Genomic DNA, 57,671 nt, shown 5'->3' on the forward strand with positions numbered 1-57,671 from the left:
GATTTCGGTGTTCGAGATGGTGTTCGAGATGGTGTTGAGAAGGGGTGGATCGGGGCGCGGGGCCCGGCGCGGAGCGGAGGTCCGAGGCTCACATCGGCCGCCTCCTCCGCCGGTCGTGGAGCACGGCGCCGGCGAGCACGATCGCGAGGATCGCACCTCCCGAGATCAGGAAGGCATCGCTGCTCATACCGCCGGTGAGCGGAAGGGTCGTCGGCTGCACGGGCGCGTTGACGAATCGGTAGACGGCGTTCTGACCGGCGGCGGGGGCGCTGATCGTGGCCGAGGGGACGCTCACCCAGGTCGTGCCCTGGAGCCGTTCCAGGCGGAGGGTCTGATAGGCGAGTCGGCTCCCCGGCGTGGTCGGCGCCTCCGACAGGGTGTAGGTGTGTCCGGGCCGCACCTCGAACGTGCTCGCCGGGTTGCCGCTCGCGACGTAGGCGGCGCCGGGCCTGCTCTGCGTCGGCAGCGGCCCACCGGCGAAGGCAGCCGGCGTGGCCGTGACCGTCCAGTTCGCCGGCTGGAAGCCGGGACCCGGCTGCGTGACCTGTTTCAGGAGCGTGACGGATGCCGTGGCGTTCGTCACCGCGCAGGTGACGGTGGCGCCCTGCGGCAGCGTCACGTCTCCGGCGGCCGTGACCGCGACGGCGGTCCCGGCATCCGTCCGGCACTGCCACGCGCCGGTCTGGACGTACGTCAGCGATCCGCCCGCCTCGGACAGGCGGTAGGGCACTCCCGGGGTGACGTTTATCGCCGAGGCCTGGGGCGTGCCGCTGCGCCCGCTCGGCCCGGGCAGAGCGCCCGTCGGCGCCGTGGCCGAGAGCACCCAGTCGCTCGGGAGCGCGGAGCCGAACGACACCTCTTTGACGAGGGTGAGGACGGCCACCGGACGGTTGACGATCGTGCAGGCGATCGCCTGCGCCGACTGCGTGTTCGCGATCGATCCGCTGACGATGTTGCCGGTCTGGCCGAAGGTGACGGGTGTCGCGGTTCCGCCGATCGTGCACGACGCGCTCGCGAAGACGAATCCTGCGCGCATCTCCTCGGACACCGTGAGCGTCGCTCGGGAGGCGAGCGATCCGTACAGCACGGTCCACGACGCGGTTCCCTGCGCGTTCGTGAGCTGCCGCGGCGCCTCGCTCGGAAGCGCCGTCGCCGTGCCCGTCGTGGCCGTGGCGGCGGTGCCGACGGACCATCCTGCGGCGGGACTCGTCGCCCCCGTCGCCGGGTCGAGGACGAGCTTGGTGATCGTCACCGTCGTCGCCGGGCGCGGTGAGTTGAAGAAGGTGCAGACGACGTTCACCCCGGGCCGCTCGGGAACGGTCACCGAGCCCGTGGCGGCGGTGCTGTTGCTCAGCCGCACGCCGTCCGCCCAGCACTCCGAGAAGATCGTGTACACCGCGAGCGCGGATGCCGATCCGGCCGCCATCGCCTCCGAGATCGAGACCGTGCTGCCGGTGGGGATCGGGACCGGGCCGACCTGCTGGCTCTGACGTCCCGTCGCGGAACCGGCCGTGGTGGCCGTGGCGATCGTGCCCGCGGAGCCCGAGAGGGTCAGGGTGAACTGGTCGCTCGCGGCCGCGCGCCCGATCGCGTTCTTCAGCACGGTCACCGTCGACGGGCTCGCGCAGGAGGCGAGGTCGGTGTGCTCGGCGAGGGAACGCCCCGAGCCCGGGATGCGCGTCCAGGTCGTCGGGTCGAACTCGTACGCGGTTCCGGAGTCCGAGACGTATGCCGTGCCGCGCGGCGAGAACGCCAGGCCGTTGGCGTTGCCGAACGCGGGCGTCGCCTCGGTGCCCGCGAGCGAGCGGGCGGTCGTTGCACCGACGGGGATCACTCCGCCGTTCGCGGCCGAGATGGCCGCTGCGGTGACGGTGAAGATGACAGCGCTCGGCGCGTTGTTCACGGTCGCCGCGCCGAGGACATAGAGGTTGCCGGATGCGTCGAAGGCGAGGTCGCCGTTCCCGTTCGGCGAGCCGGTCGTCGGGAACGACCCGAGGTAGGCGTAGCGGGTCGCGGCGGGGTTCGACTCGGTGAAGCTCCAGAGGTGGAAGGACGTTCCCGAGAACTTCCCGAAGATGAACCGACCCGACGGGTCGACCGCGCCGGCGACGAGCGAGCCGGTCACCGCTGCCCCGGCCGTCGTCGCCGTCGTGTAGCCCGTGTTCGCGAGGGTCTGGAATCCGCCCGCGGGGGTCCATTTGAGGATGGACACGACGTTCGCCGCGTCCGTCGACCGCTGCAGCGCGTAGGCGACGCCGCCGCCCGGACCGATGCCGAGGGAGTTCGCGTTCGCGCCGACGTTCCAGCTGCCGACCGTCGCCGTGGCGCCCGTGACCGTATCGGCTTGGAGCAGCTCGCCCGCGGGGCCCAGCGCGTAGAACTGGTTGGTCGAGCACGACAGACGCGCGGACTGGACGGTGTTGGTGAAGGTGCAGACGACCGAGGACCCCGCCTCGGCCGGCATCGTGAGCGTGCCCGACGGCGAGGAGCCGATGGCGATGACCGTGCCGTCGCGGGTGCACTCGTACGAGCTCGTGTACGTCAGCCCGGCGCCCGCGGTGATGGTCTCGTGGATCGTGTACGTCGCGCCGGGCTGCACCACGAGCGCCGCGACCTGCTGCGCCTGCAGGCCGGTGGCGCTGCCCGACGTGGTCGCGGAGCCCAGCACCGTCTGACCACTGCGGACCGACAGCGTGAACTGGTCGCCGGCAGCGGCACGGGCCGGCAGGTTCTTCCGCACCGTGAGGGTCGTCGCCGGCTGCACCGTCAGCGTCGCCGGGGCGGATGCGATGAGCCCGGTCGTCGCGACGGCGCCGCTCGTGACGGTGCCCGCGGCCGCCGCGACGACGTCGACCGTGATGGTGCACGACGAGGCACCCGCGACGAGGTCGCCGCCGACGACGGAGATGGCGCCCGAGCCCGGGGCCGCGGTCACGGCGTAGGCCGCCCCGGTCGCGTTCACGCACGTCCCGCCGATCGCGGGCGTGGCGGCGACGCGCAGCTCGGCCGGGAGGGTCGCCGCGAAGCCCCAGTCCGTCTTCGCGAGGAGATCCGAGGTGTTCGTCACCGTGTACGTCAGGGTCGTCGGGACCGTCGCGGTCGCGGTGCCGGAGAACGCGGCGTCGAGCGCAGGCGAGACCTCCAGGACGCGGATGTTGTCGACGCCGAACGCGCTGCCGGCTCCGGTGACGGTGTTGGTCAGCCGCACCTGCGCCGCGGCGATCTGCGCGGGCGTAAGGAGTGCCACCCCAGTGCCCGTGTACGTCGCCGCGCGGGCCGACGTCGACAGCGCCGGGTCGAGGATGCCGGAGGTCGCCTGCGCGGGCGAGGTGTAGAACACCGAGCCGGTCGCCGCGCAGGGGACGACCGGGGTCGGGAAGCCGCTCAGCAGCGTCGTCGAACCGGTGAACAGCGACAGCGACAGCGATGCGTTGTTGGTTCCGCACTGCGCACCCGCCGCATCGAAACGAAGGGCGTAGTAGCGCGAACCGGGAGCCGTCACACCGATGCCGGCGGCGGACTGCGCGACCGTCGTGCCCCCGGCGACCGCCGCGTAGGGGAAGTTGGTCAGGGCGTGATTGGTCCGGGTGGTGGCCGTCGAGCTGTTCGCCGGCGCCGTGGCCGAGGTCGAGCCCGTCGCACCGGCCGCGAGCTGGCCCAGGACATCGGCGAGGCGGCGCACCTCGCGCGCTCCGAGCGTCGACGAGTTGAGGGTCTGCGGCGGGCAGAGCGTCGTGCTCGCCGCGGCCGAGAAGTTCACGAGCACGCCCGTGCAGCTCGCGCCGTTCACCCAGCCGGTCGACGCTGTGTAACGTCCGCCCGCGTAGGCGCCGAGTGCGCTCGGGGCTGTCGTGCTCACCCCCTGCTCGAAGGTCTCGACCCAGGCGTCGCGGGGAGCCTCCGGAATGCCCGCCGCCAGGATGCCGATGCTGAGCTGACGCGCGAGCGGCGGCGCGCGCGCATCGGCCTCGTCAGCCGGGACCTCGATCGCCGGCGCATCGACGCCATCCGGCGATGCCGGGAGTGGCGGCTCGGGCTCCGTCGCCGCCTCCGGCGCGTCCGCGGCGTCCGCATCCGTTCCCGGGGGCGTGGTCACGGCATCCGTCTCGCCGTCATCGGGTGCGGCCGGGCTCTCGTCGGAGGCACCCGGGCTCTCCTGCCGCGCGTCCGGCTCGACGGTCTCGGTCACCTCGGGAGCCGGCGTGCCGCTCGGGGCCGCGATGGCGGCGACAGCGCCGGTGGGGGTTGCGAGGAGTCCGAGCGCGAGTGCGACGGCCGCGGCTGCCGCGCTCGTGCCGCGCACCGCAGCGCGCACGGATGCGCGCGCTGCGGTGCGGGAGGAGCACTGAGGGGCGCGGGCGCGACGAGCGGAGACCATGACCGTCCTGGGGATCGACGAATGCCCCAGGCACGTACGGATGCGCTCCGGACCTGCTGTGACGGTCCGAGACTATGTGCTCAGTTTTCCCTCAGTCAATACTGAGACCTGATATTAAGTAGATCTTTCACTGAGTTTCGGATGCGCGCCCGCGCACCGACCTCACTGGTTGCCGATGTTCTTGTCGACGTTGTCGCGCACCTCGTCGATCTTCGCGTGCTGCTCAGCCGGAACGACCTTCTTCACCGCATCGGCCGCGCCCCGCAGGATCTTGTCGCTGACCTCCTCGGCCTTCTCGCTCTTGAGCGCCTCCTCGATCTTGTCCCGATTCTGCTCGAACATCTGCTTGCCCTTGTTGATGATGTCGTCCACGCCCATGGCAGGTCCTTTCGCTGGGGACGGTGTGTCCGTTCTCCGCCTATGTCAGCGCGTGATCGTCATCGCCGTCAACAGCTTGCGCAAACGACGGCGCCCCCCGGATCCGAGGATCCGAGGGGCGCCGCGAAGGAAGTCTGAGACTTACTTGACGATCTTGGTCACCGTGCCGGCGCCGACGGTGCGGCCACCCTCACGGATCGCGAAGCCGAGGCCCTCTTCCATGGCGATCGGCTGGATGAGCTCGACCGACATGTCGGTGGTGTCGCCGGGCATGACCATCTCGGTGCCCTCGGGCAGCGAGATGACGCCGGTGACGTCCGTGGTGCGGAAGTAGAACTGCGGGCGGTAGTTCGTGTAGAAGGGGTTGTGACGGCCACCCTCCTCCTTCGAGAGGATGTAGGCGGTGCCCTCGAAGTTGGTGTGCGGCGTGACCGAACCCGGCTTCACGACGACCTGGCCGCGCTCGACGTCGTCACGCTTGGTGCCGCGCAGGAGCAGACCGCAGTTCTCGCCGGCCCAGGCCTCGTCGAGCTGCTTGTGGAACATCTCGATACCCGTGACCGTGGTCTTCTGCGTCGGGCGGATGCCGACGATCTCGACCTCGGAGTTGATGGCGAGGGTGCCACGCTCGGCGCGGCCGGTGACGACCGTGCCACGACCGGTGATCGTGAAGACGTCCTCGACGGGCATGAGGAACGGCTTGTCCTTGTCACGCACCGGGTCGGGGATCGACTCGTCGACGGCGTCCATGAGCTCAACGATCTTGTTGACCCACTTCTCGTCGCCCTCGAGCGCCTTCAGGCCCGAGACCTGCACGACGGGAGCGTTGTCGCCGTCGAAGTCCTGCGACGACAGGAGCTCGCGAACCTCGAGCTCGACGAGCTCCAGGATCTCCTCGTCGTCGACCATGTCGGACTTGTTCAGCGCGACGAGCAGGTAGGGGACGCCGACCTGCTTGGCGAGCAGCACGTGCTCGCGCGTCTGAGCCATCGGGCCGTCGGTGGCGGCGACCACGAGGATCGCGCCGTCCATCTGAGCGGCACCGGTGATCATGTTCTTGATGTAGTCGGCGTGACCGGGGGCGTCGACGTGAGCGTAGTGACGCTTCGGGGTCTCGTACTCGACGTGCGAGATGTTGATCGTGATGCCACGCTGGCGCTCTTCGGGCGCCGAGTCGATGGACGCGAAGTCACGCTGCACGTTGGTGGCCGACGGGTACTTGTCGGCGAGCACCTTCGAGATCGCTGCGGTGAGCGTCGTCTTGCCGTGGTCAACGTGACCGATGGTTCCGATGTTGACGTGCGGCTTGGTCCGCTCGAACTTGGCCTTAGCCACGGGGTCCTCCTCAGGACTGTCGATGTAGATCTCCGGGCGCTGGATTGCGACCGGTTCTCTACGGGGATGATTTCACTCTAGTAGAGAGTGCGATATTCAGTTTGAGTGGATGCCGGGAGCATCGGGCCCCCGGCATCCGAGAGCGATTACTCGCCCTTGTTCTTCTGGACGATCTCGTCGGCCACCGCGCGCGGGACCTCGGAGTAGCTGTCGAACTCCATCGAGTACACCGCGCGACCCGACGTCTTCGAGCGCAGGTCGCCGATGTAGCCGAACATCTCCGACAGCGGGACGAGCGCACGGACGATCTTGATGCCCGAGCCGTCCTCCATCGACTGGATCTGGCCGCGACGGGAGTTCAGGTCGCCGATGACGTCGCCCATGTACTCCTCGGGCGTGCGCACCTCGACCGCCATGAGCGGCTCGAGGATGACGGGGTTCGCCTTGCGCAGCGCCTCCTTGAAGCCAATCGAGCCGGCGATCTTGAACGCCATCTCCGACGAGTCGACGTCGTGCGACGCACCGTCGAGGAGGATCGCCTTGACGCCCACGATGGGGTAGCCGGCGAGCACGCCGACGTTCATCGCGTCCTGGAAGCCCTGGTTGGTCGGCTCGATGTACTCGCGCGGGATGCGGCCACCGGTGACCTTGTTCTCGAACTCGTACGTCTTGTCGGCCGTGACCTCGAGGGGCTCGATCGCGAACTGGATCTTCGCGAACTGACCCGAACCACCGGTCTGCTTCTTGTGGGTGTAGTCGTGACGCTCGACGACCTTCTTGATCGTCTCGCGGTACGCCACCTGCGGCTTGCCGACGTTCGCCTCGACGCGGAACTCGCGCTTCATGCGGTCGACGAGGATGTCGAGGTGCAGCTCGCCCATGCCCTTGATGACCGTCTGACCGGTCTCGGGGTTGAGCTCGGTGCGGAAGGTCGGGTCCTCTTCGGCGAGCTTCTGGATGGCGACACCCAGCTTCTCCTGGTCGGCCTTGGTCTTCGGCTCGATGGCGACCTCGATGACCGGCTCGGGGAACGTCATCGACTCGAGGACGACGGGCTCCGCCGGGTCGGCGAGGGTGTCACCGGTGGTGGTGTCCTTCAGGCCGATGACGGCGTAGATGTTGCCCGCGGTGAGCGAGTCGACCGGGTTCTCCTTGTTGGCGTGCATCTGGAAGATCTTCCCGATGCGCTCCTTCTTGCCCTTGGTCGAGTTGACGACCTGGGCACCGGAGTCGAGGTGACCGGAGTACACGCGGACGTAGGTCAGGCGACCGAAGAACGGGTGCACCGCGACCTTGAACGCGAGCGCCGCGAACGGGTCGTTCGCGTCGGGGTGACGCTCGATGACCTTCTCCTCGTCCTTCGGGTCGTGCGCCTCGATGGCGGGCACGTCGAGGGGAGAGGGGAGGAAGTCGACGACCGCGTCGAGCATGGGCTGCACGCCGCGGTTCTTGAAGGCCGAGCCGCAGAGCACCGGGTAGAGCTCGCCGGCGACGGTGAGCTTGCGGATGGCGCCCTTGATCTCGGCGACCGTCAGGTCCTCGCCGCCGAAGAACTTCTCGAGCAGCGCGTCGTCGGACTCGGCGACGGCTTCGAGGAGCTTCTGGCGGTACTCGGCCGCCTTGTCGGCGAGGTCGGCCGGGATCTCCTGGATCTCGTACTTCGCGCCCATGGTGACATCACCCTTGGCGTCGCCGGGCCAGACCAGCGCGCGCATCTCGACGAGGTCGATGACGCCCACGAAGTCGTTCTCGGCGCCGATGGGGAGCTGCAGCACGAGCGGACGTGCGCCCAGACGGCTGACGATGGTGTCGACGGTGAAGTAGAAGTCGGCGCCCAGCTTGTCCATCTTGTTGACGAAGCAGATGCGCGGGACGTCGTACTTGTCGGCCTGACGCCACACGGTCTCGGACTGGGGCTCGACGCCCTCCTTGCCGTCGAAGACGGCGACGGCGCCGTCGAGGACGCGCAGGGACCGCTCGACCTCGACCGTGAAGTCGACGTGGCCGGGCGTGTCGATGATGTTGATCTGGTTCTTGTTCCAGAAGCAGGTCACGGCGGCAGACGTGATCGTGATGCCGCGCTCCTTCTCCTGCTCCATCCAGTCGGTGGTCGAGGCGCCGTCGTGCGTCTCGCCGAGCTTGTGGTTGACGCCCGTGTAGAACAGGATGCGCTCGGTCGTCGTCGTCTTGCCGGCATCGATGTGCGCCATGATGCCGATGTTGCGGACCTTGTTGAGGTCGGTGAGCACTTCTTGTGCCACGGGCTGTTCCTTACGTTCGGTGGGGAACGCCGGCCGGGAGGGTTCTCCCGGCCGGCGTCGAGAAGCTGTTTACCAGCGGTAGTGCGCGAAGGCGCGGTTCGACTCGGCCATCTTGTGCGTGTCTTCGCGGCGCTTGACCGCGGCACCGAGGCCGTTCGAGGCGTCGAGGATCTCGTTCTGCAGACGCTCGGTCATCGTCTTCTCACGACGGCCCTTCGCGTAGGAGACGAGCCAGCGCAGCGCGAGGGTGTTCGCGCGGTGCGGCTTGACCTCGACCGGCACCTGGTAGGTCGAGCCGCCGACGCGGCGGCTCTTGACCTCGAGGGTGGGGCGGACGTTGTCGAGCGCCTTCTTCAGCGTCGCCACGGCGTCCTGGCCGTTCTTGGCCTCGACGCCCTTGAGGGCGTTGTAGACGATCGCCTCGGCGATGGACTTCTTGCCGTCGACGAGGATCTTGTTGACGAGCTGGGTGACGATCGGAGCGCCGTAGACCGGGTCGTTGACGACGACGCGGCGGGGTGCGGGTCCCTTACGAGGCATCTAACTCAACCCTTCTTCGCGCCGTAGCGGCTGCGAGCCTGCTTACGGTTCTTGACGGCCTGGGTGTCGAGCGCACCGCGGACGATCTTGTAGCGGACACCGGGCAGGTCCTTCACACGACCGCCGCGGACGAGCACGAGCGAGTGCTCCTGCAGGTTGTGGCCCTCGCCGGGGATGTACGCGGTGACCTCGGTGCCGTTGCGGAGCTTGACACGGGCGACCTTGCGCATGGCCGAGTTCGGCTTCTTGGGCGTGGTCGTGTACACGCGGGTGCAGACGCCCGCCTGCTGGGGGTTCGCCTTCAGGGCGGGAGCCTTGGTCTTGGTGACCTTCGGCGAGCGGCCCTTGCGAACCAACTGCTGAATGGTTGGCACGTTCTCTCCTTGTAGTGCTGCACGGTGACAGCGTCGTGGTTTCACCACAGATCCACCGGCGCATCACGAGTGCTGCGGCTGTCGAGGGTGGATATGCCGTGGGGGCGTCCTGTTCGCAGGACGATCCCGGATGCGTGCGCCCGTCGTCCCGAGGCCGGGCCAGAGGCACAGCGCAGGGCGCGCATGAGCGCACACCCTCGCAATGATACGCCCCCACGGCGAGGCGGGCAAACGCCGACGCTCGGCAGTGGTATCGCGTTCAGCCCGCGGCCCGCGCGAGGCGCAGCTCGGCGTCGCCGAGCAGGAACCGTTCCGCCACCGGGCGCGCATCACCGGGGGCGACCTCCGTCTCCTCGCCGCGCTCACCCGTCAGCACCGTGCCGTTGGTGGAGTCCAGGTCGACGATCACCCAGGATTCGCCCCGCAGCTCCAGCCGGGCGTGCGTCTTGGACATCGTGCGGGTGGCGTCGTCGACGGCGACCAGCTGCGCGCGGGGGTGCGCGGCATCCCGTCGGGGCTGGCGACCGAGGATCGCGACGTCGCCGGTGAGCGGCACGGCCGAACCGCCCGGCAGCTGCAGCAGCCAGCCGCGACGGCGCGACACGACGACGGTGTGGTCGAGGTCGTCGTCGGCCGAGGCTTCCGCGCGCCGCAGCTGGGCGGGCACGGCCGCGCGCGCCGTCCGCGGGGCCCCCGCTGCGGGTGCTCCGATGACGGCGGAGACCTCTCCCGAGAGTTCCGGGAACTCCTCGGGCTCGGCCGCATGGCGCCGCGCGCGCGACCTGGCCGGGACGGCGTCCCAGGTCCGGCGGCCTGGAGCGGGAGCGCCGGATTCCTCGGGGTCGGCGAGCGAGGGGACGACGCCCGGCCGCGGCGAGGCGGCGCGCGACGGGAAGGGCGACGGCGAGATGGCCGAGACGTCGTCGATCTCCGACGCCCACGGCTGCTCGCGCCGCAGCCGCGGCCGCTCGACGGCCGGCGCCGCCTGTTCCGCCTCGGCCTCGTCGCCCGCGCGGACCGCCGGGCCCGCGTCGGCCGCGTCGGCGGGTGCGTCCGGCGCATCGAGGCCGCCGGACACGGATGCCGTCGGCGCGGGCGCCGCGGCGGGCGCGCTCTCGGGCGGCGCATCGCCGGCCGGCGCTGCGGCGGGGATCATGGCCGGCGCCGCCGCCTCGGGCGTCGGCGCGAACGGAGACGCGGCCGGTGCCGCAGGTGCGGACGCCGCGTCGGATGGCGCATCGGATGCCGCGCGGTCGACCGCTGGCGCGTCGTCGACCGGCGCGAACGACGAGGGCGGCGCCCACGGCTCGGGCCGGAGGGCGTCTGAAGGCGATTCGCGGACCGGCTCCGGTGAGAAGTGGTTCGGCGAGACGACCCGCGTCTCGCGGGTCGGAGGCGCGAGCGGTTCCACCGTCGGCTCCGACATGGGAGGGGAGAACGACCACGGCGGCGGCTCGACGACGCGTTCGCGCCGCTGCCATACGGCGGGGCCGAGGCCCAGGATGCTCGCCCAGACGACGAAGAGCAGCGCGGCCAGCACCGTCATCCCCGGCCCGACGGCGAAGTCCCGGCCGATCCGATGCGCCGCGACGACGACGAGCGCGTACAGCAGCATCCATCCGAGCACCGGCACGAGGCCGACGAGCACGAGCCACGCGCTGAAGCCGCCGAGGCGCAGCACCACGGCGATGTTGAGCACCGGCACCCAGCCCTGCCACGCGTCCTCGCCCGTCTTGCGGAACAGCGCCGACAGCGCCAGTGCGGTCCACACGTAGAGGACGACGCCGAGCACCGATGACAGGACGCCGAGCAGGATGAGGAGCGAATCGTTCGCGGACATGGCCATCGGACTCAACGATAGGGCCCGCTCGGTGACGGGTGCAGGACGTGGCCCGCGATCACGGTGCTGACGGCCCGGGATCGGCGCCGCGGTCGGCGCTGCCGTCGAAGGGCGCGTCGAGGGAACGGGTCAGCTCGGCGAGCATCGCCTCGATCTGCGGCTCGACGTGCTGAGCGATCGCCGCCTGCACGCGCAGGCGGTGGTGCAGGAGGATCGCGCAGAGCTCACGGCCGACCATGTTCGCGTAGTCGTCCGCCAGTCCGACCTCCTGGCGGAGCGCGGATTTCGCCTCCGCGCTCAGGGGCGGGAGCTCCGGCACGTCGGCGTCCGCCTCCTGTGCGAGCCCGGCGATGGTGAACAGGAACGGTGCACCGGGGACGGGATCGGGGTCCATCGGCATCCCCTCGAACTCCGGCTCGAGGCCCTCCCCCGGGCGATAGCTGCGCGAACGATTGCGCGCCGCCTGCTGATCGAGCTCGGCCTGGAGCGTCGGCAGGTTCTTCGCCGTGTACTCGGCGACGGCCTGATCCACGATCCCCTTCATGCGGATCGACAACCCGTGCTGGACGCCGTGGGGCACGTCGGCACCCACACCCGCGGACGAGAGGATCGGCGAGCCGAAGCACCGGCGACACGGTGCCACCCGCCCGCGATGGGTGGCCGGCTCCCAGCGCGGCAGCCAGCGCAGCCAGGCATCCACCGCCTGGCTGACCTGGGTCTCGAGCGACCGCTCCACGCCACCATTGTGGCCGATCAGACCCGGATCGGGGCGGATTCCGGCATCCGCCACGCCCGATTCGCCGACACGGACCGTGCGGGTCCGAGCCGGTCAGTGGTCCTCGTCGTCCTCCCAGCCCCAGTGCGGCGGTCGCGCGCGCGTGCGCACGAGGGCGACGGCCGTCCACCCCGCGACCGCTGCGCTGCCGCCGAGGACGACGGCGAACCACGACACCGCGAACGCCCCGATGGCCGCGAGCGCCCGGGCCGGGTCGACCCCGACGACGACGGCCGCGACGCCGAGCGTCGACAGGTGGGCGAGCAGGGTCACGACCGCGGCGACGGCGGCGATCGCGTAGGAAGGATGCGGCCGGCGCAGAGTCGCCGCGAGGGTCGCCGCAAGCCCGATGACCGCCGCGGCGAAGGCCGCTGCGCCCGGGATGGGGGTCAGCCCGCGCACCGCGATGACGTCGCTCCCGCTCACGAGGCTGAGGACGCCGAGGCCGCAGATGGCGAGCGCCCCGAAGCCGACGACCGCGAGAGCGGCTGCCAGCCCGGGGCGCATTCCGCCGGCGGCGGGTTCCATCAGTAGCGGTGCAGCTGCGGACCGGCCTCGAGCGTGCGCTCGTACTCGCGCTGGGCTTCCGCATTCAGCTCGGTGACGCGTCGGCCCCGAGCGGCGACCCAGGCGCCGAACCAGATCGTGAGCTCGCGTCCGGCGACGAGGGCGACGAGGGCGAGGGGCGCGAAGGCCTGCTCGGCGACGATCGTGAGCGCCTCGCTGGGCGCGATCGACCAGAACGGGGCCTGGAAGAGCTGTCCGAGGATGTGCCCGGCGTACGCGGCGAGACCGACGAGGAGGCCGAAGATCACCCACAGGCCCCAGCGTCCGCGGTTGATGATGGCGCCGAGGATCCAGAAGCCGAGGAAGAAGACGGCGACCGGCACCCAGAACCACCACGAGGTGACGGCGCTGAGCGCCTGCGTGCCGACGTTCTCGACGGTCGCATCGCCGACGACGAAGCCGATCGCGAGGGAGGCGCCGAGGTAGATGAGCGCGAATGCGAGCGCGGCGAGCAGGCCGATCGCACCGGCCGCGCCGCGGTTGCCGCGCGGCGTCGGGGCTTCGGGCGCCTGGACGAAGATCGGCTGGGGCGCGGCGGCCGCCGTGGTGTCGGGCCCGGCGACGGGCTCACTCGCGCTGACGACGCCACCGTAGGTCCCCCGGTCGTCGGTGCCGTAGGCCCGGGTCGCGGTGTCGCTGCGCTCGGCGTCGTGGCGCACGGCGTCGCGGCGATCCGCCTCACGACGATCGGCGTCGTCGAGGTCGCGACGGTCGGCTGCGGCGGCAGCGGTCGCCGCAGCTCCCCCGGCGGAATCGCGGTCGGCAGGGCGGTCCGCGGCGTCGCGGTCGGCAGGGCGGTCCGCGGCGTCGCGGTCGGCATCGCGGTCCGACGATCCGGTGACGCCGGCGACGCCGGTGTCCGAGGCGCGGCCGTCGGATGCCGCGGCGCGCTCGCCCGTCAACGCGTCAGCGCCCGGCGCTTCGGGGGTCGCCGTCGTGCTCGTGCGCTCGGGCAGCGTCCCGGAGCCGGCGTACGCGGCATCCCAGTCATCGGCGCTGACCGCGTCGCGCGATGCCTGCGCGTCGGCCAGCCCGGCACGGGCGCTGCCGACGACGTCGTCCACCGGCGTGGGCTCTTCGACCGGCTCGCCGTACTTGGGGTCGCTCATGCGATGCTGCTCCTCACGCGGAGGCCGACGCCGCCGCAGTGGCGAGGATATCCCGCCGCGCGGCGCACGCCCGTCAGGCGTGCCGACGTGTCTGCGCACCGGCCGCGTCGGCCGGACGTATGGTTGCCGACATGACCTCTCGCCCGCTCGCGCGCCTCGCCCCCGCGGCCGTGCTCGCCGCGCTCGTGATGCTCGCCGGCTGCGCCCCCGAGCCGGATGCCGCTCCCCCGTCGGCCGCTCCGGAGTCGACGCCGTCCGCGACGGCGACCACCGCCGCACCGGAGGCCGCCGAGTCCGCCGAGTCGGGCGGAGCCGCCCCCGCGGCATCCGGATCGGTCGTGTCGACGACGGTCATCCCGCGCGACTGCTCCGGTCTGCTCGGCAGCGCGGCGCGGACGGCCCTGGCGAACGTCCCGCTCAACGACGCCTCGTTCGGCCCGAGCGGCGCGATGCCCGACGGCTCGCTGCGCTGCGTCTGGGGCGACCCCGCCGCCGACACGTCGAAGATCATCACCACGATCTCGTTCGCCGAGGAGAACCCGGTCATCGACTTCATGAACGGGCTGACCTCGATCGGCTTCACCTGCTACGAGCCGGACGCGGGCGTGCGATGCGAGAAGACATGGCAGAACGATCGGTTCCCCGTCACGGACGGGCGGACCCTGTACTTCCGCGACGGCGTGCTCGTCGATACGCAGTTCTCGCACCTCGCCCCGGAGGGGTACACGTCGGGGATCGTCGCCTCGCTGTGGCCGGCCGTCCCCGCCGCGCCCGCGCCCTGAGGCGTCAGCGCTCGACGTCGCCCGTCAGCGCTCCGCGTCGCCTGTCAGCGCTGCGTCGCTCGTCAGCGCTCCGCGAAGGCCGCGTCGGCGACGCGACCCGCGTACCGCTCGGGATGCCACCCGGTCTGCGAGGTCGACACCCAGATGCCGGCCCCGGCCTCGATCGTCTCGATCAGCTCGCCGTCGGCGCGTGAGCACCGCACGCGGTCGCCGTTGTCGGTGCAGCTGAATCCGGCCGGCGGCAGAGCGGATGCGGCGATGGAACCGGCATCCGTTCCCACCGAGGCCACGGTGGTGGAGATCGTGCCGCTGTCGGAGGTCCACGTGCACGTGAAGCGGACCTGCGGCGCCAGCGCCTGCACGAACTCGGCCGCCGTCGAGACAGGCTGATCCGTCGACGAGGCGATCTCCGCACCGGGCGTGTACTGCAGTGCGGCCCACATCGGCTCGGTGTAGAGGTCGCGGCACTGGGCCGGGCCGTCGGCCGCGGCATCCGTCGACCCCGATTCGGCCGGGGCCGGCGACAGCATCCCGAGTCCCGACGTCACGAGCGGGACGGTCAGGATGCCGAGGGTCACGATGACGGCCGTGCACAGCACGCCGACGACCCAAGCGAAGACGACGTTCCTCCCACCGATGCGCGACACCCCTCCACGGTAATCCGCCGGCCGCCCGCATCCCGCCCGACACGACGCAGGGCCCCGGGACAAGCCCGGGGCCCTGCGGTGATCGGCGATGGATCAGTTGTAGCTGGTGAAGTCGCCGTCAGTCGAGAAGCTGTCGAAGTCGACGTAGCTCAGGTCGGAGTCGCTGTACGCGCCGTCCGACGCGAAGATGCGGTTGGGGTACCGCTCGCTCTTCGCCTCCTCCGTCGCCTCGACGGCCACGTTGCGGTACTTCGCAAGGCCCGTTCCGGCGGGGATGAGCTTTCCGATGATGACGTTCTCCTTGAGGCCGACGAGCGGGTCGCTCTTGCCCTCCATGGCCGCCTGCGTGAGGACGCGGGTGGTCTCCTGGAACGACGCGGCCGACAGCCACGACTCCGTCGCGAGCGACGCCTTCGTGATACCCATCAGCTCCGGGCGGCCCGACGCGGGGCGCTTGCCCTCGGCCACGGCCTCGCGGTTGATGCTCTGGTACTTCTTGAAGTCGACCATCTCGCCCGGAAGCAGCGTCGTGTCGGCGTGGTCGACCACGGTGACCTTCCGCAGCATCTGCCGGACGATGACCTCGATGTGCTTGTCGTGGATCGGCACACCCTGCGACCGGTAGACGCCCTGCACGCCGCCGACGAGGTACTTCTGCACCTCGCGGGCGCCCTGCACGCGCATGATGTCCTTCGGGTCGAGCGTTCCCACCTGGAGCGGGTCGCCGACCTCGACGTGCTGCCCGTCCTCGACGAGGAGGGTCGCACGCTTGAGCACCGGGTAGACGAACGGCTCGTCGCCGTTGTCGGGCGTGATGATGACCTTCTTGGCCTTCTCGGTCTCGTCGATCGTGATGCGGCCGCTGGCCTCGGCGATCGGCGATGCACCCTTGGGGGTACGCGCCTCGAAGAGCTCCTGCACGCGGGGCAGACCCTGCGTGATGTCATCGGCCGACGCCGAACCACCCGTGTGGAAGGTACGCATCGTCAGCTGCGTGCCGGGCTCGCCGATCGACTGGGCGGCGATGATGCCGACCGCCTCGCCGATGTCGACGATCTTGCCGGTGGCCAGCGAACGGCCGTAGCACTTCGCGCAGACACCCACGGCGGAGTCGCAGGTCAGGACCGAGCGGACCTTGATGGAGGTCACCCCGCCCTCGACGAGCTTGTTGATCAGCACGTCGCCCACGTCGTCACCGGCTGCCGCGAGGACCTCGCCCGAGGGCGAGACCGCGTCGGCGGCGAGGGTACGGGCGAACACCGAGTTCTCGACGTTCGCGTCCTTGATGAGGACGCCGTCCGAACCGGCTGCGGCGATCGGGAGCTCGAGGCCCTTCGAGGTGCCGCAGTCGTCCTCGCGGATGATGACGTCCTGCGAGACGTCCACCAGACGACGGGTCAGGTAACCCGAGTCGGCGGTACGCAGCGCGGTGTCGGCCAGACCCTTACGAGCACCGTGCGTGGCGGTGAAGTACTCCGCGACCGACAGCCCTTCGCGGTACGAGGAGATGATCGGACGGGGCATGATCTCGCCCTTGGTGTTGTTGACCAGGCCGCGGATACCGGCGATGTTGCGGATCTGCAGCCAGTTACCACGGGCGCCCGAGGACACCATGCGGTTGATGGTGTTGTCCGCCGGGAAGTTCGCCTTCATGGCGGCCTGCACCTCGTCGGTCGCCTCGGTCCAGATCTTGATCTGCTCCTGACGACGCTCGGCGTCGGTCACGAGACCCTTCTCGAACTGGCCCTGGACCTTCGCGGCGAGCTTCTCGTACTTCGAGATGATCTCGGCCTTGTTCGGCGGGGTCAGGATGTCGCTCAGCGCCACCGTGACACCCGAACGGGTGGCCCAGTAGAAGCCGGCGTCCTTGATCCGGTCGAGGGATGCCGCGACCTCGGTCTTCGGGTACTCCTCGGCCAGCTTGTTGACGATCTGCGACAGCTTGCCCTTGTCGGCCTGCTCGCGGACGAACGGGTAGCCCTTGGGGAGCGTGTCGTTGAAGATCGCCTGTCCGAGCGAGGCGTCCACGAGACCGTGGCGCTCGTAGTTCTCGGGGGCGTCGCCCTCGAGGAACGTGAGGCCGGGGATGCGGATGCGCGCCTTAGCCTGCAGGTCGAGGGTTCCCTCGTCCTTGGCCAGGATGGCCTCGCCGACCGAGCCGAACACGCGGCCTTCGCCGGCGGCACCCTCGATGACCGTGGTCAGGTGGTGCAGACCGATGATCATGTCCTGCGAGGGCAGGGTGACCGGGCGACCGTCGGAGGGCTTCAGGATGTTGTTCGACGCGAGCATCAGGATGCGCGCCTCGGCCTGGGCCTCGACCGACAGCGGCAGGTGGACGGCCATCTGGTCACCGTCGAAGTCGGCGTTGAACGCCGCGCAGACGAGCGGGTGCAGCTGAATCGCCTTGCCCTCGACGAGCTGGGGCTCGAAGGCCTGGATGCCGAGACGGTGGAGCGTGGGTGCGCGGTTGAGCAGCACGGGACGCTCGCGGATGATCTCCTCGAGCACGTCCCAGACCTCGGGACGCGTGCGCTCGACGGCGCGCTTGGCCGCCTTGATGTTCTGCGAGTGACCGAGGTCGATCAGACGCTTGATCACGAACGGCTTGAAGAGCTCGAGCGCCATCTGCTTGGGCAGACCGCACTGGTGCAGCTTCAGCTGCGGGCCGACGATGATGACCGAACGACCCGAGTAGTCGACGCGCTTTCCGAGCAGGTTCTGACGGAAGCGTCCCTGCTTGCCCTTGAGCATGTCCGAGAGCGACTTCAGCGCGCGGTTGCCGGTTCCGGTGACGGGGCGGCCACGGCGGCCGTTGTCGAACAGCGCGTCGACGGCCTCCTGCAGCATCCGCTTCTCGTTGTTGACGATGATCTCGGGGGCGCCGAGATCGATCAGGCGACGGAGACGGTTGTTGCGGTTGATCACGCGACGGTAGAGGTCGTTCAGGTCGGAAGTGGCGAAGCGGCCACCGTCGAGCTGGACCATCGGGCGCAGCTCCGGCGGGATCACCGGAACCACGTCGAGCACCATCGCGGCCGGGGTCATCCCGGTCTGCAGGAACGAGTTGACGACCTTCAGGCGCTTGATCGCGCGGATCTTGCGCTGGCCCTTGCCCTCGGAGATCTGCAGGTGCAGCGAGTCGGCCTCGGCGGCCAGGTCGAAGGCCGCCAGGCGACGCTGGATGCCCTCGGCGCCCATGTGGGCCTCGAAGTACTGCCCGAAGCGGTCCTGCAGCTCGTGGAAGACGTCGTCCTCCTGCTTGAGCTGGCCGACCTCGAGGGAGCGGAACTCCTCCCACACCCGCTCGAGGCGCGAGATCTGCTCGTCGAAGTTCTTGCGGACGGTCGCCATGTCCTTCTCGGCGGAGTCCTTGGCCTTCTTCTTCTGGTCGGCCTTGGCACCGTCGGCCTCGAGGGTCGCGAGCTCCTCCTCCAGCTTCGCCAGACGCGTCGCCACGCGGGCGTCGCGGCGGTCGCCGAGGTTCTTGATCTCGAGGCGCAGGTTGTTCTCGTGCGTGGGGAGGTCGCGGTGACGCGCATCCTCATCGACCGAGATGACCATGTACGCGGCGAAGTAGATGACCTTCTCGAGGTCCTTCGGCGCCATGTCGAGCAGGTACCCGAGGCGCGAGGGCACGCCCTTGAAGTACCAGATGTGGGTCACGGGAGCGGCGAGCTCGATGTGGCCCATGCGCTCACGGCGGACCGAGGACTTGGTGACCTCGACGCCGCAGCGCTCGCAGACGATTCCCTTGAAGCGGACGCGCTTGTACTTTCCGCAGGCGCACTCCCAGTCGCGGGAGGGGCCGAAGATCTGCTCGCCGAAGAGGCCGTCCTTCTCGGGCTTGAGCGTGCGGTAGTTGATGGTTTCGGGCTTCTTGACCTCGCCGAAGGACCAACGACGGATGTCGTCAGCAGTGGCCAGGCCGATGCGAAGCTGATCGAAGGTGTGTGACTCGAGCACTGATTCTCCTGTGTCGGAATTCTGTTCGTTGCCTGGCCGGATCAGATCTCGTCGATCGACGAGGACTCGAAGCGGCTGGAGATGTTGATGCCGAGCTCTTCCGCTGCGCGGAAGGCTTCGTCATCGGTGTCGCGGAGGTTGACCTCGGTGCCGTCGGCCGAGAGGACCTCGACGTTCAGGCAGAGCGACTGCATCTCCTTCATGAGCACCTTGAACGACTCGGGGATGCCGGGCTCCTGGATGTTCTCACCCTTGACGATGGCCTCGTAGACCTTCACGCGGCCCACGATGTCGTCGGACTTGATCGTCAGGAGCTCCTGCAGCGCGTACGCGGCGCCGTAGGCCTCGAGGGCCCACACCTCCATCTCACCGAAGCGCTGGCCGCCGAACTGCGCCTTACCACCGAGCGGCTGCTGGGTGATCATCGAGTACGGGCCCGTCGAGCGCGCGTGGATCTTGTCGTCGACGAGGTGGTGCAGCTTCAGGATGTACATGTAGCCGACCGAGATCGGAGCCGGGAACGGCTCGCCGGAGCGGCCGTCGAACAGCTTCGTCTTGCCCGACGAGCCGACGAGGCGCTCACCGTCGCGGGTGAGGTTCGTCGAGTCGAGCAGACCGGCGATCTCCGACTCGAAGGCGCCGTCGAACACGGGGGTCGCGACCTTCGTGCCGGGGGCCGCCTCGCGAGCGACCTCGGGCAGACGGTCGGCCCACTCGGGGGTGCCCTCGACCTTCCAGCCCTGCGCGGCGATCCAGCCGAGGTGGAGCTCGAGGACCTGGCCGAAGTTCATTCGACCCGGGATGCCGAGCGGGTTCAGCACCACGTCGACGGGGGTGCCGTCGGCGAGGAACGGCATGTCCTCGACGGGGAGGATCTTCGCGATGACGCCCTTGTTGCCGTGGCGGCCGGCGAGCTTGTCGCCCTCGGTGATCTTGCGCTTCTGGGCGATGTAGACCACGACGCGGCGGTTGACGCCCGAGCCGAGCTCGTCGTCGCCGTCCTCGGCGTTGAACTCCTTGACCGCGATGATGGTTCCCTGCTCACCGTGGGGGACCTTCAGCGACGTGTCGCGGACCTCGCGGCTCTTCTCGTTGAAGATCGCGCGGAGCAGGCGCTCCTCGGCCGACAGCTCGGTCTCGCCCTTGGGCGTGACCTTGCCGACGAGGATGTCGCCGGGACGCACCTCGGCGCCGATGCGGATGATGCCGCGCTCGTCGAGGTCCTTCAGCAGGTCGGGCGCGACGTTGGGGAGGTCACGGGTGATCTCCTCCTTGCCGAGCTTGGTGTCGCGCGCGTCGACCTCGTACTCCTCGATGTGGATCGAGGAGAGGGTGTCGTTCTTGACGAGCTCCTGGCTGAGGATGATCGCGTCCTCGAAGTTGTGGCCCTCCCACGTCATGAAGGCGACGAGGAGGTTCTTGCCGAGGGCGAGCTCGCCGTCCTGCGTGGCGGGACCGTCGGCGATGACCTCGCCGACCTCGACGCGCTCACCGGCCGAGACCACGACGCGCTGGTTGTACGACGTGCCCTGGTTGGAGCGGTCGAACTTGCGCAGGAAGTAGTCCTGCGTGCCGCCTTCGTCGAGCTGGACGGTCACGACGTCGGCCGAGACCTCGGAGACGACACCGGCCTTCTGCGCGGTGATGACGTCGCCGGCGTCGATCGCGGCGTAGCCCTCCATACCGGTTCCGACCAGCGGGGAGTCGCTGCGCAGCAGCGGCACGGCCTGACGCTGCATGTTCGCACCCATGAGGGCGCGGTTCGCGTCGTCGTGCTCGAGGAACGGGATCAGCGAGGTCGCCACCGACACCATCTGGCGGGGCGAGACGTCCATGTAGCCGATCTCGTCGTTCGGGAACAGGTCGACCTCGCCGCCCTTGCCTCGGCGGGCGAGCACGCGGTCGGCGACGAACGAGCCGTCCTTGTTGAGTTCCACACCGGCCTGCGCGACGACGAAGTCGTTCTCCTCGCTGGCGGTGAGGTAGTCGATCTCGTCGGTCACCTTGCCGTCGACGACGCGACGGTACGGGGTCTCGATGAAGCCGAAGGCGTTGATGCGGGCGAACGATGCGAGCGAGCCGATCAGACCGATGTTCGGGCCTTCGGGCGTCTCGATCGGGCACATGCGGCCGTAGTGCGACGGGTGGACGTCGCGGACCTCGACACCGGCGCGCTCACGCGAGAGACCGCCGGGGCCCAGCGCCGACAGGCGGCGCTTGTGGGTCAGACCCGCGAGGGGGTTGTTCTGGTCCATGAACTGCGACAGCTGGGACGTTCCGAAGAACTCCTTGATCGCGGCGACGACGGGGCGCACGTTGATGAGGGTCTGCGGCGTGATCGCCTCAATGTCCTGCGTGGTCATGCGCTCGCGGACGACGCGCTCCATGCGCGACAGACCGGTGCGGACCTGGTTCTGGATGAGCTCGCCGACGGCGCGGATGCGGCGGTTGCCGAAGTTGTCGATGTCGTCGGTGTCGAGACGGATCTCGGCGTTCTTGCCGTCGCGGATGCCGTCGAACGTGGCGTCGCCGCGGTGCAGGCGCACGAGGTACTTGATCGTCGCGACGATGTCGGCGACGGTGAGCACCGACTCCTCGATCGGGGTGTCGAGACCCAGCTTCTGATTGATCTTGTACCGACCGACCTTGGCGAGGTCGTAGCGCTTGGCGTTGAAGTAGAAGTTGTCGAGGAGCGCGCGGGCGGCCTCGGCGGCGACCTGCTCGCCCGGGCGGAGCTTGCGGTAGATGTCGCGGAGCGCGTCCTCCTTGGTGAGGATCGTGTCCTTCGCGAGGGTCTCCTCGATCGAGTCGTAGCCGGCGAACTCGGCCATGATGTCCTCGGTCGTCAGGCCCAGGGCCTTGAGGAAGACGGTGACCGACTGCTTGCGCTTGCGGTCGATGCGCACGCCCACCTGGTCGCGCTTGTCGATCTCGAACTCGAGCCAGGCACCGCGGCTGGGGATGACGCGCGCCGAGACGATGTCCTTGTCGGAGGTCTTGTCGGGCGTCTTGTCGAAGTACACACCGGGCGAACGGACGAGCTGCGACACGACGACGCGCTCGGTGCCGTTGATGATGAACGTGCCCTTGCCGGTCTGGAGCGGGAAGTCGCCCATGAAGACCGTCTGGGTCTTGATCTCACCGGTCAGGTGGTTCATGAACTCGGCCTCGACGTAGAGCGGGGCGGCGTAGGTCTTGCCGCGCTCCTTGCACTCCTCGATGGAGTACTTCTCGGGCTCGAGGTAGGGGTTCGTGAACGAGAGCTGCATCGTCTCGCCGAGGTCCTCGATCGGCGAGATCTCCTCGAAGATCTCCTCGAGGCCGCTCTGCAGCGCGATGTCGGTGCGACCGGCGGCCTGAGCCTCGGCGAGGCGGCCCTTCCAGGCGTCGTTGCCGACGAGCCAGTCGAAGGACTCCGTCTGCAGGGCAAGCAGGTCGGGGACCGTGAGCTTGTCGGAGATCTTCGCGAACGAGAGGCGGGAAGCGCCGCGGCCGTTCTTGGGGGTGGTGGTGGATGCGTTGCTCGCAGCAGCCAAGGGGATTACCTCCGTGGCCCGAGTGGGGCCGGTTCCTTGTCGTCAGGTGAGAGTGCTCCCGATCCGAGCTCGCGCGTCTCACGCCGTCGGACGGAGGCGGAATCGCGCAGAGCACAAGCCGACCACCATATGAGGGCAAGGGGGGCGGGAGCGCAAATACCTACTATATGCCTCGCGACGCGCCATGTCCAGCGCGATCCTTGACGACCCCCGGATGCTGCGGTATAGAAGCGCGCCGCCCGCGCGGACGCGGGCGGCGCGGGTGCCGGTCAGCCGGCGGAGATCAGGCCCACGACCAGGTGACGAGCACCGACTCGTACACGGCGGCGCGGTCGGCGTCGCTCACCTCCGGGCTGAACGAGAACGTGATGATGTAGGTCTGGTCGTCGTTGACGGCGTAGAACTGGTCGACGTTGTACGTCGTCCCCTGCTGCTCGAAGGTCGCGGAGATGTGCGCCGACTCGTCGCCGGCGACGCTCACCCGGTCCTTCACCGTGATGTCGGACGCGCCCTCGGTGCCCTCGAGCTCCTCGACGCCCAGCGTCTCGACCTGGTCGGGTGTGATCTCGCCGGAGGCGGGCGACAGCACGACGTTGACGTTGTCCGCGAAGCCGTCCTCGAGGTCGGTGAGGTCCGCGGCGAACGTGTCGGCCTGCGGCGGCACGTTCGCCGCGTCGGGCACGGCCCATCCCTCGGGGACGACGTAGGCGTAACCGGTGCCGGTGATGGTCTCACCGGCCGCCGGCTCGGCGGCCGGCGCGGACGCCGCCGGCGAGCTGGACTCGGCGCTGGCGGAGGGCGCGGCTGCGTCGCCCGAAGGAGCGGGGTCGGCGCTGTCGCCCTGACCGCCGCATCCGGCGAGGAGCAGCGAGGCCGAGAGCAGAAGGGCGGCGCCCGAGAGCGTCGAGGTGCGTGAAAGGGTTCCGGTGCGAGTCATGGCACTCACGGTAGGGGAATCGGCGTCCCGGCAGCGGGTCTTGACAGGGGAGCGCTCCCCCGTGACAGACGGCTCCCGCCGCCCCCGGGCGTCAGCGCGACCCGCGCAGTACGAATCGGACGCGCGACCCGGGGCGCGCCTGCCCGAGAAGCGCGAGGGACGGCGGCGGGACCACCCCCACGACGGGGTAGCCGCCCGTCACGGGACCGTCGACCCCGAAGACGACCGGGCGCCCTGAGGGCGGCACCTGCACCGACCCCGGCACCATCGCCTCGCTCGGCAGCTCCTCGGAGCGCGCACGCTCGAGTGTCGGTCCCTCGAGACGGATCCCGACGCGATCGGATGCCGGCGACACCGTCCACTCCGCCTCGGCGAGCGCCCCGAGTGCCGGCGCCGTGAACCAGTCGGCGCGGGGCCCGAGCAGCAGCGGCACCTCGAGAGGACCGCGCCGGTCGAGCTCGGATCCGTCGCGCGGGAACCCCCACGGGTGCAGCGGGAGTGCCGGCACCGGGCCGGCCGTCTCGCGGGCCGCCGGCATCCGATCGCCGCTGCGGAGCGGAGCGGGCCCGAGCCCCGAGAGGGTGTCGGCCGAACGCGACCCGACGGCCCGCGGGGCGTCGAACCCGCCGCGGATGCCGAGATAGGCCCGTGAGCCGCGCAGCGCCCAGCCGAGCGCGAGCTCGCTGCCGGCCGGCCAGGGGTGGACGACGTACGGATCGAGCGCCCGCCCCGCGATCGTGAGCGGCGTCCAGGCACCCGTCACCACGACCGTCAGATCGCACTCCGCGACCGCGCGGAACCCGCCCATCGTCACCTCGAGGGCCGCCGCGCCCGCGGCGTTGCCGAGCAGGCGGTTGCCGAGCGCCCATGCCTGCGGATCGGCGGCGCCGGCGCGGCCCACGCCCTCGGCGGCGCGGCCGGGACGACCGGCATCCTGCACCGTCGCCAAGAGCCCCGGCTCGACGACGCGGATGCCCTCGGCGACCGGCGCCGTGCGCCGGGCCGCCGCGGCGGCGTCGGACGTCGACGGTGCGGTGCCGGCCGCGGCGCGCGCTTCGGCGCGGACCGGCGTGAAGCGGACGGAGGTTCCGGGGGTCAGGAGCGCGGGCTCGGCGGCATCCGGGTCGAACAGCGTCGCGCGCGTCGCGCCGATCAGCTGCCACCCGCCGGGGGTCTCGCGGGGGTAGGCGCCCGCGTACGGACCGGCGAGACCGACCGCGCCCGCGGGGACCCGGGTGCGCGGTACCTCGCGGCGCGGCGCATCGAGGTCCCACCCCGCGCCGACGAGATAGCCGAAGCCGGGCGCGAACCCCGTGAACGCGACGGACCAGGCCGTGGCGGCGTGCCGCTCGACGAGCGCGTGCGGGCTCGTCCCGAGCAGGGCGGCCACCTCCGCGAGATCGGCGCCGTCGTAGACCGTGGGCAGAACGGCGGATGCCGCGCGCCGCGTGCTCGAGGCCGGTGCCGTCGTCGCGGGCTTCCGGAGCCAGGCGCGCAGCCGCGCCGGCGGCAGGACGGCGGGATCGGCGCGGACGAGCACCGTGCGCGCGGCGGGAACGATCTCGACGACACCCGGCGGCGGGTCGGCGCGCAGCCGGTCGTGCAGGGCCATCGCCTCGGCGAGGCCCGCGACCTCGACGAGCACGCCGTCGAGCCCCACCGGCAGCATCCGCATGGGACGCGCAGCCGTCACCACGGGGCCTGCACCGCGATGCCCGCGGCATCGAGCGCAGTCCGGACGGCGCGGGCCATCGCCACGGCGCCCGGCGAGTCGCCGTGGACGCACAGCGACACCGCGTCGCTGTGCACCTCCTCACCGGTCACGGCGGCGACGGTCCGGTCCGTGCACAGCCGGAGCGCCCGCTCGGCGACGGCGGCCGGATCCTCGAGCAGGGCGCCGTGCTCGCCGCGCGGCACCAGTCCCCCGTCGGCGCGATAGCCGCGGTCGAGGAACGCCTCGCGCCGGAACGGGAGCCCCGCTGCGGTCGACGCGGCCTCGATCTCACCGCCGAGCCCCAGGATCGGAACCGCGCGCCCGAGTCGCGCCGACAGATCGACGACCGCCGCGGCCACGGCCCGCGCGACCCGCCGGTCGTCGGTCGCGGCGTGATAGAGCGCTCCGTGCGGCTTGACGTAGCGGAGGTCGGCACCGGCGGCGACGAGGGCGGCGAGCTGGTCGCCGACCTGCTCGCGCAGCTCGTCGGCGGGCACGCTCAGCCGCGCGCGGCCGAACCCGGCGCGGTCGAGGAAGGAGGGGTGCGCCCCGACGGCGACCCCCGCCGCGGACGCCGCGGCGACGGCATCCCGCATCGACGTCGCGTCTCCCGCGTGACCGCCACAGGCGATCGAGGCGCTCGAGACCACGGCGAACATCGCCCGGTCGTCGGCGGTCGGGACGCCGTCGACGGTCTCGCCGAGGTCGGCGTTGAGGTCCATCCCCCCACGCTAGCCCGACCCGCGACCCGTTCTCAGGAGAGGCGGCGCCCATGCCGCAAACCAGCGCTGCGAGCGCCCGCTTCTCCTGAGAAACGCACCGCCGGAGCCCCCGCGCTGCGCCGGAACCCTGCCCGGCCCCGTCCGGCCCCCCGGTCAGTCCGCCGGCCGCCCGGTCACCCACCAGATCGGGTCCGATCTCAGGAAATGCCTCGCCCGATGCCGCATCCGACCGCGGCCGCTCGCCACCCCTCCTGAGAACCGCACGCGCTTGCACCGACCGCACGCGCTCGAAACGGCCCGGGCCGGGCCGGCCCGCGGACTGGCCGGACCGGACCCGATCGAAGGCGGAGACGACCGCGGCGTTACGGCGAGGTAACGGCTGCGCGTGCGGTCGTGCGCTGCGGCTCGCCGCGCGGCAGGATGGGCGAATGGCAGATTCCCCCACTCCTCTCCTCCAGGTGCGCGACATGGCCGTCGACTTCCGCACGATCGAGGGTCCGGTCCACGCCGTCGAGGGCGTCGACCTCGAGATCGCCGCGGGCGAGACGGTCGCGATCGTCGGCGAGTCCGGTTCGGGGAAGTCGACTACGGCGATGGCGGTGATCGGCCTCCTGCCCGGCAACGGCAGGGTGGTGCGCGGCAGCATCCGCCTCGACGGGCAGGAACTCGTCGGCGCCCCCGAGAGCACGCTGCGCCGCATCCGCGGCGGGGCGATCGGCCTCGTGCCGCAGGACCCGATGTCCAATCTCAACCCGGTGTCGAAGATCGGCACCCAGGTCGCCGAGACGCTGCTCGCGCACGGGCACGCGACCGCGAAGGACGTCGACCGCAAGGTCATCGAGACCCTCGCCGCCGCCGGGCTTCCCGACGCCGAGGCCCGCGCCAAGCAGTATCCGCACGAGTTCTCGGGCGGGATGCGGCAGCGCGCCCTCATCGCGATCGGACTCGCCTGCAACCCGCGACTGCTCATCGCCGACGAGCCCACGAGCGCGCTCGATGTCACGGTGCAGAAGACGATCCTCGATCAGCTCGGCCGGATGACCGGCGAGCTCGGCACCTCGGTGCTCCTCATCACCCACGACCTCGGGCTCGCCGCCGAACGCGCCGCGCGCGTCGTCGTCATGCACCGCGGCCGCATCGTCGAGCAGGGCCCCGCGCGGCAGATCCTCGAGGACCCGCAGCAGCCCTACACGCAGGCGCTCGTGAAGGCGGCGCCCTCGGTCGCGGCCGTGCGGCTGCGCCCCGAGGCGTACCGGAGCGTCGCGCCCGCAGCATCCGGCTTCGAGGCCCGGAACGACAGCGCCGCGGCCCGAGGGAACAGCGCCGCGGCCCGAGACAACATCGTCGAGATCGAGAACCTGACGAAGCTTTACAAGATCCGCGGCAGGAAGGACGACTTCGCCGCCGTGAGCGACGTCTCACTCGCCATCCCGCGTGGTGAGACCGTCGCGATCGTGGGCGAGTCGGGCTCGGGCAAGACGACCACGGCACGGATGCTGCTGAAGGTCGTCGAGCCGACGTCGGGGACGATCCGCTACGAGGGGCAGGACGTCACGGGGCTGAAGGGCGCCGCGCTGCGGGAGTTCCGGCAGAAGGTGCAGCCGATCTTCCAGGACCCCTACTCCTCGCTCAATCCGATGTTCACGATCGAGCGCATCGTCACGGAGCCGCTCGATTTCTACAAGCGCGGCTCGTCCAAGGATCGCGCGGCCCGCGTGCGCAAGCTGCTCGACGACGTGGCCCTGCCGCAGACGATGCTGCGCCGCTACCCCTCGGAGCTGTCGGGCGGCCAGCGACAGCGCGTCGCGATCGCCCGCGCGCTCGCCCTGAATCCCGAGCTCATCGTCTGCGACGAGCCGGTGTCGGCTCTCGACGTGCTCGTGCAGGACCAGATCCTGACCCTGCTGCGCGACCTGCAGGACGAGTACGGGCTCAGCTACCTGTTCATCTCGCACGACCTCGCCGTCGTCCGCCTCATCTCGGACTACGTCTGCGTCATGAAGGACGGCGCCCTGGTGGAGGCGGCATCCAGCGAGGAGATCTTCACGAACCCCCGCGATCCGTACACGCGGAACCTGCTCGCCGCCATCCCCGGCAACGAGCTCGACATCGCATCCTGAGGGGCGGGTCCGACGATACGTTCGTCGGATCGGTGGGGCTGGCGTGGCCTCCGAAGCCCGGTGAGGCGACACCAGCACCGCCGGTCCTGCAGCCGTATCGCCCACTGCCCGCGACGGCTCGCAACGGGGCGTGACGGTGGGTCAGCGAGCGCGGGTGCGGGGGTCCATCGCCTCGCGGAGGGACTCGCCGAGCAGCGTGAATCCGAGCGCGGTGATCATGATGCAGATGCCCGGGAAGAACGCGAGCCACGGCGCGATCGCCAGCTCGTTCTGCGCGTAGGTCAGCATCCGGCCCCACTCGGCCGTCGCCGCGCCGCCGCCGCCGAGGCCCAGGAACGACAGCGCAGCGGCGTCGATGACGGCCGTCGCGAGCGTCAGCGTGCCCTGGACGATGACGGGTCCGAGGCTGTTGGGCAGCACGTGGCTCATCGTGATCGTGCCGCGACCGAGACCGAGCGTCTGGGCCGACAGGATGTAGTCGGCGCTGCGCTGCTGCAGCATCGACGCCCGCAGCAGTCGCGCGAAGATCGGCACCTGCGAGGCTCCGATCGCGATCATGATCGCCAGCTGCGACTGCCCGAGGATGGCCGCGATCGACACCGCCAGCAGGAGGTTCGGCACCGAGAGCAGGATGTCGACGAAACGCATGACGACGGTGTCGACCCATCCGCCGAACATGCCGGCGAGAAGGCCCAGCAGCATGCCGCCGACGAGCCCGAACGCGGTCGAGATCACGCCGATCAGGAGCGACGCCCGCGCACCCCAGATGAGCTTCGACAGCACGTCGCCGCCGAAGCGGTCGAGTCCGAGCGGGAACCCGGGGATCTCGCCGGGTCCCGGGATGTTCGTCGGGGTGACCTCGCGTGCGCCCGGCAGCGCGGTCTCGGCGTAGGGGGCGAGCCACGGCGCGAGGATCGCGACGAGCAGGAAGAGCGCGACGATCGCCGCGCCGACCCAGGCGACGGGACTACGGCGCAGCCGGACGAAGACGTCGCGCCAGAAGCCGCCGCCGGTGCGGGCCTCGAGCACCTCGTGTTCGGCGGCCGCTGTCGCGGGTCCTCCGCCGGGGGCAGGGGGGAGTGCGTTGGTGCTCACGACACCCTCACTCTCGGGTCGATGAGGCTGTAGGACACGTCGACGATCAGATTGATGAGCGCGTAGATGATCGCGATGAAGATGATGAAGCCCTGCAGGACGGGGAAGTCTCGCCCCTCGATCGCGCGCGCGAGGAAGGAGCCGATGCCCGGGAAGGCGAAGACGGTCTCGGTCAGGATCGCCCCGGCCAGGAGGAGCCCGACCTGCAGGCCGACGGTGGTCGCGACCGGCAGCATGGCGTTCCGGAGGATGAAGCGGCCCCGCAGCGTCCGCCGCGCGATGCCCTTGGAGCGTCCGGTGCGCACGTAGTCGGAGTTCTGCACCTCGAGCACCGACGCGCGCGTGATGCGCACGATGATCGCGAGCGGGATGGTGCCGAGGGCGAGCGCGGGCAGGACGAGGTGGAGCACGGCATCCCACGCGGCGTCGAACTCGCCGGTGATCAGCCCGTCGAGGACGTAGAAGTTCGTGTAGTGCGTCGCGTCGATGCGCGGGTTCTGACGCCCGTCCGAGGGCAGCCAGCCGAGCTGGACGGCGAAGACGTACTTCAGCATGAAGGCCAGGAAGAAGACCGGGATCGTGACGCCGACGAGGCTCAGCACGACCGCGAGGTGATCGCTGATGCGGCCGTGGTGGCGCGCGGCGAGGTAGCCGAGCGGGATGCCGATGCCCACGGCGAAGATGAGCGCCGCCACCGACAGCTCGATCGTGGCGGGGAAGCGACGCAGGAACTCCTCGACGACCGGGCGACCGGTCTCGATCGAGGACCCGAAATCACCGGTGAGGAGTCGCCCCATGTAGGTGACGTACTGCTCGAGGAGCGGGCGATTGAATCCGTAGAGCTCGTTGATCCGCTCGATGGCGGCGGGGGTCGCCTTCTCGCCGAGGAGGGCGACGGCGGGTCCGCCGGGGAGGGCGCGGACCCAGAGGAAGAGGAGGATGCTCAGCCCCAGCAGGGTGGGGATGAGCAGCAGCAGCCGATGGCCGATGGTTCGCAGCAACGCCGAGTCTTTCGGTCGGGGGAAACGGGGCGGGCTCGCGCTGAGCGCGCAGCCCGCCCCGCGGACGGATCAGCGGCGGGGTGTCACTCGGTCAGGACGATGTCGGTGAAGACCTCGTCGTTGACCGGGCTGGCCGGGTAGCTCTGCACGCGTGGCGAGAACGCCAGCGTGGGAGCGGGGTGGGCCAGCGGGACGCCGGGGATGAACTCCGCGACCTGCTCGTTGATCTGCTCGTACAGCGCGGTCTGCTCGTCGAGGTTCGGGACCCCGCGCGCGGCGTTCAGCGCGGCGAACAGCTCCGGGTTGTCGAAGCCCCACTCGGCGGACTGCGCTCCGAAGAACACGCCGACGAAGTTGTCGGTGTCGTTGTAGTCGCCGGTCCAGCCGAGCAGGTGGATGCCGTGGTTCGGCGTTCCGGTGATCTTGTCGAGGTAGTCGGGGCTCCAGGCATCCGTCTCGGCGTTCAGCTGCACGCCGGCCTCGCTCAGCTGGGTCGAGATGACCGTGGCGATCTGCTCGGGGTCCGGCATGTAGGGGCGCGACACGTTGACCGGGTAGTTGAAGGTCAGCGTCAGCGGGTTCGCCTCGGTGTACCCGGCCTCGGCCAGCAGCGCCTTCGCCTGCTCGGGGTCGTACTCGTAGGTGGTGACGTCGGCGTTCCAGCCGTTGACGGTGTCGGGCATGAACTGCGTCGCCACCTCGGTGCCCTCGGGGAGGACCTGGGAGATGAGCGCCTCCTTGTCGATCGCGTGCGACAGCGCCTGACGGACGCGGACGTCCTGCAGCTCGGGCTGGGCCTGGTTGAACGCGAGGTAGAGGATCGTGAAGGGGGGCCGCGAGACCATCGTGAAGCCGGCGTCCTCGAGGGCGCCGGTGTCGGCGGGGCCGACGAGGTCGTATCCGTCGATCGAGCCGGCCTCGAGCGCCTGACGACGTGCCGTGGGCTCGGCGATCACGCGGAAGATGATCTTGTTCACCTGACCCGACTCGCCCCAGTAGTCGTCGTAGGCCGAGAGCGTCAGCTCCTCGCCCGGCGACCACTCGTCGAACTTGTACGGACCGGTGCCGGTCGGGTGTCCCGAGCCGTACTCCGACAGCGAGGGCGCCTCCTCGGTGCCGCCGATCTCGTCGGCACCGTACTCCTCGAGGGCCGTGGGGCTCTGCATCGCGAAGGCGGGCAGCGACAGCGCCGGGATGAAGCCGGCGAAGGGCTGCTTGAGCTGGATGGTCGCCTCGTAGTCGCTGTCGGCGGTGCACGAGTCGAACACGGCGGTGTCGGGCGTCTCGACGTATCCGCGGAAGAGCTTGCCGTAGTAGTACGACAGCGCCTCGCTCGCGGCGAGGCCGGTCCAGTTGTACCAGCGGTCGAAGTTCGCGCAGACGGCCTCGGCGTTGAAGGGGGTGCCGTCGTGGAAGGTCACGTCCTCCTTCAACTGGAACGTGTGGGTGAGTCCGTCGTCCGAGGACTCCCAGTCCTCGGCCAGCAGCGGCGCGGGGTCGGCCGTGCCGGGCTCGGTGCCCACGAGTCCCTCGAAGATCTGACGTGAGACGCGGAAGGTCTCGCCGTCCTGGGCGAAGGCGGGGTCGAGGCTGGCCGGGTCGGCGGATGCCGCGAACACGAACGTGCCGTCGACGTCGGCCGCAGCATCCGAGCCGCCGCCGCTGTCGCGCTGGCTCGTGCACGCCGAGAGCGCGAGGGCGCCGATGGCGACCGCCGCGACGCCCGCGAGCGCGCGCTTCCGAGATCTGGAGAGCATGGGTGTGGCCCTTTCTAGGCGATTCGGGGCAGGCCGGCGTCGGCACGCTCCGAGGTAATGGGTTCGAATTTATCCGGGAGTTCACAGCGAAGTCATTACATCTGTGTCTCGATCGTGTTTCGGCTGCGCGGATCGGCTCGTCGGGCCGGCGTTCGTCGGCACTAGCGTTGAGCCGTGGCACGAGCGCGCATCGACGAACCCGCCCCGCAGGTGCGCCTGTCCGACGGAACCCTCGCGCGTGTCGTGCCGAGCGGCTTCGCCTCGGGCTACGAGCTCGACGTCGACGGCACGCCGCAGTCGCACGTCGACCTCGACGACCCGACGCACCTGCACTTCGAGTACATCGCCCGGATGGCCGCGGTCATCGATCGACTCCGGATGCCGGGACAGCCGCTCACGGCCGTGCACCTGGGCGCGGGCGCCCTGACCCTGCCCCGCTACATCGCGCACACCCGTCCCGGCTCGCGGCAGCAGGTGATCGAGCTGGAGCAGCCGCTCGTCGACCTCGTGCGCGAGCACCTGCCGCTGCCGCGCGACGCGCAGGTGCGGGTGCGAATCGGCGACGCCCGCACCGTCGCCGAGAAGCTGCCGCCGGGGCTCGTCGGGTCGGTGGATCTCGTCGTCTCGGACGTGTTCGCCGGCGCCCAGACCCCGGCCCACCTCACGACCGTGGAGTACTACCGCGTGCTCGCCGGACTCCTCGCCCCCGACGGCGTGCTGCTCGTCAACGTCGCCGACGGCGCCGGCCTGGCCTTCGCACGACGCCAGGTCGCGACGGTGCGGGCCGTCCTGTCCGAGGTGCTGCTGCTCGCCGAGGTGCAGCTGCTGAAGGGACGCCGCTTCGGCAACATCGTCATCGCCGCCTCCGCGGCACCGCTGCCGGCGGAGTGGCTGCCGCGCCTCATGGCGGCGGGGCCCTTCCCCGCGAAGGTCGCGCAGGGCGCCGAGATCGACGAGTTCGCGCGCGGCGCGCGGGTGTCGACGGATGCCGACGCCACCCCGTCGCCGAAGCCGGCGGCATCCGTCTTCGAACGCTGACCGGCGCGGCGATGCCGCCAACGCGCCCGGTTCGGGTGAGACTGGGAAGCACCGTTACCGGACGCGGAAGGGGACGACGGTGGGCTACATCCTGGGGTACGACCCGGACACGCTGCGAGAGATCGTCGACCCCGAGCAGTGCTCCGATCGGCTCGACGAGATCGGTGAGCAGCGCAGCCTGCCGTCGCTGCTCGAGCGGGTGTGGCTGCTGAAGGTGCTGGGGCGACTCGACGAGGCGCTCGCCGTGGCCGAGCAGGCGGTCCGCGTCGCGCGGATGGGCGGAACCCGCAAGGACCTGCTGCGCGCGCGCGTGCTCCACGGCACGGTGCTGCAGAACCGGGGTGCGTACGCCGCCGCCATCCAGGAGATCACCACCTGCGCCGAGGAGGCCGAGGGTCAGGACTGGCCGCTGCTGGCGGCGTTCGCCTACCAGCACCGCGGCAAGGTGCACTACGACGCCGACGACTACGCCGCCGCGCGCACCGACTTCAAACGGGCGCTCTTCCTGCGGCAGGAGGGCGGTGCTCCCGAGGAGCAGCTCGAGTCGACTCTGCTCGCCGTGGACGCCGCCGAGCGGCGACGCTCGCGCGTGAGCGTCGCCGGCTGAGCGCCCCCGCCGACCGCGTGTCCCCACCCCGACGTAGCGTGACGACATGAGTGACCTCGACCGTGTGCGCCGGTGGGCCGACGCCCTGGTGACCGCTCACCTCGACGAGAGCTGGACGTTCGCGTTCGACAACGCCAAGCGCCGGGCCGGCCAGTGCGACTACACGAACCGGCGCATCAGCGTCTCGCGCTACCTCGCGGCGCGCTTCGACGACGACGAGAACCACCAGACGCTGCTCCACGAGGTCGCCCACGCGATCGCCGGTCCGGCGGCGGGGCACGGCCGGGAGTGGCTGCGGATCGCGCGCGAGCTCGGCTACGTCGGCGGCGTGACCCATCGCGGCGAGACCGCCGTCGAGCTCGCCCCGTGGGTCGGGCACTGCCCGGCCGGACACGTCGCGTACCGGCACCGCAAGCCGACGCGCTCGGCCTCGTGCCGCTCGTGCGCGTCGGCGTACGACGAGCGCTACCTCTTCCGCTGGGTCCGCCGCGAGATCTCCGCCGCCGACCGCCGCGCGGCGGCGACGCCCCGCTGACGCGTCGCCCGCCGCGCCGGCGACATCGCGGAGGCGCGCCGTGCGGAACTCGGTCGGATCGGGCAGAACGGGTCGGGTACCGGCCCGTAGGCGGGTGACGCCCGCCGGAACGACTGAGTTCTGAACGCGCGACGCCCCGGCGGGCGGCCGCCGATCACCGCGAGGCGCTCAGGCCGGCGGCGCGGCGGGCCGGCGGCGGAGGACGGGCACCGCCGTGTCGGCGTCGATCTCGGCCGCGGCGAGCGCCTCGTCGCGGCGCCCCGCGGCGGCGAGCTCCTGCCCGGTCGCGCTCGCGGTGAGCAGGTGCCGCACGGCACCGCGCAGGCCGCGGAACGACTCGCACGCTGCGGCCGCCTCGGGCGAGGTGTGGTCGATTCCGCGCGACGAGAGCGCATCGATCACGGCGCCCGCGCCGAGAAGGTCCTCGACCGCGAAGCGCAGCCCGGTGCGCTCCCCCGCACCCGCGCCGATCACCGCGATGCTCGTGCGCGCGCCGCGACGGCCCTGCTCGGCCAGCACCGCGTCGGCGACGGCCCCGGCGTTGCGGAGACCGCCGCGCAGCACGAGGGCATCCGACGCGGACGCGATCGCCGACGCCTCGTCGGTGGTCACCAGCACGTCGACGACGACCACGACGTCCGCGGCGGCGAGCCGTTCGAGGCCCGCGGCGCCCCATTCGAACCGCACCTGGTAGCGGCCCTGATCGAACGGTGCGGGTGAGCCCGCGGACGATACAGCAGAAGCGGACGCGGCGGCGGGCAGCATCCGATCAGCCTACGACGGGGCAGACTGGGCGCATGCGCATCCTCCAGAAGCTCGTGCTCGACTGCGACGCCGACGCCGCCTGGCGGGCGCTGCACTCCCCCCGCGCCCTCGCCGAGCTCTACGCCCCCGTGATGGGGCTCGAGCCGCTCGCGGCGGAGGGCATGCCGACCTCGCTCGAGCCGGGCGCCGATGTGCCCGTGCAGATGTCGGCGTTCGGGATGCCGGTGGGCCGCCAGCTCATCCACGTCTCCGACCGACGGGTCACCGAGCGGATCGCCGCGGCGGAGACCGGGAACGGCTCCGACGGCGGTGAGAGCACCGTCCGCATCCTGCGCGACAGCGGCATCCCGCTCACCGGCCCCCTCGCGATGCTCGACGTGTGGGACCACCAGATGGCGGTCTCCCCCGCCCCCGGCGACCCGACGCGCACCCTCTGGCGCGAGCGGCTCGTCATCGGCGGCGCAGCGGCCCCGGCGCTGTGGCCCGTCCTGTGGGCGACGTGGCAGTGGCGGTCGATGCGGCTCCGGCAGGTCGCGCCCACGTGGGCGCACGATCCCGCCGAGGACGCCCCGACCGCCTGAGCCGCGTCACTCGGCCAGGGCCTGCACCGGGGTGACGCGCGTCGCGAGACGCGTCGGGACGACGGCGGCGACGAGGGTCAGCGCGGCAGTCGCCACGACGACGCCGGCTACGGTGAGCCACGGGATGCCGGGGAGCACGAACGTCGGCGAGAGCCAGAGCGGCGGCATGGGCACCGACCCGAGCAGCGACTGCGCGGCGGCCCAGCCGTAGGCGACCCCGAGCAGGAGCCCGAACGTCACCGCCGTGACCGTGATGTGGGCGGCCTCGAGGACCACCATCCGGCGGATCTGCGCCGCCGTCAGGCCGAGCGCACGCAGGAGGCCGAGCTCCCGGGTGCGCTGCACGATCCCGATCGTGAGCAGGTTCACGAGTCCCACGGCGGCGATGACCGCCGAGATCCCGACGAGCGCCATCATGACCGCGGCGAAGGTGTCGAGCAGCTGCCCCAGCTCGGGAGGCAGCTCGCCGCCCGCGGATGCCGCGACGACGCCCTTCACCGACTCGGACGCGACGGCGAACATCGTCACGAGCGTCACCCCCATGACGACGCCGATGGCCATCCGGCTCGAGCGCTCGGGGTAACGGAGGGCGTTCTCGGACGCGAGGCGTGCCGGCGCGGACCGTCCGAACAGTCGTCCGGTCGCGCGCAGCAGCGGCGGCATCACAAGTCCGGCCCCGAGGCTGAGGCCGGTGAAGGAGAAGATGCCGCCGACGAAGGCGACGATGACGCCCGCCGGGGTCACGAAGCCCGCGACGATGCCGAGACCGAGGAACACCGCGCCGATCGCGAAGAGGAGGATCGAGGCGATCCGGCGCGAACGGCGGCCGGCGGTCTCGTCGGCCGTGCGCGGGGCGGACCCGCCGAGCGCCGCCAGCGGCGTCACGTCCAGGACGCGGCGCGAGCCGGCCCAGGCGGCGACCCACGTCGTGAGCGCCACGACGACGGCCGGAGCGAGCAGCACCGGCTGCAGGAGGTCGTGCTCGACCTCGATGCCCCACGCGAGCTCCGCGGCGAAGCGCAGCCCCGCGGCGACCGCGATGCCGCCGACCAGCCCGATCACCGCGCCGATCGCACCGACGACGAGCCCCTGCCGGGCGATCTCGGCGCGCTGCGCGCGCGCCGACGCGCCGATCAGGCGGAGGAGCGCGATCTGGCGGGTGCGTCCGGCGACGATCGTCGCGAAGGTGTTCGCGGTGACGATCGCCGCGACGTACACGGCGACCCCGACCAGCAGCACGCTGAGGATCGCGACGACGATCGCCACGGTGTCGCCGCTGCCGATGTACGGATCGGCCGTCAGCCACGCCCCGAGCAGTCCCGTCACCGCGACCAGCAGAACGCCGAAGCCGGCCGAGATCGCCGCGATGAGGATGGACGCGCCCATGCCGCGCTCGCGCAGCCAGGCGAGGCGTCCGGATGCGGCGGCGGACGGCATCCGCTTCGGACCGCCGGATGCGCGCCCGGCCGTGCCCGCGGTGGAGCCGGCAGCCGCGGCGGTCGCGGTCGCCGCCCCGGCGGCCGCCGTCGGTGCGACGCTCATGCCGCCACCTCCGCGGCGAGCATGTGCGCCGAGATCGCCTCGGCGCTCTGCCGCGGCTTGTCGGCGACGACCCGACCGTCGCCGAGGAAGACGACGCGGTCGGCGTGCGCGGCGGCGACGGGATCGTGCGTGACCATCGCGATCGACTGGCCGTGATCGCGGCTGGCGGCGGCCAGCAGCGCCAGCACCTCGCGGCCGGTGCGCGAGTCGAGATTGCCGGTGGGCTCGTCGGCGAAGACGAGGTCGGGCGCGGTCGCGAGGGCCCGGGCGATCGCGACGCGCTGCTGCTGTCCGCCCGAGAGCTGGTGCGGCCGGTGCGTCAGGCGCGCGCCGAGACCCAGGGAGTCGACGAGGCCGTCGATGCGCGAGCGCTCGAGGGCGGACGGTGTGCGGCCGTCGAGCTCGAACGGCAGCATGATGTTGCCCAGCACGTCGAGGGTCGGCACGAGGTTGAACGACTGGAAGACGAAGCCGACGCGGCGCCGGCGCAGCACGGTGAGCTCGAGGTCGGACAGCCCCGAGATCTCCGTGTCGCCGATCCAGACCCGGCCGGAGGTCGGCGCGTCGAGGCCGGCCATGATGTGCATGAGCGTCGATTTGCCCGAACCCGACGGGCCCATGATCGCGGTGAACTCGCCGCGGCGGACGCCGACCGTGACGCCGTCGAGGGCACGCACCCCCGATTCGCCTGCGCCGAAGGACTTGGTGAGGTTCTGGACCCGGGCGGCGAGGCCGAGGTCGGAGCTGGAGATCTGCATGTCTCCGACGCTACGAAGGCGCGGTGCGCCGCAGCATCCGCCGCCGGTCGCGGCCGCGTACATCGCTCGGATGATCCGCGAGAGCGCACCGGAGCCCCGAGACCGCAGCTGCCGACCGCTGTCTCGGGGCTCGACTGCGGTCTCGCGGCGCGAGGAGGGGTCAGGCCAGGCCGTGCTCGAACGCGAAGACGACCAGCTGCACGCGGTCGCGGAGCGAGAGCTTCGTGAGGATGCGGCTGATGTGGGTCTTCACGGTGGCTTCCGAGAGGAACTCCCGCTGCGCGATCTCGGCGTTCGAGAGACCGCGCGCGGCGAGCGCGAAGATCTCGCGCTCGCGATCGGTCAGCTCGCCGAACGTCGCGGGGACGGGCTTCGCGGCCGGTTCGGAGAAATGGGCGAACAGCTCGCGCGTCGCCGACGCCGCGATGACGGACGACCCGGCGTGGACGGTGCGGATGGCCGCGAGGAGGAACTCCGGGTCGGCGTCCTTCAGGAGGAACCCGCTCGCGCCCTGCCGGATCGCGCGGGCCGCGGCCTCGTCGAGGTCGAAGGTCGTGAGCATCACGATGCGCGGCGGCTCGCCGTCGAACACCGGGTCGGCGAGAAGCTGGGCGGTCGCGGTGAGACCGTCCATGACCGGCATCCGGATGTCCATGAGCACGACGTCGGGACGGGTGTCGCGGATGACGCCGATCGCCTCGGCGCCGTCGGACGCCTCACCGACCACCTCGAGGTCGGGCTGGGAGGCCACGACCATTCGGATGCCGGCGCGGAACAGCGCCTGGTCGTCGACGAGCACCACGCGCACCGGGGTCATCGGGCACCTCCGATCGGAAGGGTGGCGACGACGGTGAACCCGCCGTCGTCGGGACCGGCGGAGAGGGCTCCCCCGATGAGCTGAGCGCGTTCGCGCATGCCGATCAGGCCGTGACCGCCGGCGGGCACGGGTGTGCTCGCGGCGATCCCAGCGGACGGAGCCGGTTCGGCTCCCCCCGCGACCGGGTTGTGCACGCGCAGCGACACGCGGTCGGGCAGCCATGCGAGCCCGACCGCGACAGCACCGCCGGAGCCGTGACGCAGGGCGTTCGTGAGCGCCTCCTGCAGGATCCGGTAGACGGCGAGCTGAACCGCGGCGGGCGGTTCGCCGGGCGGGGCCGGATCGACGTCGACCCGCAGATCGACACCGGCCGCCCGCACCTGCGCGTAGAGCCCCTCGAGGTCGGCGACGGTCGGCTGCGGCCCCTCGGCCTGACTGTGGCGCAGCTGCGTCAGCAGCATCCGGACATCCGACAGGGCCGAGCGGGCCGTCGTCGAGATCGTCTGCAGGGCCCCGACCGCGGCCTCGGGGTCGGCGACGGCGGCGTAGCGCGCTCCGTCGGCCTGCGCGATCACGACCGCGAGCGAGTGGGCGACGACATCGTGCATGTCGCGCGCGATGCGGTTGCGCTCGAACTCCGCCGTCGCCCGCGCCTCGGCCTGCCGCTGGAGGGCCGCCGTCTCGCGGGCGCGCATGCCGGTTCGCACGAGCGCGCCGACGGTCCACGAGAGCAGAAGGCCGAGCACGGCCGCGATGAAGAGCACGCCGCCGTTGACGATGAGCCAGAGCAGCTCGCTGCCCGCCGCGGTCAGCGCGTACGACATGCTCGGCACCAGCAGGTACACGGTGATGGCGAGCGCTCCGACGATCGCCGACGAGAACCCGAGCCAGAAGATGCGCTGCGAGCCGTACGCCGCGCATCCGTAGAGCACCGCCAGGATCGCCAGGTTCACCGGCAGCGGCGGCAGCATCGCGAGCATCTGCAGGACCGCGGCCGCCCACGCCAGCGAGAGCGCCAGCGGAGGCGAGAGGCGACGGAGACCGAGCGCGACCGAGAAGAGCGCGGTGATCACGACCGCGACGACGGCGGCGGTCGTGGAGGAGGCGACGGCGGTTCCGCCCGTCACGGAGATCACCGTGACGAACAGCATCACCAGGCCGAACGCGCCCGCGACGACGACGTCGGTGATGAGCTGGGAGCGGCGGAGGTTGCGGAACACGCTTCGACGCTACGCGAGCGGGCGGGGTGCGGCATCCGTCGGCAGATGTACGTGGCGACACCGGTCGGACTACCGCCGAGCGAAGACCCGCAGCCCCTCCGGAACAGCGCGCATCCGGATCCGGAACTCGTCCGCGGGAGCCTCTTCGAGCTCGCCGTCGTGCACGTAGACGGCCGGGGCCTCGCCGGTGCGGACGGTCAGGTCGATGTCGTCCACGAGGATGCGCTCGAGATCGGATGCCGGCGGCATCAGCCGCAGCGCGCGGAGGACGGCGATCGTGCGGCGTCCGAACGCGAGGGAGGTGACCGCGCGCAGCCGGGTGCCGCGGGCGTGGTGCAGGCGTGCGTCGAGCGTGGGGTCGTCGAGGCCGGCGCGTTGCATCCGCGCGATCCGACGCGGATCGTCGACGCCCACGCCCACGAAGACCGACCACGCAACGGCTCGCCGCCCGCCGCGGACGACGGTGATGCGGTGCGCGTCGTGCAGCTCGCGCCAGGCGGCGACCGCGCCGCCCCACCACTTGCCGAGGCTCGTGCGCTTCTCGCGTTGGGCGAGCAGTTCGGGGTAGGCACCCACCGACGCGGCGTTCAGCACCGTGATCGGCTCGCCGTCGTCGATGCGGAGCTCGGCCACGGCGACCGCCCGCGACGTGCCGGCGGCGAAGGCGTCGAGGGCGTCCGTCACCGTCTCCAGCCCCGCGGCGCGCGCGAAGTGGTTGAACGTTCCGCCGGGGAGGACGAGGAGCGGCAGGCCGTGACCTCTCGCGAGGTGCGCGACGCGCGAGACCGAGCCGTCGCCGCCCAGGATGCCGAGGACGGCCGGCGGGTCGTCATCGCCCAGCGCCGCCGTCACGACCTCGTCGATGGACCGGTCGCCGAGCTCCGCGATCGCCGCGTCGGGCAGACGGCGGCGGATCTCGGGCATCGGATCCGCGCGGACGACCGACGTGCCCGACCTCGGGTTGTGCAGCAGGAGCAGACCGCGTCCCGTCGGACTCGCCGAGATGCCCGGGTCCGCTGCGCCGCGCTCGGGTGCGGGCTCGGGTGCGGGCTCTTCGGATGCGGCCATGCCCCGACGCTAGCCAGCCGCCGCGCGCCCGGCGAGAGCTTGACACCCCCGCCGCTCGCCCGGTCGCGATACGTTCGTCGGGCCGGTGGGGCTGGTGTCGACTCACCCGGCCTCCCAGGCGACTCCGGCCCCACCGGCCCGACGGCTGTATCCGCATCACGCCTTCCCGGCTCCGGTTCCGCCGCCCGGCCCGGGCCGATTATGCTGGCGCCACCTGACCACCGCTCCCGACGGGAGCCGTACCTCGCAGATCGGAGGTTCCCCATGTCCATCGCGCAGACGCACCCCACCCCCGGTGCCGCCCAGACGATCATCGGCGAGCCCGAGGTCGTCGAAGACGGCGCGCACCTCTCCGTGCACCCGGACGCGAGCCTGCCCCTGGCCCGGGACGTCGAGCACGACCCGGCATGGGCTTCACTGCGGGACGCGGCCACCGCGCTGCAGGGCCTGCAGGCGCCGGACGGCTCGGTGCCCGATCCCGGCGACCACGAGACGGCCCGCCGTCACGTCGCCGCGATCACGGCGGCGATCGGGCGCCTCGCACCGCGGTTCCCTCATGACGCCGACTATCTCGCGGCGTCGGTCCGGGACTTCGATCGGTGGACACAGGGGGCGTTCGGCGTGCCCGATTTCCTCGACTCCCTGCTGGCGTTCCAGCCGCAGCGGCAGCGGGTCGACGGCATCCGCCACCTCGCCGTCTTCCCGATGTACACGCAGAACGGCTCGCGCGATCGGCACGTCGAGGCGGTGCTCGTCGAGGCCATCTGGCCCGCCGAGATCGCCCGGCTCGAGACGATGTACGTCAACCGGCTCTTCGTGTCGCTCCGGCTGCTCGACTTCACGCCGGGGTACGACACCGACTCGGCCGTGCTGTTCCCCGAGACGGTTGCGATGCGCGAGATCCCGGCATTCACGTGGGGCGCGATCTTTCAGGATCGCGAGGCGGCGCGCTACCGGCGCGTCGTGCGGGCGGCCGCCGAGATCACGAAGCTCGAGCTGCCCGCCGAGGCGGCCGAGATGCTCGAGGACCAGGCGCTCACCGAGCGGGCGTTCGTCATGTGGGACCTCATCCACGACCGGACCCACATGCGCGGCGACCTGCCGTTCGACCCGTTCATGATCAAGCAGCGGATGCCGTTCTTCCTCTACTCGCTCGAAGAGCTGCGGTGCGACCTCACCGCGTTCCGCGAATGCGTCGAGCTCGAACGGCGACTGAGCGCGGCACCGGCGACGGACCTCGACGAGACGGATGCCGAGCTGCTGCGGTTGTCGCGGCTCGTGCAGTACGCGGTGATCTTCGACCGCATCTTCCGGTTCGCGATCACGGGAACGCGGGTGCGCAACTACGACGGGCTCGGCGGGCAGCTGCTGTTCGCGTGGCTGCACCGCCGCGGCGTGCTGCACTGGACCGACACGGCGCTGGCATTCGAATGGAGCGAGGTCCCGGATGCCGTCGTCGCCCTCGGCGACACGATCGACCGCCTCTACTGGGAGTCGATCGACCGTCCCAAGACCGCCCACTGGCTCGCGGCGTACGAGCTCGTGCGGTCGGTGCTCGAGCCGCATCCGGCATCGGTGTGGGCGCGCGGCCTGCCGGACGAGATCCTCGCCGGTCCGCCGAAGGGCTACACCGACGCCGTGCGGGACGATGAGTTCCCGCTGTCGATGTTCTACGAGGCGCTCGAGAAGAAGATGCGCGACATCATCGCCTCCACCCGCGGCATCCGCGGGTGAGCGGCGCGGCCCGCTGGTCCACCCTGCGCGTGGATTAGCGGGCCGCGGACTCGTGAGAAAGGATGAGGGGATGACCTCCCTGCACGACACCTCGGTGCGCGGCTTCGCGTCCGACAACTACTCCGGCATCCACCCGGAGGTCCTCGCCGCCATCACGGCCGCGAACGACGGACACCAGACCGCGTACGGCTCCGACGTGTACACCGCGCGCCTGCAGGAACTCGTCGCCGGGCACTTCGGCTCCGGCGCCGAGGCCTTCCCCGTCTTCAACGGCACCGGGGCGAACGTCACCGCCCTGCAGTCGATGCTGCCGCGCTGGGGCGCCGTGATCGCGGCATCCACCGCGCACATCAACGTCGACGAGGGCGGAGCGCCCGAGCGGGTCGGGGGGATCAAGATCCTCAACGTGCCGACCGACGACGGCAAGCTCACCACGGCGCTCATCGACCGCGAGGCCTGGGGCTGGGGCGACGAGCACCGCGCGCAGCCGCTCGTGGTGTCGATCACGCAGTCGACCGAGCTCGGCACGCTCTACACGCCCGACGAGCTGCGGACGATCGCCGACCACGTTCACGCCCGCGGGATGCGGCTGCACATGGACGGCGCCCGCATCGCCAACGCCGCAGCCGCCCTCGGCGTCCCGCTCTCGGCGATCACGCGCGACGTCGGCGTCGACGTGCTGAGCTTCGGCGGCACGAAGAACGGCGCCATGATCGGCGAGGCGATCATCGTGCTCGACCCCGCGGCATCCGAGGGTCTGACCTACCTCCGCAAGCTCAACATGCAGCTGTCGTCGAAGATGCGCTTCGTGTCGGCGCAGCTCGTCGCCCTGCTCGAGAACGACCTGTGGCGCCGCAACGCCGAGCACGCGAACGGCATGGCGCAGCGGCTGCGCGCGGCCGTCGAGGCCGGCATCGCCGACGGCTCGGTGCGGGGCGTGGAGTTCACCCAGCCCACCCAGGCCAACGGCGTGTTCGCCGTGCTGCCCGCGGGCGTCGCCGACCGGCTGCGCGAATCGTTCCGCTTCTACGATTGGGGCCCCGCCGACGGAGGCTCGGAGGATCGCGCCAGCGATGCTTCGAGTGGCGGTGGGGAGGATGAGAGTCGCCGAGAAGTGCGGTGGATGTGCTCGTTCGACACGTCCGCCTCCGATGTCGACGCCTTCGTCGCCGAGCTCGCGCGCCTGACCACGGCGGCCTGACCACGGCGGCCTGACGTCCGCCGCAGCCCGCGCTGGGCTCGCGGGCTGGCGGCGCGGGCTGGCAGCGGGGCTGCGGGTCAGGAGCCGGCGAGCCAGGCGCGGTAGGCGTCGAAGGAGTACGGGCGGCCGAGGAAGTCCGCGACGAGGTCGGCGGCGTCCCGGCTGCCACCCGGCTCGAGGACGCGCTCGCGGTAGCGCCGCGCGACGTCCACGTCCATGAGGTCGTCGCCGAAGGCCGAGAGCAGATCCCGGGCGATGACGAGGCTCCACTGGTACGTGTAGTAGCACGCGCCGTATCCGGTGAGGTGGCCGAACCCGGCGTAGGTGTGACCGTCCGGCAGCGGCTGCACCGGCGACGACGAGCGGTACCAGCCCTCGACCGCCGCGGCGAGATCGGCCGGTCGATCGACGTGCAGTCCGTACGAGACGTTCGCGTGTCCGAGCTGACGCGTGACCTCGAGCGCCCGGCCGAAGGCGTCGGCCACCCGCATGCGTTCGACGAGCTCGGCGGGGATCGGCTCGCCCGCCGCGTTGCGTGCGAAGGTCGCCAGCACACCGGCATCCCACGCCCACTCCTCGAGCAGCTGGCTGGGCGCCTCGACGAAGTCCCATTCGGTCTCGATGCCGCTGAAGTCCGCCCACACGGCGTCGGCCCCGCCGAGGATGCCGTGCACGAGGTGACCGAACTCGTGGAAGAACGTCACCACCTGGTCGTGCTCGAGCAGGCCCCGCGAGAAGTTGCACAGCAGCACGCCCTCGGGCAGCGACCGGCCGGCGATACCCGGTGCGAGTCCGAAGCACGCGGCGTGGTTGTACTTGCCCTCGCGAGGGTGCAGGTCGAGATGGATGCGGCCGAGCCGCCGCTCGCCGCGGAGGACGTCGTAGCTGCGGACGTCGGCGTGCCACGCGCCGGCGGCGACCGGGACGTACGAGAGGTCGAGCAGTCGGGCGGTGACGTCGAGCACCCCGCCCAGGACGTTCTCGAACGGGAAGTAGGCGCGGACCTCCTGCGCGTCGACGGCGAACTCCTCGCGCTTGAGCGCACCCAGCAGGTACCAGAGGTCGGCGATCGTGACGGCCGCGGCGTCGGGCTCGTCGCGCCGCAGCCGCGCGAGCAGACGGTCGTACTCGGCGGCGGCGGCCTCGCGGGTCGCGGCGTCGATGTCGTCCAGGAACGAACGGATGGCCGCGCTCGAGCCGATCATGCGGGTCTCGGTCTCGTAGTCGGCCCAGTCTCCGTAGCCGAGCAGGTCGGCCCGCTCGGCGCGCACCGCCAACAGCTCGGCGAGGACGGCGTCGTTGGCCGGCCACGCGAGATCGTTGTAGACCGACACGAGCGCCGCGCGGGTCGAGCGCCGCTCGGCGAACTCCCGCACGGGCATGAGGTCGGTGTACTCCGTGGTGAGGGTCACCAGGCCCTCGTCGTCGACCGGATGCGCGTCGATGAAGTCCTGCGGCAGCCCGGCGAGGGCGTCGGGGGCGACCTTCAGCTCGCGGCGGCCGTCGCGGATGTTGCGCGAGAACCGCAGCGACAGCTCCGTGTCGCGCTCGGCGAGGACGCGCAGGCGCTCGCGCGTCGGCTCGTCCCGGTCGACGCCGCCGCGGCGGAAGTCGCGCTGGATGCGCGCGAGCAGGCGGCGAGCGGCCGCATCCAGTCCGTCCGAGCCGAGTCCGTCGAACACCGCGAACAGCGCCGGATCCAGCGAGCGCTCCGACAGCAGCGCGTCGATCGCCTGCACCCGCGCCTCGGCGGCGTCGCGCACGGCGGCCTCGGGGTGCGATTCGCTCAGCAGCGACGCCTCGGATGCCGCCTCGGCGACCGCGATCGCGGCCTCGTTCCACAGCTGCAGTCGCGCCAGCGGTGAGAGCTCGCGCCCGGCGATCAGCTGCGCGTCGATCTCACGGACGCGGGCGATCCGCGCGTCCGGACGATCCGAGGCGAAGGCGAGCCAGCCGGTGACGTCGGCGGGGAAGGCGAGGGGCTGCGGAGCGGTCATGCACCGAGCCTACGGTCGGGTCGGCACGGACGTGGTGTTCTCGGCCGCGCCCGGGCCGGCGTCAGCGGAGGGCGCCGACCGACGCGAGCGCGAGCCGGATGAGGGTTCCGCGGCCGCCCTCCATCTCGGCGGCGAGCGCATCGGAGGCGGCTTCGGCGGGGTCGAGCCACGTCACCTCGAGCGCGTCCTGACGCGGCTCGCAGGTTCCGGTGACGGGGACGACGAACGCGAGCGACACGGCGTGCTGGCGGTCGTCGTGGAACGGGCTGACCCCCGGGATCGGGAAGTACTCGGCGACCGTGAACGGCGTCGGCGAGGTCGGCAGGAGCGGGAACGCCATGGGCCCGAGGTCGTTCTCGACGTGTCGGAACAGGGCGTCGCGGATCGTCTCGCCGTAGCGGACGCGTCCCGACACGATCGTCCGGGTCATCTCGCCGACCGGGGTCGCCCGCAGCAGGATGCCGACGTGCGTGACCGCGCCCGAGCCGTCGGTGCGCACCGGGATGGCCTCGACGTAGAGCATCGGCAGGCGGCGTCGCGCCTCGGTGAGCTCGACGTCGCTCAGCCATGCGGGATTCGCAGCGCCCCCGCTCGGCGTCTGGCGCAGCGGGTCGGCCGGCAGCGACGAATCGCCGCGCTCGTCGGGATCGGGGTCGGGGGTGCGGACGGCCATGCTCCATGTATACCAATCGAGTTCCCGGATGCCGCGCCCGACCGGCTGGCAGGATGGACGCATGTCCGAGACGCCGGTCATCGACTCCGCCGCGACCCGCTGGTCGGCGCCGCCCGCCGAACGCGCCGGCCGCCCCCTGCTCATCCTCCTCCACGGGTACGGCTCCGACGAGAACGACCTCTTCGCGCTCGGCCCCCATCTGCCCGCCGACTACGTGCTGGCGGCGGTCCGGGCTCCGCTCGCCCCGCCCTTCCCGACCCCCGGCTGGTCGTGGTGTCCGATCGAGGGACTGAACGGCCGCGACCCGCAGGCGGCGACCGCCGGCGCGCGTGCGCTCGTGGACTGGGTCGACGCGGAACGGGGGGATGCGGCATCCGTCGGTCTGCTGGGATTCTCGCAAGGCGGGCTCGTCGCTCTCGAGGCGCTCCGCCTGCGCCCGGAGGACTATGCCTTCGCCGTCAACCTCTCCGGCTACGCCAACCCGAGCACGCTCGACACCGACGCGGCGTTCGCCGCCCGCCGGCCGCCGGTGTTCTGGGGACGCGGCGCGTTCGACGACGTCATCCCGCCGGCGCTCGTCGAGCACACCGCCCAGTGGCTGCCGAGCCGGGTCGACTTGAGCGGCCGGCTCTATCCCGACCTCGGGCACGCCGTGTCGGCGCAGGAACTCGACGACGTCTCGACCTTCCTGGTCAAGCAGCTGCCCGCGGCGTAGACTCCCCGTGCCCCTGTCCCGAGTGTGAGGAAGACCGTTGATCGGTTTCGACGCGACCGCGCTGTGATCCCGCGCTGATCCGTCGACCCTCCCCACCGAGGCGTCCGACCCGGCCAGCGCTCTGTTCGATTCCCGCGCTGGCCCGCCGGACCGGTCCCGTCCCCTCGGGCCTCGTGGTGTCCGACGTGCCTGCGCACGACGACACCAGGAGGCACCGATGCCCCATACCGCTCCCGCGGTCGTCCTCGACCGCATCTCCCTCACCTGGCCCGACGGCAGTGCCGCGCTCGAGAACGTCTCGGGCGCCTTCGGCGCAGGACGCACGGGCCTCGTCGGCCGCAACGGCTCCGGCAAGACCACGCTGCTGCGTCTGATCAGCGGAGCTCTCGCGCCGACCTCCGGCACGATCCGTGCGGCCGGACGCGTCGACCTGCTGCCGCAGCGGCTCACGCTCGACGTCGACCGGCGCGTGGCCGAGCTCCTCGGTGTGGCCGACGTCGTCGACGCCGTCCGGGCCGTCGAGTCCGGCGACGTCGATCCGCGCCATTTCGACACGATCGGCGAGGACTGGGATGCCGAAGCACGAGCCGTCGCGTCGCTCACGGCTGCCGGCCTGCCTCCCGGTGCTCTCGACCGCCGCGTCGGCGAACTCTCCGGCGGCGAGGCGGTGCTCGCGGCGCTCGTCGGCGTCCAGCTGCGCGGCGCCGAGATCGCGCTCCTGGACGAGCCGACGAACAACCTCGACCGCGATGCGCGCGCCCGCGTCGGCGAGCTCGTCCGCACCTGGCGCGGCGCGCTCATCGTCGTCAGCCACGACACCGCTCTGCTGGAGCTCATGGACGACACCGCCGAGCTCTACGGATCGGCACTCAGCGTGTTCGGCGGACCGTACTCCGCGTGGCGGGCCTGGCAGGAGACGGAGCAGGCGGCGGCTCGTGCGGCAGACGCCACGGCGGCCGCGGCGGTTCGTCGGGAGCGACGCGACCGCGTCGCCACCGAGACGAAGCTCGCCCACCGCGCGTCGATGGGCGCGAAGGCGCAGCGCGAGAAGCGCGTGCCGGAGATCGTCGCCGGCAACCGCGCCTCGTCCGCGCAGGTGTCGGCCGGCAGGGCGCGCGGCGAGGCGGCGGATCGCGAGGCAGCGGCCCGAGCCGCGCGGGATGCCGCGGCATCCCGGGTCCGCGACGACGACGCGCTGCGCATCGACCTGCCCGACCCGGCGGTCGGCGCCGGCCGGCGGATCGCGACGCTCGGCGGCGACCGCGGCGGCGACGGCGACGGCCGGTCGTGGGTCGTGCAGGGCGCCGAGCGCGTGGCCCTCGTCGGGCCGAACGGCGCGGGCAAGACCAGCCTGCTCGAGCGGCTGGTCGCGTCGGCGCGCGACCGCGGCTCTGTTCCCGGCGTGCGTCCGGCGAGCGGCCGGTGTGCACAGAGCGGCGTGCAGAACTCCGTCGATCCGCTGCCCGCGGGCGCCGAGTGCGCGGATTCCGGGCGCGGTTCGATGGATCGACGGAGTTCTGCACCGGTCGTCGCGCACACCGACCGGGTCGGCTACCTGCCGCAGCGCATCGACGGTCTCGGCGACGACGCCTCCGTGCTCGACAGCCTGCGGGCGGCGGCCCCGACGGCGACCGACACGGAGCTGCGGAACCGGCTGGCCCGCTTCCTGCTGCGCGGCGACACGGTGCTGCGGCCGGTCGCGGCTCTGTCGGGCGGCGAGCGCTTCCGCCTCGCCCTCGCCCGCGAGCTGCTGGCCGATCCGCCTCCGCAGCTGCTCGTGCTCGACGAGCCGACGAACAACCTCGACCTCGACACGGTCGACCAGCTCGTCACCGCGCTCGCCGCCTATCGGGGCGCGGTGCTCGTCGTGAGCCACGATGACGGCTTCCTCGCCCGGTTCGCCCCCACGCTGACCCTCGAGCTGCGGGACGGCGTCCTGACCGAGGCGGCGACGGGGGCCGGTTCCGGCTGAGGCGAGGTCCCACTCCGGCCGGGTTCGCCCGCGGTATTCCCGGCCGGAGTGGGACCTCGTGCGCCGTCGGCACCCGCGGCTGACACGCGGGCGGGCGCGGGCGCAAGGCCGCGCCGATGTCGGAGGTCCGCGCGAAGATGAGGACATGGCCGATGTGCTCGCCCGCTTCTCCGCGCCCACCGCGGACTGGTTCCGTGGCGCGTTCACGAAGCCGACCTCGGCGCAGGCCGGCGCCTGGGAGGCGATCTCGGCCGGCAAGAACGCGCTCGTCGTCGCCCCGACCGGCTCGGGAAAGACGCTGTCGGCGTTCCTGTGGGCGATCGACCGCACCTTCCGCGACAAGGTCGCCGCCGGCCCCGTCGACGACACACCGGTCAAACGGCGCCGGACGGATGCCGCACCCGCCGACACCCGCGTTCTCTACATCTCGCCGCTGAAGGCCCTCGGCGTCGACGTCGAGCGGAACCTCCGGTCGCCGCTCGTCGGCATCGGGCAGTCCGCGCGGCGCCTCGGCCAGCCGGTGCCCGAGGTCACCGTCGGAGTGCGCTCGGGCGACACGTCGTCGGCCGACCGACGCGCCCTCGTCGCACGTCCGCCCGACATCCTCATCACGACGCCCGAGTCGCTCTACCTGATGCTCACCTCGCAGGCGTCCGAGACGCTGCGGGGCGTGCACACCGTCATCATCGACGAGGTCCACGCCGTCGCCGCCACCAAGCGCGGCGCCCACCTCGCGGTCAGCCTCGAGCGTCTCGACGCGCTGCTCGAGAAGCCCGCGCAGCGCATCGGCCTCTCCGCGACGGTGCGGCCGATCGACGAGGTCGCCCGCTTCCTCGGCGGAGCCGCCCCCGTCGAGATCGTCGCGCCCCGGGCCTCGAAGGCATTCGATCTGAGCGTCGTCGTGCCGATCCCCGACATGCTGAATCCGCCGGCCCCGCCGGGTGCCGAGGAGGCGGCGTTCGGCACCGGCTCATCGTCGCGACACGACGATGACGATGATGACGACGACGACGGGGAGAACGGGGCGTGGTACCGCGCCCCGCAGGCATCCGGCGGGACCTCCGAGGTCACCGGCTCGGTCTGGCCGCATGTCGAGGAGGCGATCGTCGACCGCATCCTGCAGCACCGCTCGACGATCGTGTTCTCCAACTCCCGGCGGCTCGCCGAGCGGCTGACCGGGCGCCTCAACGAGATCTACACCGAGCGCCTCGGCGGCGAGCTGCCCGATGCGACCGTCCCGGCCTCGATGATGGCGCAAGCGGGCGCGTCGGCGGGCGCCGAGGCGGTGCTCGCGAAGGCGCACCACGGCTCGGTGTCGAAGGAGCAGCGCGCTCAGGTCGAGGATGAGCTGAAGTCCGGCGTGCTCCGCTGCGTCGTGGCGACCTCGAGCCTCGAGCTCGGCATCGACATGGGCGCCGTCGATCTGGTCATCCAGGTCGAGGCGCCACCGTCCGCGGCATCCGGCCTGCAGCGCGTCGGCCGCGCCGGCCACCAGGTCGGCGAGGTGAGCCGTGCCGCCCTGTTCCCGAAGCACCGCGGCGACGTGCTGCACACCGCCGTCGTCACCGAGCGGATGCTGGCGGGAAAGATCGAGGCGATCGCCGTGCCGCAGAATCCGCTCGACATCCTCGCGCAGCAGACGATCGCCGCGTGCGCCACCGGCACGATCGAGGTCGAGACCTGGTTCGAGATCGTGCGGCGGAGCGCACCGTTCCGCACGCTGCCGCGGTCCGCATACGAGGCCACGCTCGACCTGCTGGCCGGACGGTTCCCCTCCGACGAGTTCGCCGAGCTCCGTCCCCGACTGGTGTGGGATCGCGATCAGGGCACGCTCACGGGACGCCCCGGCGCCCAGCGCATCGCCGTGACGAGCGGCGGCACGATCCCCGACCGGGGCCTGTTCGGCGTCTTCGTCGCGGGCGAGAGCCGCAATGCCCGCGTCGGCGAGCTGGACGAGGAGATGGTCTACGAGTCCCGCGTCAACGACGTGTTCACGCTCGGTACGACGAGCTGGCGGATCGTCGAGATCACCCACGACCGCGTCAACGTCGTGCCGGCCTTCGGCCAGCCGGGCAAGCTCCCGTTCTGGCACGGCGACGGACTCGGCCGGCCCGCCGAGCTCGGCGAGGCGCTCGGGAAGTTCAGCCGCGAGGTGTCGTCCGCCGGCCCCGAGAAGGCGACCGAGCGGCTGCGGGAATCCGGCCTCGACGACTACGCGATCGAGAACCTGCTGGCCCACCTCGCCGAACAGCGCGAGGCGACCGGCAGCCTCCCGACCGACCGGTCGCTCACGGTCGAGCGCTCACGCGACGAGGTCGGCGACTGGCGCGTGATCCTCCATTCCCCGTACGGCATGCACGTCCACGCCCCCTGGGCTCTGGCCGTCAATGCCCGCATCCGCGAGCGCCTGGGCGTCGAGGGCGCGGCGGTGGCGAGCGACGACGGCATCATCGCCCGCGTTCCGGATGCCGCCGCCGAACCGCCCGGGGCCGACCTCTTCGTCTTCGACGCCGACGAGCTCGAGCAGATCGTCACCGATGAGGTCGGCGGCTCCGCGCTGTTCGCATCGCGCTTCCGCGAGTGCGCAGCGCGCGCCCTGCTGCTGCCGCGCCTGAACCCGAACAAGCGCGCGCCGCTGTGGCAGCAGCGGCAGCGTTCGGCGCAGCTCCTCGAGGTGGCGCGGCGGCATCCGTCGTTCCCGATCATCCTCGAGACGCTTCGCGAGGTGCTGCAGGACGTCTACGATCTGCCGGCCCTGCTGCGCATCACCCGGAGCATCGCCGACCGTCGCATCCGGCTCGTCGAGACGACGACGTCGCAGCCCTCGCCGTATGCCCGTGACCTGCTCTTCGGGTACGTCGGGGCGTTCATGTACGAGGGCGACTCGCCGCTCGCCGAGCGCCGCGCCGCCGCCCTGTCGGTCGATCCGGCCCTCCTGTCCGAGCTGCTCGGCAAGGTCGAGATGCGCGAGCTGCTGGACCCCGAGGTGATCGCGCAGTTCGAGCTCGAAGCGCAGCGCCTCGCCCCCGACCGCCGCGCGCGCGGCGTCGAGGGCGTCGCCGATCTGCTGCGCCTCCTCGGCCCGCTGGATGCGACCGAGGTCGCCGCGCGCCTCGAAGACCCGGCGGGCACCGGCACTGCGGAGGAGATCGGCACAGCGGAGGACGCGAGCGCCGCGCCCGTTCCTTCGGACGGCGGATCTCCTCCCGCACGCCGCGTCGCCGAGGCCGCCGCCCTTCTGCAGGAGCTCGTGACGGCGCGACGCGCCATCCCGGTGACGATCGCGGGTGCGCAGCGCACCGCGGGCATCGAGGATGCCGGCCGCCTCCGCGACGCGCTCGGGGCGGCGCTGCCCGTCGGCATCCCCACCGCGTTCCTCGAGCCGGTCGTCGACCCCCTCGCCGATCTCGTCGCGCGCCACGCCCGCACGCACGGGCCCTTCCGCACCGCTGACGTCGCCACGCGGCTCGGCATCGGCACCGCCGTCGCCCGCCAGACGCTGCAGCGACTGGAATCGCAGGGCCGCATCTCGAGCGGCTACTTCCTTCCCGAGACCTCGGGCGGCGAGGTCGACGACCTCGAGTGGTGCGACACCGAAGTGCTCCGCCGGCTGCGGATGCGCTCGCTCGCGGCCATCCGCGGCAGCGTCGAGCCCGTCTCCCCCGAGGCCTTCGCCCGGTTCCTGCCGGTGTGGCAGCACGTCACGCGACCGCTCGAGGGCGTCGACGGGGTCGCCGCCGTGATCGAACAGCTCGCGGGAGTGCCGATTCCCGCGAGCGCCTGGGAATCGCTCGTCCTGCCGTCCCGGGTGCGCGATTACACGCCGGGCATGCTCGACGAGCTCACCGCGACGGGCGAGGTCGTCTGGTCGGGGCACGGCACGCTGCCGGGCCGCGACGGCTGGATCGCGCTGCACCCCGCCGACCTGGCGCCGCTCACCCTGGCGCTGGCCGACGCGGATGCGGAGGCCGACGAGTCGTCGACCTCGGGCGATCTCGACGTCGGGATCCTCGACGCCCTCGCCGTCGGCGGCGGCTGGTTCGCGGCGCAGCTGGTCGCCACCGTCGGAGCGCCGAACGAGCAGAGCGTGCTCGACGCCCTCTGGCGCCTGGCCTGGGCCGGACGCATCACGAACGACACCTTCACGCCCGTGAGGTCGCTGCTCTCGGGCGGCTCGCAGGCGCACCGCAGCGCTCGCCGCACCCCGCGCTCGCGGCTCTATCGCGGCACGCCGCTCGCTCGGCCCTCGACTCCGGCCGCCCCGCGCCCCTCGAACCTCGGCGGTCGATGGTCGCTGCTGCCGACCGTCGAGCCCGACCCGTCGCTGCGCGTCACCGCGTCGGCGGGGCTCCTGCTCGACCGCTACGGCGTCGTGACGCGCGGTAGCGTGCAGTCCGAGGGCGTACCGGGCGGCTTCGCGCAGGTCTATCGCGTGCTCGCCGGGTTCGAGGAGGCCGGGCACTGCCGGCGGGGCTACGTGATCGAGACCCTCGGCGCCGCGCAGTTCGCGGCATCCGTCACGGTCGACCGGCTGCGCGAGTTCGCCGCCCTCGCCGACCCGCCGCCGCGGCGCGCGGTCACCCTCGCGGCAACCGACCCGGCGAACCCCTACGGCGCCGCGCTCGGCTGGCCCGCGCTCGAGGGGGTCTCCCATCGCCCCGGGCGCAAGGCCGGCGGCGTCGTCGTGCTCGTCGACGGAACGCTGACGCTGTACCTCGAGCGCGGCGGTCGCTCGGCGCTCGCCTTCACCGACGACGAGGAGTCGCTGACGGCGGCCGCCGCCGACCTGGTCCGCACCGCGCAGGCGCGTCGCCTCGACACTCTGACGGTCGAGCAGGTCAACGGCGAGTTCGTCTACGGCACGACCACGGGGCGCGCGCTGCGGGCCGCGGGCTTCGTCGAGTCGTCGCGCGGCCTGACGCTCAGGCGCCTGACCGCGGGGGCCCGTCCGGCCGCCGCGGCCGCCGCGTCCGGCCGCGGAACGGGCGGGAGCGTGGCGGGTGCCTGAGGGCGACACCGTCTTCCGTGCAGCGCGGAAGCTCGGTGAAGCGCTCGTCGGGAACGAGGTCACGCGGTTCGACATCCGCGTTCCCGGCAGTGCCACGGCCGATCTCCGGGGCGAGACGGTCGGCTCATCGATCGCCCGCGGCAAGCACCTGCTGCTGCGCGTCGGCCAGCACAGCCTGCACTCCCACCTCAAGATGGAGGGCCGCTGGCACGTCTACCGCCACGGCGAACGCTGGCGGGCGCCCGCCTTTCAGGCGCGCGCGATCGTCGGGACCGGATCGGTGGATGCCGTCGGCTTCGAACTCGCGATGGTCGAGGTGCTGCCGACCGCCGACGAGGACCGCCTCGTCGGCCACCTCGGTCCCGATCTGCTCGGCCCCGACTGGGACCTCGCCGAGGCCGCCCGGCGAGTGAGCGCCGACAAGCGAGCCGCCCACGTCGCGCTGCTCGACCAGCGGAACGTCGCGGGGTTCGGCAACGTCTACGCCAACGAGCTGCTCTTCGTGCGCGGCATCCTCCCCACGACGCCCGCGACCGAGATCGACGCGGTCGCGGTGCTCGAGACCGGCTATCGGATGATCCATGCGAATCGCGACCGGTCGGCGCGCACCTTCACCGGGAACGATCGGCCCGGCCAGCGGATGTGGGTCTACCGGCGCGACGGCAAGCCATGCCGCCGGTGCGGCACCCTCATCCTCACCGATGAGATCGGCGCCCTCCCCACGAGCGAGCGGAACATCTTCTGGTGCCCGCGCTGTCAGGCCTGAGCCCGGGCGCCCGACACGAGCGCAGCGGTCACCGCCCGATGTAGCGTCCCGGCCGGTGGTTGAGGATCAGCACGACGCTCAGCACGACGGCTCCCGCGGCGCTGAGCAGCACCGCGGGCCACGGCAGGACGAGGAGGGCCGCGACGATGATGAGGATGTCGAAGATCATCTGGGTCCAGCCCGCGCTGAATCCCGTCCGCTCCTGCAGGACGAGGGCGATGATGTTCACTCCGCCGAGGCTCGAGCGGTGACGGAAGAGGATCAGCAGTCCGACGCCCGCGAGCAGATTCCCACCGAGCGTGCCGTAGACCGGCTCGATCCGCTCGAAGACGAGCAGATGCTGGTGCACCCACGTGAAACCCGAGACGAGCGCGATCGAGGCGAAGGTGCGCAGCGTGAACGACAACCCCTTCTTCCAGAGGGCGAGAGCGGCGAACGGCGCGTTGACGACGGCGAACAGCAGGGGGAAGGACCATCCCGTGGCGTAGCCGAGGAGGAGCGCGAGACCCGCGGTGCCGCCGGTGACCGACCCGGAGGACTGCAGCAGGTGCAGCCCCAGCGAGGCGACGAACGTGCCGGTGAGGATGCCGACGGCATCCTCGAGTCGGGTGTGCCGGGTGAGCGCCGCCTCGAAGACGAGCGATGGTCCGGTCGACGGCGCGCGAGATGCCTCCACCCGCCCATCCTCGCAAACTCCGACCCGGGCGGCGGGCATGCTATCTCGCGCGGGCTTCCGCGCACACCCCGTCGCCCTCGCGGCGGACGGATCGCACGCTGGATGAGCAAACCGTCGCAGCCCCCGCTCCGAATCATGTTCGGGAATGAAAACGCGGGTCGCGGGGTTGTTTCCAGTACTCAGTACCGGAAGTCGGACTGTGGGAGGGGATCGTGGGCAAGAACTACATCGACATCGAGAACGACCGTGGCGAGACGCTGCGCTACCGCAAGCACGCGAACGGTCGGGGCTTGATCGCGAACGGGGCCAAGGTGCACCCGACCGCGCTGATCGAAGCGGGCGCCTACGTCGAACCCGGGGTCCAGGTGGCGGCGGGTGCCCACATCGGCCGCGGCGTGTGGATCGAGCGCGAGGCCGTCATCGGACCGAACGTCGAGATCGCGCCCCATGCACATGTGGGATCGGGCGCGGCCATCGGCCCGCGCGCCAAGATCGGCATCCGCGCCTTCATCGGGGCGCACGCTCAGGTGGCCGGCGGGTCGCTCATCGGCGACGACGAGAACATCGGCGACGGCGAGCACGTCGCAACCGACCGGCGAGGTCTGCGCCTGGCCGCATGACGCTCGCGTCCGGTGTCGGCGTGCCGGATACGCTCGGAGCATGACTCCCGGCGCATCCCGAGGCCGCGCGCAGCGCGGCGGTCCCGCACGCGGCGGCGGCGGCTCGCGGCGGGGCGCCAAGCAGTCGGCGCCGAAACAGAAGATTGTGTTCGACGCGCGCCCGGCGCCATCCGAGGAACCGGCCGGGCCGTTCCGTCTCGGCGCGATTCCCGGTGCGACTCCCGGCAAGTGGATCGACATCTGGAAGGATCGGATGCCGCGCACGCCGCTCGAGCTCGTGCACCTCGACGTCGTCGTCCAGCGCGCCGCGATCGTCGACGGCGACGTCGACGCCGCCATCGTGCGTCTTCCCCTCGATCGGACGGGACTGAGCGTCATCGCGCTCTACGACGAGGTGACCGTCGCCGTCTGTTCGGCGGATTCCGCGCTGACCGCGGCCGATGAGCTGACCCTGGACGATCTCGCCGGCGAGGTGCGGATCGTCCCGCTTGACGACGTCGTGCGGACCGAGGTGCCCGGCACCACGGCCCCGGCCTTCGAGCCCCTCGAGACCACCGCGGACGCCGTCGCGACCGTGGCGGCGGGGACGGGCGTCGTCCTCATGCCGCTGTCGCTCGCGCGACTGCATCACCGCAAGGACGCCGAGTACCGTCCCGTCGTCGATGCGCCCGGGACGAGCGTCGCGCTCGCGTGGCGCACCGACGCGACGACCGAGCTGGTCGAGACGTTCATCGGGATCGTCCGGGGGCGCACCGCCAACTCGTCGCGCTGACGCGCGGGCGCCCTCGCGCGCGCAGCTCAGGCGCCGTGCAGCCCGCGTCGCCCGTCGGCGACAGCGCCCGGTACGGGCCTGGCGGCGAGCAGTGCCGTCGCGTCGACCGGCCTGAGCGGGTCCGCGGCATCCGGGTCGATCTCGAGCACAACCACGACGGGGCTCGGCATCCGGAGCGCGACCTGAGCCGAGCGTGCGTCCGCCTCGACTCGGGCGGTGTCGCTCGGTCGGCGCGTCCGCCAGCCGCGGACCGCCGCGACCCGGTCGATGCTGTCGAGCACAGCGGTCAGGTCGGCGACGTCCGTCACGATCACCCGGTCGGTCATCTCCCCATTGTGCGCCCGACGGATCCCGCGAAACCATCCGAGTCGCGCGAATCAATCCGGCAGCACAGATGGATTCGCGCGGACGTGATCGACTCGCGGGCTGGTCACGGGGAGTCATCGCGGGCTGGTCGAGCAGCTGCGGCGCATAGAATTCTCGAATGGCCCCGCTCGTGTACGTCTGCGTGCGCCCCCAGCAGGACGCCGCCGAAGCGGAGTACGCCTCGTTCCGCCGGGCCATGGAACTCGACCAGTCGCAGCTCGAACGCGTCGACCTCACCCGCGACTCGCTGCCCGCCGACGCCTTCGACCGCTGGCGCGGCTTCGTCGTGGGCGGCAGCCCCTACAACGCGACGGATGCGGCCGAGCACAAGCCCGAGGGTCAGGTGCGGCTCGAGGCCGATCTCGCCCGCATCGCCGACGCTGCCGCGTCGGGCGCGACCGCGGCG

At 71.6% G+C, this 57,671-nt stretch carries 44 protein-coding genes (1 of these 44 cut by a window edge); 15 read left to right on the forward strand and 29 right to left on the reverse strand.

What is annotated here, in order from left to right:
• Positions 1-88 precede the first annotated feature (88 nt).
• From F6B42_RS00325 to F6B42_RS14890, 10 genes are all read right to left on the reverse strand, one after another.
• Entirely contained in the window at positions 89-4,378 is a 4,290-nt protein-coding gene (locus F6B42_RS00325; RefSeq protein WP_150417617.1) for a DUF7933 domain-containing protein, read from the reverse strand.
• 162 nt (positions 4,379-4,540) lie between these two features.
• Positions 4,541-4,756 (reverse strand): hypothetical protein, encoded by a 216-nt coding sequence (locus F6B42_RS00330; RefSeq protein WP_150417618.1) that lies wholly within the window; start codon positions 4,754-4,756, stop codon positions 4,541-4,543.
• A 141-nt stretch (positions 4,757-4,897) separates the two neighbouring features.
• On the reverse strand, positions 4,898-6,091 hold the full coding sequence (gene tuf / locus F6B42_RS00335; RefSeq protein WP_150417619.1) for an elongation factor Tu: 1,194 nt from the start codon (positions 6,089-6,091) through the stop codon (positions 4,898-4,900).
• Positions 6,092-6,237: 146 nt separating this feature from the next.
• Positions 6,238-8,352, reverse strand: a complete 2,115-nt coding sequence (fusA, locus tag F6B42_RS00340) for an elongation factor G (RefSeq protein WP_150417620.1) — start codon at positions 8,350-8,352, stop codon at positions 6,238-6,240.
• 69 nt (positions 8,353-8,421) lie between these two features.
• Positions 8,422-8,892 (reverse strand): 30S ribosomal protein S7, encoded by a 471-nt coding sequence (rpsG, locus tag F6B42_RS00345; protein ID WP_018187368.1) that lies wholly within the window; start codon positions 8,890-8,892, stop codon positions 8,422-8,424.
• A 5-nt stretch (positions 8,893-8,897) separates the two neighbouring features.
• Positions 8,898-9,266: a 30S ribosomal protein S12 gene (gene rpsL, locus F6B42_RS00350; RefSeq protein ID WP_018187369.1), complete on the reverse strand. Its 369-nt coding sequence runs from the start codon at positions 9,264-9,266 to the stop codon at positions 8,898-8,900.
• A gap of 259 nt (positions 9,267-9,525) precedes the next feature.
• Complete coding sequence (locus tag F6B42_RS00355) at positions 9,526-11,112, reverse strand: FHA domain-containing protein (protein WP_150417621.1); 1,587 nt, start codon at positions 11,110-11,112, stop codon at positions 9,526-9,528.
• A 52-nt stretch (positions 11,113-11,164) separates the two neighbouring features.
• Positions 11,165-11,842, reverse strand: a complete 678-nt coding sequence (locus tag F6B42_RS00360; RefSeq protein ID WP_150417622.1) for a spermidine/putrescine ABC transporter substrate-binding protein — start codon at positions 11,840-11,842, stop codon at positions 11,165-11,167.
• Positions 11,843-11,935: 93 nt separating this feature from the next.
• The gene (locus tag F6B42_RS00365) at positions 11,936-12,409 is read right to left on the reverse strand and encodes a hypothetical protein (protein ID WP_150417623.1); all 474 of its coding nucleotides are present in this window, start codon (positions 12,407-12,409) and stop codon (positions 11,936-11,938) included.
• Positions 12,409-13,557: an ABC transporter gene (locus F6B42_RS14890; protein ID WP_223878261.1), complete on the reverse strand. Its 1,149-nt coding sequence runs from the start codon at positions 13,555-13,557 to the stop codon at positions 12,409-12,411. The genes F6B42_RS00365 and F6B42_RS14890 overlap by 1 nt, the downstream gene beginning before the upstream one ends.
• Positions 13,558-13,688: 131 nt before the next feature.
• Between F6B42_RS14890 and F6B42_RS00380 the strand changes: the two genes are divergently transcribed.
• Positions 13,689-14,339, forward strand: a complete 651-nt coding sequence (locus F6B42_RS00380) for a hypothetical protein (RefSeq protein ID WP_150417624.1) — start codon at positions 13,689-13,691, stop codon at positions 14,337-14,339.
• A 62-nt stretch (positions 14,340-14,401) separates the two neighbouring features.
• Here the strand turns inward: F6B42_RS00380 and F6B42_RS00385 are convergent, their stop codons facing one another.
• The 6 genes from F6B42_RS00385 to pxpA all read right to left on the reverse strand — a co-directional run bounded on the left by F6B42_RS00385 (position 14,402) and on the right by pxpA (position 25,861).
• Complete coding sequence (locus tag F6B42_RS00385; RefSeq protein WP_150417625.1) at positions 14,402-14,986, reverse strand: hypothetical protein; 585 nt, start codon at positions 14,984-14,986, stop codon at positions 14,402-14,404.
• A 93-nt stretch (positions 14,987-15,079) separates the two neighbouring features.
• Positions 15,080-18,952, reverse strand: a complete 3,873-nt coding sequence (locus F6B42_RS00390; protein WP_150417626.1) for a DNA-directed RNA polymerase subunit beta' — start codon at positions 18,950-18,952, stop codon at positions 15,080-15,082.
• 41 nt (positions 18,953-18,993) lie between these two features.
• Positions 18,994-22,488 carry a DNA-directed RNA polymerase subunit beta gene (gene rpoB, locus F6B42_RS00395; protein WP_150417627.1) on the reverse strand — a complete coding sequence of 1,165 codons (3,495 nt, stop codon included), beginning with the start codon at positions 22,486-22,488 and terminating at the stop codon, positions 18,994-18,996.
• Positions 22,489-22,771: 283 nt separating this feature from the next.
• Positions 22,772-23,425 (reverse strand): LpqN/LpqT family lipoprotein, encoded by a 654-nt coding sequence (locus tag F6B42_RS00400; RefSeq protein WP_150417628.1) that lies wholly within the window; start codon positions 23,423-23,425, stop codon positions 22,772-22,774.
• Positions 23,426-23,516: 91 nt separating this feature from the next.
• Complete coding sequence (locus tag F6B42_RS00405; RefSeq protein WP_223878262.1) at positions 23,517-25,118, reverse strand: 5-oxoprolinase subunit B/C family protein; 1,602 nt, start codon at positions 25,116-25,118, stop codon at positions 23,517-23,519.
• A complete protein-coding gene (gene pxpA, locus F6B42_RS00410; RefSeq protein ID WP_150417629.1) occupies positions 25,115-25,861 on the reverse strand; it encodes a 5-oxoprolinase subunit PxpA in 747 nt (248 codons plus the stop codon). Before pxpA ends, F6B42_RS00405 begins: the two co-directional genes overlap by 4 nt.
• 428 nt (positions 25,862-26,289) lie before the next feature.
• Here pxpA and F6B42_RS00415 point away from each other — a divergent pair, with 428 nt between their 5' ends.
• A complete protein-coding gene (locus tag F6B42_RS00415) occupies positions 26,290-27,981 on the forward strand; it encodes an ABC transporter ATP-binding protein (RefSeq protein WP_150417630.1) in 1,692 nt (563 codons plus the stop codon).
• A 141-nt stretch (positions 27,982-28,122) separates the two neighbouring features.
• Here F6B42_RS00415 and F6B42_RS00420 read toward each other — a convergent pair whose 3' ends face one another.
• The 3 genes from F6B42_RS00420 to F6B42_RS00430 all read right to left on the reverse strand — a co-directional run bounded on the left by F6B42_RS00420 (position 28,123) and on the right by F6B42_RS00430 (position 31,834).
• Positions 28,123-29,076, reverse strand: coding sequence for an ABC transporter permease (locus F6B42_RS00420; protein ID WP_150417631.1), 954 nt, complete (start codon positions 29,074-29,076; stop codon positions 28,123-28,125).
• Positions 29,073-30,077 (reverse strand): ABC transporter permease, encoded by a 1,005-nt coding sequence (locus F6B42_RS00425; RefSeq protein WP_150417632.1) that lies wholly within the window; start codon positions 30,075-30,077, stop codon positions 29,073-29,075. Before F6B42_RS00425 ends, F6B42_RS00420 begins: the two co-directional genes overlap by 4 nt.
• Before the next feature lie 83 nt (positions 30,078-30,160).
• Positions 30,161-31,834: an ABC transporter substrate-binding protein gene (locus F6B42_RS00430; RefSeq protein ID WP_150417633.1), complete on the reverse strand. Its 1,674-nt coding sequence runs from the start codon at positions 31,832-31,834 to the stop codon at positions 30,161-30,163.
• 174 nt (positions 31,835-32,008) lie between these two features.
• Here F6B42_RS00430 and F6B42_RS00435 point away from each other — a divergent pair, with 174 nt between their 5' ends.
• The 3 genes from F6B42_RS00435 to F6B42_RS00445 all read left to right on the forward strand — a co-directional run bounded on the left by F6B42_RS00435 (position 32,009) and on the right by F6B42_RS00445 (position 34,014).
• Complete coding sequence (locus tag F6B42_RS00435; protein ID WP_150417634.1) at positions 32,009-32,872, forward strand: spermidine synthase; 864 nt, start codon at positions 32,009-32,011, stop codon at positions 32,870-32,872.
• A 79-nt stretch (positions 32,873-32,951) separates the two neighbouring features.
• The gene (locus tag F6B42_RS00440) at positions 32,952-33,479 is read left to right on the forward strand and encodes a hypothetical protein (protein WP_150417635.1); all 528 of its coding nucleotides are present in this window, start codon (positions 32,952-32,954) and stop codon (positions 33,477-33,479) included.
• Positions 33,480-33,525: 46 nt separating this feature from the next.
• Positions 33,526-34,014, forward strand: a complete 489-nt coding sequence (locus F6B42_RS00445) for a SprT-like domain-containing protein (RefSeq protein ID WP_150417636.1) — start codon at positions 33,526-33,528, stop codon at positions 34,012-34,014.
• A 168-nt stretch (positions 34,015-34,182) separates the two neighbouring features.
• Here the strand turns inward: F6B42_RS00445 and F6B42_RS00450 are convergent, their stop codons facing one another.
• Complete coding sequence (locus tag F6B42_RS00450; RefSeq protein ID WP_150417637.1) at positions 34,183-34,779, reverse strand: 2-phosphosulfolactate phosphatase; 597 nt, start codon at positions 34,777-34,779, stop codon at positions 34,183-34,185.
• 32 nt (positions 34,780-34,811) lie between these two features.
• Between F6B42_RS00450 and F6B42_RS00455 the strand changes: the two genes are divergently transcribed.
• Positions 34,812-35,360: a hypothetical protein gene (locus tag F6B42_RS00455; protein WP_150417638.1), complete on the forward strand. Its 549-nt coding sequence runs from the start codon at positions 34,812-34,814 to the stop codon at positions 35,358-35,360.
• A gap of 6 nt (positions 35,361-35,366) precedes the next feature.
• Here the strand turns inward: F6B42_RS00455 and F6B42_RS00460 are convergent, their stop codons facing one another.
• The 5 genes from F6B42_RS00460 to F6B42_RS00480 form a co-directional block, all read right to left on the reverse strand.
• Positions 35,367-36,797, reverse strand: a complete 1,431-nt coding sequence (locus tag F6B42_RS00460; protein WP_223878363.1) for an ABC transporter permease — start codon at positions 36,795-36,797, stop codon at positions 35,367-35,369.
• A 101-nt stretch (positions 36,798-36,898) separates the two neighbouring features.
• Positions 36,899-37,660, reverse strand: coding sequence for an ABC transporter ATP-binding protein (locus F6B42_RS00465; protein ID WP_150417639.1), 762 nt, complete (start codon positions 37,658-37,660; stop codon positions 36,899-36,901).
• A 160-nt stretch (positions 37,661-37,820) separates the two neighbouring features.
• A complete protein-coding gene (locus F6B42_RS00470) occupies positions 37,821-38,477 on the reverse strand; it encodes a response regulator (protein ID WP_150417640.1) in 657 nt (218 codons plus the stop codon).
• Positions 38,474-39,697: a sensor histidine kinase gene (locus F6B42_RS00475; protein ID WP_223878263.1), complete on the reverse strand. Its 1,224-nt coding sequence runs from the start codon at positions 39,695-39,697 to the stop codon at positions 38,474-38,476. The genes F6B42_RS00470 and F6B42_RS00475 overlap by 4 nt, the downstream gene beginning before the upstream one ends.
• A 69-nt stretch (positions 39,698-39,766) precedes the next feature.
• On the reverse strand, positions 39,767-40,765 hold the full coding sequence (locus tag F6B42_RS00480; protein ID WP_223878264.1) for a diacylglycerol/lipid kinase family protein: 999 nt from the start codon (positions 40,763-40,765) through the stop codon (positions 39,767-39,769).
• A gap of 264 nt (positions 40,766-41,029) precedes the next feature.
• Between F6B42_RS00480 and F6B42_RS00485 the strand changes: the two genes are divergently transcribed.
• A complete protein-coding gene (locus F6B42_RS00485; protein WP_150417641.1) occupies positions 41,030-42,499 on the forward strand; it encodes a DUF6421 family protein in 1,470 nt (489 codons plus the stop codon).
• A 70-nt stretch (positions 42,500-42,569) separates the two neighbouring features.
• A complete protein-coding gene (locus F6B42_RS00490; RefSeq protein ID WP_150417642.1) occupies positions 42,570-43,700 on the forward strand; it encodes a threonine aldolase family protein in 1,131 nt (376 codons plus the stop codon).
• 77 nt (positions 43,701-43,777) lie between these two features.
• Here F6B42_RS00490 and F6B42_RS00495 read toward each other — a convergent pair whose 3' ends face one another.
• Both F6B42_RS00495 and F6B42_RS00500 read right to left on the reverse strand, forming a co-directional pair.
• Positions 43,778-45,697, reverse strand: coding sequence for a M3 family metallopeptidase (locus F6B42_RS00495; protein WP_150417643.1), 1,920 nt, complete (start codon positions 45,695-45,697; stop codon positions 43,778-43,780).
• Between the two features lie 61 nt (positions 45,698-45,758).
• The gene (locus F6B42_RS00500) at positions 45,759-46,370 is read right to left on the reverse strand and encodes an NUDIX hydrolase family protein (protein ID WP_150417644.1); all 612 of its coding nucleotides are present in this window, start codon (positions 46,368-46,370) and stop codon (positions 45,759-45,761) included.
• Between the two features lie 61 nt (positions 46,371-46,431).
• On the opposite strand from F6B42_RS00500, the gene F6B42_RS00505 reads away from it, so the two are divergent.
• The 4 genes from F6B42_RS00505 to F6B42_RS00520 all read left to right on the forward strand — a co-directional run bounded on the left by F6B42_RS00505 (position 46,432) and on the right by F6B42_RS00520 (position 54,831).
• The gene (locus tag F6B42_RS00505) at positions 46,432-47,085 is read left to right on the forward strand and encodes an alpha/beta hydrolase (RefSeq protein ID WP_150417645.1); all 654 of its coding nucleotides are present in this window, start codon (positions 46,432-46,434) and stop codon (positions 47,083-47,085) included.
• A gap of 217 nt (positions 47,086-47,302) precedes the next feature.
• A complete protein-coding gene (locus tag F6B42_RS00510) occupies positions 47,303-49,057 on the forward strand; it encodes an ABC-F family ATP-binding cassette domain-containing protein (protein WP_150417646.1) in 1,755 nt (584 codons plus the stop codon).
• A gap of 145 nt (positions 49,058-49,202) precedes the next feature.
• Positions 49,203-54,065: an Lhr family ATP-dependent helicase gene (locus F6B42_RS00515; protein ID WP_150417647.1), complete on the forward strand. Its 4,863-nt coding sequence runs from the start codon at positions 49,203-49,205 to the stop codon at positions 54,063-54,065.
• Positions 54,058-54,831, forward strand: a complete 774-nt coding sequence (locus F6B42_RS00520; RefSeq protein ID WP_150417648.1) for a DNA-formamidopyrimidine glycosylase family protein — start codon at positions 54,058-54,060, stop codon at positions 54,829-54,831. Before F6B42_RS00515 ends, F6B42_RS00520 begins: the two co-directional genes overlap by 8 nt.
• A gap of 28 nt (positions 54,832-54,859) precedes the next feature.
• Here F6B42_RS00520 and F6B42_RS00525 read toward each other — a convergent pair whose 3' ends face one another.
• Complete coding sequence (locus tag F6B42_RS00525) at positions 54,860-55,546, reverse strand: YitT family protein (protein ID WP_150417649.1); 687 nt, start codon at positions 55,544-55,546, stop codon at positions 54,860-54,862.
• 173 nt (positions 55,547-55,719) lie between these two features.
• On the opposite strand from F6B42_RS00525, the gene F6B42_RS00530 reads away from it, so the two are divergent.
• Together F6B42_RS00530 and F6B42_RS00535 are read left to right on the forward strand one after the other, a co-directional pair.
• Positions 55,720-56,127 (forward strand): transferase, encoded by a 408-nt coding sequence (locus F6B42_RS00530; protein ID WP_150417650.1) that lies wholly within the window; start codon positions 55,720-55,722, stop codon positions 56,125-56,127.
• Positions 56,128-56,167: 40 nt separating this feature from the next.
• On the forward strand, positions 56,168-56,899 hold the full coding sequence (locus F6B42_RS00535; protein ID WP_150417651.1) for a substrate-binding domain-containing protein: 732 nt from the start codon (positions 56,168-56,170) through the stop codon (positions 56,897-56,899).
• A gap of 26 nt (positions 56,900-56,925) precedes the next feature.
• Here F6B42_RS00535 and F6B42_RS00540 read toward each other — a convergent pair whose 3' ends face one another.
• Positions 56,926-57,225, reverse strand: coding sequence for a hypothetical protein (locus F6B42_RS00540; protein ID WP_150417652.1), 300 nt, complete (start codon positions 57,223-57,225; stop codon positions 56,926-56,928).
• 158 nt (positions 57,226-57,383) lie between these two features.
• Here F6B42_RS00540 and F6B42_RS00545 point away from each other — a divergent pair, with 158 nt between their 5' ends.
• Positions 57,384-57,671: the beginning of a glutamine amidotransferase-related protein gene (locus tag F6B42_RS00545; RefSeq protein ID WP_150417653.1), read on the forward strand. 438 nt of this gene lie beyond the right edge of the window; 288 of the gene's 726 nt are visible here — the first part of the coding sequence; its start codon is at positions 57,384-57,386; its stop codon lies off the right edge, out of view.

Origin of the sequence: Microbacterium radiodurans (assembly GCF_008710705.1) — a bacterium.
GTDB lineage: Bacteria > Actinomycetota > Actinomycetes > Actinomycetales > Microbacteriaceae > Microbacterium > Microbacterium radiodurans.

Coding starts and splice junctions, on each gene's coding strand:
- F6B42_RS00325 (WP_150417617.1), bottom strand. CDS start 4,378: ATGGTCTCCGCTCGTCGCGCCCGCGCCCCTCAGTGCTCCTCCCGCACC.
- F6B42_RS00330 (WP_150417618.1), bottom strand. CDS start 4,756: ATGGGCGTGGACGACATCATCAACAAGGGCAAGCAGATGTTCGAGCAG.
- rpsG (WP_018187368.1), bottom strand. CDS start 8,892: ATGCCTCGTAAGGGACCCGCACCCCGCCGCGTCGTCGTCAACGACCCG.
- F6B42_RS00355 (WP_150417621.1), bottom strand. CDS start 11,112: ATGGCCATGTCCGCGAACGATTCGCTCCTCATCCTGCTCGGCGTCCTG.
- F6B42_RS00365 (WP_150417623.1), bottom strand. CDS start 12,409: ATGGAACCCGCCGCCGGCGGAATGCGCCCCGGGCTGGCAGCCGCTCTC.
- F6B42_RS14890 (WP_223878261.1), bottom strand. CDS start 13,557: ATGAGCGACCCCAAGTACGGCGAGCCGGTCGAAGAGCCCACGCCGGTG.
- F6B42_RS00380 (WP_150417624.1), top strand. CDS start 13,689: ATGACCTCTCGCCCGCTCGCGCGCCTCGCCCCCGCGGCCGTGCTCGCC.
- F6B42_RS00400 (WP_150417628.1), bottom strand. CDS start 23,425: ATGACTCGCACCGGAACCCTTTCACGCACCTCGACGCTCTCGGGCGCC.
- pxpA (WP_150417629.1), bottom strand. CDS start 25,861: ATGGACCTCAACGCCGACCTCGGCGAGACCGTCGACGGCGTCCCGACC.
- F6B42_RS00415 (WP_150417630.1), top strand. CDS start 26,290: ATGGCAGATTCCCCCACTCCTCTCCTCCAGGTGCGCGACATGGCCGTC.
- F6B42_RS00430 (WP_150417633.1), bottom strand. CDS start 31,834: ATGCTCTCCAGATCTCGGAAGCGCGCGCTCGCGGGCGTCGCGGCGGTC.
- F6B42_RS00445 (WP_150417636.1), top strand. CDS start 33,526: ATGAGTGACCTCGACCGTGTGCGCCGGTGGGCCGACGCCCTGGTGACC.
- F6B42_RS00450 (WP_150417637.1), bottom strand. CDS start 34,779: ATGCTGCCCGCCGCCGCGTCCGCTTCTGCTGTATCGTCCGCGGGCTCA.
- F6B42_RS00455 (WP_150417638.1), top strand. CDS start 34,812: ATGCGCATCCTCCAGAAGCTCGTGCTCGACTGCGACGCCGACGCCGCC.
- F6B42_RS00460 (WP_223878363.1), bottom strand. CDS start 36,797: ATGCCGTCCGCCGCCGCATCCGGACGCCTCGCCTGGCTGCGCGAGCGC.
- F6B42_RS00465 (WP_150417639.1), bottom strand. CDS start 37,660: ATGCAGATCTCCAGCTCCGACCTCGGCCTCGCCGCCCGGGTCCAGAAC.
- F6B42_RS00470 (WP_150417640.1), bottom strand. CDS start 38,477: ATGACCCCGGTGCGCGTGGTGCTCGTCGACGACCAGGCGCTGTTCCGC.
- F6B42_RS00480 (WP_223878264.1), bottom strand. CDS start 40,765: ATGGCCGCATCCGAAGAGCCCGCACCCGAGCCCGCACCCGAGCGCGGC.
- F6B42_RS00485 (WP_150417641.1), top strand. CDS start 41,030: ATGTCCATCGCGCAGACGCACCCCACCCCCGGTGCCGCCCAGACGATC.
- F6B42_RS00490 (WP_150417642.1), top strand. CDS start 42,570: ATGACCTCCCTGCACGACACCTCGGTGCGCGGCTTCGCGTCCGACAAC.
- F6B42_RS00495 (WP_150417643.1), bottom strand. CDS start 45,697: ATGACCGCTCCGCAGCCCCTCGCCTTCCCCGCCGACGTCACCGGCTGG.
- F6B42_RS00500 (WP_150417644.1), bottom strand. CDS start 46,370: ATGGCCGTCCGCACCCCCGACCCCGATCCCGACGAGCGCGGCGATTCG.
- F6B42_RS00505 (WP_150417645.1), top strand. CDS start 46,432: ATGTCCGAGACGCCGGTCATCGACTCCGCCGCGACCCGCTGGTCGGCG.
- F6B42_RS00510 (WP_150417646.1), top strand. CDS start 47,303: ATGCCCCATACCGCTCCCGCGGTCGTCCTCGACCGCATCTCCCTCACC.
- F6B42_RS00515 (WP_150417647.1), top strand. CDS start 49,203: ATGGCCGATGTGCTCGCCCGCTTCTCCGCGCCCACCGCGGACTGGTTC.
- F6B42_RS00525 (WP_150417649.1), bottom strand. CDS start 55,546: ATGCCCGCCGCCCGGGTCGGAGTTTGCGAGGATGGGCGGGTGGAGGCA.
- F6B42_RS00535 (WP_150417651.1), top strand. CDS start 56,168: ATGACTCCCGGCGCATCCCGAGGCCGCGCGCAGCGCGGCGGTCCCGCA.
- F6B42_RS00540 (WP_150417652.1), bottom strand. CDS start 57,225: ATGACCGACCGGGTGATCGTGACGGACGTCGCCGACCTGACCGCTGTG.